The organism is Pseudomonas sp. CFBP 13710 (assembly GCF_014842235.1).
Lineage (GTDB): Bacteria > Pseudomonadota > Gammaproteobacteria > Pseudomonadales > Pseudomonadaceae > Aquipseudomonas > Aquipseudomonas baltica.
In genome coordinates, this window is sequence record NZ_JACYVJ010000001.1 from 628,435 (window position 1) to 686,105 (window position 57,671).

Sequence of the window (57,671 nt, forward strand, 5' to 3'; positions counted from 1 at the left end):
TCGCGCTCGATCAGGCGTGCGACCTGCTTGGCATAGCACATCTGCTGGAACGCCAGCCGGCCAACCTGTCCGGCGGCGAACGGCAGCGCGTCGGCATCGCCCGCGCGCTGCTGACCAGCCCCGGGCTGCTGCTGATGGACGAGCCGCTGGCGGCGCTGGACAGCCGCCGCAAGGCCGAGATCCTGCCCTATCTGGAACGGTTGCATGACGAACTGGACATTCCCGTGGTGTATGTCAGCCATGCCCAGGATGAGGTCGCGCGACTGGCCGACCATCTGGTGGTGCTGCAGGAGGGCCGCGTGCTGGGCAGCGGGCCGCTGGGGCCGACGCTGGAGCGCCTCGATCTGCCCATGGCGCGCGAAGCCGACGCAGGTGTGGTAGTGCAGGCCACGGTCCGCGGCTACGATCCGGTCTATCAGCTGCTGTCCCTGCAACTGCCGGGGGCCGTCGAACCGCTGCGCGTCGCCCATACCCCTCGGACGGTTGGCGACCGCCTGCGGGTCAAGATCCAGGCCCGTGACGTCAGCCTCAGCCTGAGCCCGGACGACGCCAGCAGCATCCTCAATCGTTTCGCCGTCACCGTCGAGCAGGTGTCGACAGCGCACAATCCGGCCCACGTGCAGCTGAGTCTGCGCGCCGGCGAGACAGTGATCCTGGCGCGAATCACCCGTTATTCGGCGGATCAGTTAGGGGTGGTGGCGGGCCTGCAGGCGTGGGCGCAGATCAAGGCCGTGGCGGTATTGGCCTGAGCACTGCAGCGCACCCGGACGCGGCTTGCGCCGCTGCTGCAGACCGCGATCCCCTGTAGCAGCGGCGCTAGCCGCGTCATCGGCGCACGCAACCCACCTGACACCCCGCAGCGCACCCGGACGCGGCTTGCGCCGCTGCTACAGACCGCGATCCCCTGTAGCAGCGGCGCTAGCCGCGTCATCGGCGCATGCGATCCACCTGACACTCCGCAGCGCACCCGGACGCGGCTTGCGCCGCTGCTACAGACCGCGATCCCCTGTAGCAGCGGCGCTAGCCGCGTCATCGGCGCACGCAACCCACCTGACACCCCGCAGCGCACCCGGACGCGGCTTGCGCCGCTGCTACAGACCGCGATCCCCTGTAGCAGCGGCGCGAGCCGCGTCATCGGCGCACGCAACCCACCTGACACTCCGCAGCGCACCCGGACGCGGCTTGCGCCGCTGCTACAGGTCACGCGCACGCGGACGGGGCTACTCCCGGCGTATCGGTTGCAGCGTTTTCGGTTGCTGGAGACGTTCGCGCAGCGCGTCGGCGCTCAGCGGCTTGGCGAAGTAATCGCCCTGTCCGCGCAGGCAGCCGAGGTCGAACAACAGCAGATGATGCACCGCACTCTGCACCCCCGCCACCGTCAGTTCGATACCCAACGTGCGCGCGGCGACCGACATGTGCTGCACCACCGCCAAATGGCGCGACTGGTGCGGGGCTTCCAGCAGAAAGGGTGACGCCAGACGCAGCTGGTTGATCGGCCACTGACACAGGCGCTGCAGCGAGGCACCGCCGAAACCGAACCCCTGCATGCCCAGGTCACAGCCCATCAACCGCACGCGCAACAGGGTTTCCAGGTATTCCGCCTTGGGCCGGGCCAGGCCGACATGGCTGAGCTCCAGCGCCACGCGGTGCTTGCCGGTCAGGTGCCCACGCAATATGCCCAGCAACTCGTTCATCAGCGGCTGGTGACCGAGCTGTTCGAGCCGCATACCCAGGCTCAGGCCCACCTGCAATCCGGCTTGGGCAAGCTGCTGCTGCACCTCGACCGCCTGCTCGGCCATGTACAGCAGCAACGCATTGCCCAGCCCGGCCCGCTCCACCGCCGGGCAGAACTGCGGCATGGCCAGCAGGCCATGCCGTGGATGCTGCCAGCTCAGTTGCGCGTCGACGCTGCGGATGCGTCCGTCGGCCACCGTGCAGCGCGGCAGGAAGCACACCTCGAACTGGCCGCCAGCGATCGCCGCCTGCACCTCCACGCGCCCGATCCGCACCTTCGCAGGCGCTGGCACGAGCGCGCCGCGAGGCGTGTTCAAGGCCTCGAAGAATCGCTGCAAGCGGTTGAAGTCCAACGGGCTGCCAGCGTCGACCAGGTACTCCAGGCCGAGCATCGATACCCACTGGTACAGCCCGGTGCGCACTTCCGGCTCGATCCCGCCGCCGATCAGCACGGCGCGCACACGCTTGCGGGTAACCGCTTCCTGGATGATGCGCAATGCACCCACGCCCAGCACGTCGACGTTGCACACCAGCACATCGATGGGCTGGTGCTCGCGCAGCAACTGCAGCGCCTGCTCGCTGGTCTGCGCCTGGTACACGCACGAGCAACCCAGCTGGCTGAGCATCTGCACCGCGATCGCACGCTGGAACCCATGACTTTCGACGAGTAACACCGTTGGCTTGATGTCTGACACGATCACTTCCCCTGTTTCTTCATGCCTATGTTCAACTCCGTGCAATGACCGGGATGCAGGCAATTTCCCAATACGCATCGGAAAATTCCTACGGTTTGCCGGATGTGCCGTGCCGTGCCAGGTAGTCATTGAGGCCAACCATGGCCGCTGCCAGATCGTCGACGCCACGCCGCATCCGCTCAACCGAAGAGCTTGCCGTGCAGGCCTGTTCCAGGGCTTCGCAGGCCGCCAGCAGGCGTCGCGCCCGAACGATGCGGGCCCCGCCCTTGATCCGGTGCACCAGGTCGGCGACTTCGCCGGTCTGGTAGGGCTGAGACAGCGAATGCAGGCGCTTGAGGTCCTGCAGGTTGCTCTCGGCCAGATCATCGAGCAGGCGCAGCAACAGGCTGGCATCGCCGCCGGTGAGCTGATCGAGACTGCCCAGGTCGACGTCGTCTTCCGGCGCACCGAGCATGCGACGGGCGCGGTGCGGGTCCAGGTGCAGTGCCAGGGTTTCCAGGCTCAACGGTTTGAACAAGCAGTCATCCATGCCTTGCTGCAGGCAACGGCGGCGCTCGCTGATCTGGGCATTCGCCGTACAACCGAGGAACAGGCACGGTTCCTGATGCTTGCGCCGTTCGTGCTCACGCACCGCCTTGACCAACTGATAGCCATTGATGCCGGGCATGTTGCAGTCGCTGATGACCACGTCGTAGGCGCCGCGCAACCAGGCGCGCAACCCGGCGGCACCGTGCTCGGCTACCGTTACGCGGTGGCCGAGAAAAGTCAGTTGGCGCTCCAGCAGCACCCGATTGGCGGGGTAGTCGTCGACCACCAGCACCTGCAACGCCGGCAGGTCAATGCGCGCAGGCTCGCGAGCGGCCGACGGCGGTGCGTTCGCGCCAGGCACCGCGTCGAACTGCAGCTGCACCCGCGTGCCGCAGCCAAGCACACTGTGCAATTCCAGCCTGCCACCCATCAGGTCGGCCAGGCTGCGGCAGATACTCAAGCCCAGACCGGCACCGACGCGGCTGCCGCGGCCACCGGCGGCCTGTCGATAAGGCGCGCCCAGGCGCAACAGGTCGGCCTGGGCAATGCCCTGCCCGCTGTCCTCCACACTCAGTTCGACCCGCGCGCCGTGCGCCTGCGGCCAGACCCCGACCACCACCGAGACCTGCCCCTCGCGGGTGAACTTGATGGCGTTGCTCAGCAGGTTGGCGATGATCTGCTTGAACCGCACCGGATCGACGCTGAGCCAGGTGTCGGGGGCACCGAGCACCTCCAGCTTGAGCCGCAGGTATTTCTCCCGCGCCTGGGCCTGGAACAGCCCCACGGTTTCACCGGCCAGTTGCCCCAGCTGGCACGGCGCCGGCAGCAGTTCCAGGCGACCGGCCTCGATGCGCGTGACATCGAGAATATCCCCGATCAGCGCCAGCAGACCGTTGGCCGACTGCGAGGCAACCTCCAGCGCAGGCTTGTCGAGCATGCCCTGCTCGGCTTTCTTCAGGGCCAGTTCGAGCATGCCCAGCACGGCGTTCATCGGGGTGCGGATTTCATGGCTCATGGTTGCCAGGAAAGTGGTCTTGGCCTGGTTGGCCGCTTCGGCCTGCGCCTGGGCGTCACGGTACGCCTGGCACAGGCGCTGGCGCTCGGTGATGTCGACCCACCCGGCGATCAGACCCTGGATTCGTCCGTCGCCGCCGCGGTACGGCAGCATCCAGTGGTGAATGATCAGCACCTCGCCCGACGGCAAGGTCAGCGTGCGATCCTCGACCACTGGCTCGCCGTGCTCCATGGCTTGCAGGTACGCGTCCTGGGCCAACTGGGCGTGCCGTTCTTCGAGCAGGCCATAGCCGGTCAGCGGCTTGTTCAGGATCGCCTCGCGGGTCACACCCAAGGCTTGCAGGTAACTGGTGTTGCAGTTGATCAGGCGTGCCTGGCGATCTCGGATGTAGATCGGATGGGGTGTGCCGTCGATCATTACCCGCATGAACTCCAGCTGTGTGGTCAGAGCCCGTTCGGCATCGACCCGCTGGCGGATCAGACGCTTGAGGTAGCTGACCCAGCCCAGTGCCAGCAGCAACAATAGCGAGGCGGCGGCGAACCCCTGGATGATGGCCCCGCGGTAACGTTGCCAAAGACCATCGGCGACGATCATTTCGGTGCGCCAATGGCGCGTCAGCTCGCTCATGTGTGGCGGCGGAATGTCCTGCAGGGCGCTGTCGAGGATCGACTGCAGCACCTGGGCCCGGGGCGAGACGGCGAACGCGAAATGTACCGGCGCCACCGGCAGCGCCGCGCTGACGCGCAGCCGACCACGGTACTGCCGCGCGATCATGTAGCGCGCCGCGATCAATGGCAGCACCGCCGCGTCGGCCTGACCGCGGTCGAGCATGGCCAGGGCCTCGGCGGAGCTTGCGGCGCGCAGGCGGTTGATCGAGGGGTAGTGTTCCTGCAGCCACTCATGCAGCAGGCTGCCCTCCACCAGCACCACCCGCTTGCCCGCCGATTGTTCCAGCGAAACCGGCCCGCGCCCGCCCTCGCGCGTGACCAGCACCGGGGAGCTGCTCAGGTAGCCGCGGCTGAACGCCAGGCGAGTCTGGCGCTCCGGGCTGGGAATCATCGCGGCGATCAGATCGGCCTCGCCGCGCTCGATCATTTCGCTCATGCGCGTGAGCGAGGTGCTTTCGATCACCTCGATGGCGAGCCCGGTGCGCCGCGCGATCTGGTGCAGCACGTCGGCGGCCACGCCGGCGAAGCGGCCCTGATCGTCACGGTAGCTGACCGGCACGAAGCGCGGATCCATCAGCACCCGCAGTTCGGTACGCCCGGCCAGCCATTGGCGCTGCGTGGCGGTCAGGGGCATTGCGGCCGGTTCCGCCACGCGCGGGCGCTCGACGCTCCAGCGCCGGGCGATGGCCGCCCGGGCCTCGTCGGGCACCACCGCCAGGGCCTTGTCGAGCAGGCGCAGCAGACGCGCATCGCGTGGGTTCACGGCGAAGCCGAAAGCATTGCCGCCAATGCCCTCGGCCGATTGCAGGCGCAGGCCGGGCAGCTGGCTGCCGTCGGCCTGGTGGAACACCGCCAGCGCGCCACCGACGAACAGATCGGCCTGCTGATAGGCCACCGCTGCCAGGGCGTTCGAGGGTGTCGGATGCAATTGCAGCTGGGCCTCCGGAAAGCGTTCGCGGACCTCGCTCGCCGCGACGTGATCGCGCACCAGGGCAACGCGCAGCGGCGCAGTCGCGTCGAGCGACTGGCCGGGTCGCATGGCGAGCACGGGCCGATCCTGTATGTAGGCGTCGGAAAGCAGCAGGCCGTGGCGCAATGCTTCACGGCGGCTGGTGGTGCCCAACACTTGCACCTCGCCCGCTTCGAGCGCGGCAAGCGCAAGCTCGCGGGAAGGATAGGCCTGCACCTCGACATCCAGTTCGAGCAGCCGAGCCACCAGCGCCAGGTAGTCGGCGCTGATTCCCTCATAGCTGCCGCCATTGGCGGAAAGGTCGAAAGGGCCGTAGTCCGGACGGCTCACGGCGACGCGCAAAACGCGTCGTGCGCGCAGCCACTGTCGGTCGCGGTCGGCCAGTTGCATGTGCAACCGCTCGAACCAGGCCGGCTCGGGCTGCGAGCGTCCGTGCAACGGCAGCAGCTGGGCATGGGCGAGTGCTGTGCCGGCCAGCCACACCAGCACCCAGCGAGTGCTGCGGCCGACCCACGCGATCAGGCTCATCACACCAGGAAGTTACGTTTGGCGAGCTCGGCCAGTTCCACCAGCGAGCTCATCTGCAGCTTGTCCATCAGGCGGAACTTGTAGGTGCTCACGGTCTTGTTGCTCAGCAGCATCAATTCGCCGATGGCCTTGTTGCTCAGCCCGCGAGCCAGGTGCTGGAGGATGGTCAGCTCGCGATTGGTCAGACGCGCAATGCATTCGGTTTCGCTGCCCAGCCCGTCACTGCTGCGCACCGAGCTGAAAGCCACGACCGGAAAATAGGTGAACCCGGAGCCGATGGCCGTCACCGCCTTGCGCAGCTCGTTGAGGTCATCACGCTTGGACACATAGCCCATGGCGCCCAGCTTCATGCAGCGCAGGGAGAAGTGCTCGGCGGCCTGGGAAGTGAGAATGACGATCCGGCTGCTGGTTCCCAGCTCCTTGATTCTGGCGATGACTTCCATGCCGTCAAGCCCGGGAAGGGAAATATCCAGGACGATCAGGTCGGGTTGGTGAGTCTTTGCCATCAGGACTCCGTCGACACCGTCCTGGGCCTCCGCCACCACGCTGAAGCGTTCCTGTTTGAGCAAGAGTTTGACGCTCGATCGAATGAACGGGTGATCATCGATTATCAGTGCTGTACGCATGTCTTTCTCCTGAGTGCGTGAGCGCGGGACGGCGCTTGCATGCCCGGCGCGGGCTTCCTTTGCAGCGTTCTGCATCGACTCTGTTGGTTCTGGATCAGGAGACAGCTGTCAAGCGCAGACGAGGCTATCTACCGTAGGAGTGTTCCGTAAATTCAGGCCGAAGTCGGTCGTCAAATTCTGAATTAGCGATGGGAAGGTTCCGGGATACCTGAAGGAAATTTTCCCGCACACCGTAGGATGTCCGTGCCCGTGTCGCCCTCCTTGTTCGGCGGCGGCAGTATTGCCGCGCCGGGATGACATTGAAGCCGGACATTTCCCAAGCTTTCGGCGAAATCTCCTACGGAGCCGACCGTTTCGGCACGGGGCTCAGATCAATTCATGACGCCTGGCCAGGTCCGTCATTTCCATCACCGAGTTGAGCCGCAGCTTGCGCATCATGCGCATCTTGTAGGTGCTGACGGTCTTGTGGCTGAGTAGCATGGTGTGGGCGATGTCCTGATTGCACAGGCCTTTGGCCAGGTTCACCAGCACCAGAATCTCGCGGTCGGTGAGGCTGGAGATTCGTGCCGCCTCGGTGCTGTCACTGTCCACGCGGCCCAGGGACACGTCGGTGCAGTCCGGAAAATAGGTGTATCCCGATTGCACCGCGGCGATTGCCTTGCGCAGTTGGTCGAGCGCATCGGATTTGGAGACGAAAGCGGTCGCACCGGCTTTCATGCTGCGCATCGAGTAGTAGCCGGGAGGCATGGAGGTGAGCACGATGATCTTGCCCGGCGAGGTCGATTCCCTCATGCGCCTGAGCACATCGAAGCCGTCGAGACCGGGCATCGACAGGTCGAGGATGACCAGGTCCGGCCGCTCGTCGCGATACAACCGCACCGCGTCGGTGCTGTTGCCGCTTTCGATGACCTGGTACTGCAGCTCCTGAGCCAGCAGCGTCCTGACACTGGCGCGGATAAACGGATGGTCATCCACGATCAATGCCTTGCGCATGGAACACCTCCTTGGAGTGGGTGAGTGTTGTATAGCGCATCGGCCAGTGGCACAAATCCGGACTTTTCCGCTTGCGATGTAGGTAGATGCTCCAGTGTGCGCAGGGCGTTTCCGACTGTGTGCACCCTACCCTTCACTGATCACCTTTCGCCGCGCCTGACCCTCGATCAGCTCGAAGCTGTAGGTGCGCCCCGGTTGCTTGTCGAAACGCCGTTCCAGGCCGGGCAGTACGTGATGCAGGGTGGCGGTTGCGCAGCTTTTGCCGCTGCGATCGCAGTCGTTGAAGTGGTCCATCACGATGGTGGCGTTGCCGTCATTGCGCACCTGAAGGCTGCCGGGGGTTTCACGGATATCGGTGGCGTACCGGGTGTCCTGCGGCTGTACGAAGAGCAACGCACCGTAACCGGAAAGCACCTGCACGCCGGCTCGCAGTGACTCGCGATACTGCTGCGCCTGCTGGTCGGTCATGGCGAAGTCGTCGTTGCCGGTGGGCATCACTGGCATGAAGCGCACGCGAAAGTAGCGTTCCTGCTGGCGCTCGCCGCGGTGCAGCAAGCGCACGCTTTGCATGCCGTTGGCCGGCACGATCAACCGCGCCGGGCTGGCGATCAAGGGCCGTTCGGCCACGGGCAAGCCTTCCAGGGATCGCTCCAGATCGGGCTGGCCCGGGCGATGAATGATTTCAACCACTTCGACCTTGACGAATGCGGTGGCATCGCCGCCGTTGCGCACGCGCTTGACCAAGGTACTGCGCGGGCCCTCCAGGTAGTCGTAGAAGGCGCCGATATTGAGCTCGGGGCCGGCGAGCACGGCGCTACTGGCCATCATCAGGGCCAATGCCCCCAGGGTCTTGTGCATGGGTTGGATCTCCTTGTTTACAGTTGTGCATCGAAGACGATCCGCACCCAGCCTTCATAACGAGCTCCGGCGCGCTGCATCATCTGCGCGACGTAAGGCTGCACCACCTGGTAATGCAGCATGCCCGGGCGATTGAGCAGCGGTGCCTGGGCGTCGAACTCCAGGGCGTTCACCGCCTCCACCGGCAGCGCAACTCGCCGCGCCGGTGCGCCGTTGTGCTCGGCGCCGCTGGGCAGAGACAGAGCGACCTCCACGGGCACCCGGTGGTCGTCGCCGGGGTTGCGGATCGCACACTGGCCAGCCATGGGAAATTCACACAGGGTATGCACCTTGAACGGGCCCGCCGACCACAGTCGCAGGGGGTGGTCGCGGTACAGGCGCGGTGGCGTCCGCGAGCCGCCGCTCCAGTTCAACCAGCCGCCCTGCGGTTCGAGCACGGCCAGCTCGGAACCGGGCGGGGTTTCCACGATGAAGGGGTGCTGCACGTCGAGCTGGAACTTGATGGTGAGGGTGTCGTCGTTGAGTTCGGTCACCTGGTTGCCCAGGTCGATCTGCCCGCCGTTGCCCACGGTGAAGGTGACTTCACCGGTGTAGCGGCCGTTCTTCATTCTGAATGGCGAAGGGGTTTGAAGGGTATAGAGGATGCCGAACTCGGTGACCCTACTGCTGCGCAAGTCTCCGGGACTGCCTCGGTGACTGCTCGAATAGCAACCGGCGCCGCTGGTGGTGCTGCGCAGCCGCCAGAGCGCAGCCGCCCAGGTGGTATCCGATGCCACGGCGTTGATGGCGCAACTACTGTTGTGCGGGGTGGTGTTGGGAGGGCCGTCTGGTGAGGTCCGCGTGTGGTGGCTATGGCGTGTCGTGGTGAACACCACATCATGCGTATCGCCTACCTGATTGCGCAGCTGTACCGTCACCGGCGTAGGCATGCGGATATAGAACTGGTCGCGGACGTCGGGCGCCGAATGCTCGGTGCCCTTGCGATACGTGATAGGCAAATTAGCCGATGCGCTTGAGAGACACATCCCAGGAAATCGCGAGCAGAAACGCGCAACCGGTGTGGTGGTCCTGAAGCCCTGCTGTGTAGCGTCGTAGACAGCAGAAAGCACAACGTCGGCAGCCCACGCAGGTGCAGCCAGAACCATCAGGGCCCAGGCCAGCAGGGCACGTGGCCGATGTTTTGCGACAATGCCGTTCATCCGGCCTCTCCTGTCGGTTTCGGTGTCGTCAGGGCGGCAACGCCCTCGGCGACGCATGCAAGATCACCCAGCAGCAGCACATCCTGCTCGCGCTTGCTGGTGTGGGTGTCGAGGGTCAGCAGGCAGCGCTGGACGCCGCCCTGGCGGATCTCCAGGGTCGGATTGCTCTCGCTCATTTCCAGTGCGAAGAAGCCATCGGCTTCGGTCACGCTGCGGCTGGCATGGTTGATCACCTGCGCCCCTTTCAGTGCCCTGCCCTCGTGGTCGACGACCCGACCCAGTACGGTGACGGTACGCACCACCTTCAACTGGCGGTACTGCACCGCGCCTTTGTTGAGGTGGTAGTCCAGGGTCGGCGGCTGGATGTCGGCCGCCAGGTGGTCCTGCTTGTCGAAGCCCAGCTGCACGTGACCAGCGCGATAGGCACCCACCGGCAGCACGTTGCGCCCGGGACGCAGCAGCGCAGCGCCGCCCAGGTGGTCATCGGCACGCAGCTCGAGCCCGGGGACGTCCGACTCCAGGTCGACGATCAGGCTGGCGTCGTGGGGCATGACTTCACCACTGAACGCAGCCTTGCCATCACCCAGCGCCAAGGTGCTTTCAATGTTCAGGCCCGAAGACAATTGGCCGTTGTAGGACGAACTGAGCGCAAACGCATCGCCGTACAGGGCGCTGTTCTGGAACCCCGCGTTGACCCCCAGCCCGGTGCCGTAGCGGTCGGCATTGAGGGTCCCGCCCAAGGTACGCAGCGTGCCTTGCCCCATGTCCTGCTGGTAGCTGAGCGAGGCATTGCGATCGCGTTCGCCGTCGCGCCCGGTGCGGGTGCCCAGGCTGGCAGACAAGCGCTTGCCCGGCCCACCCAGCGCCATGCTGAGCGTGAGGTTGATACCGCGGTTGCGCTGGTCGTCGGTGCTGGCGGTGCCGGGACGGTCGAACAGCGAAACTCGCCAGTTGGCGTCGGTGCCCATGAACTGGCCATAACGTGCCCAGCCCAGGTCCAGTGCATTGCCGGCTTCAATCCCGTCGGTTCGGCTGAGCCGGGCGGTGAGCGTGCTGTTGCGGGTGAGCCGATGGCTGACCGACAGCGAGGTCTGGGTGGTGAGCCGAGCGGGCTCGCGGCGGTCCACGTAGTAGCTGTCGCCGCGTTCGCGCTGGGGGTGCAGCCAGGCACGGTTGTGGTTGAGCACCACATTGCCCGAGCCATGGCTCCACACGCCCTGCAGGTCGTAGCCATTGCCGCGACGGTCGGTGCGGTACAGGTTGCCATACAGCTTGAGGCGGTCCAGGGCATCCCAGTCCAATGACGTGCCCACTTGCGTCTGCGTATCGACCTGCTGCGCCGAAAGCCCCACGATTGCCCTTGGATGCATCAGGTAGTTAGTCATCACACCGGCAGCCAGCCCGCCGTTCGGGTCTTGCTCCCAGTTACTGAACAGCGTGCTCTGCCGACCCACGTAGGCGTTGTAGCGCCAGCGCTGTTCCGGGTTGCGCCAGGCACTGGGCTTGTACACGAATTCGTTGCTGCGCGACGTCACCTGGCCGTCCTCCAGCAAGCGCACTTCCACCGCATAGATGCCACCGGGCAATACCCGTGTGTCCAGGGTCTGCAGGCCCGGCTGCACCGCCTGGGTGTTGATCAGCTGGCCATTGCGGTAGATCTCGACCGTACCGGGCCGGCTGGGCGTGACATAGATGGGCGTGGTACTGGTTGTGCCATTGTCGATGTACAGCGTGTCGCTGCTGCCGAGCATGACCCCCAAGGCGGTTTGCGCCGTGCTGCCCATCAACCGCGGCTGGCGTATCAGGCCTTGGGCGACCGGGTCGAAATACCCCAGGCGCAGGAAACGATCGCGCTCGATGCGTTCGGCATAGAGCTGGTCCACGCGATGGCGCAGGCCATGAAAATTGGTCTTGTCCATCTGCAGGTTGGCCTGAGTGCTCCAGTCGCCGACACTGCCCACCCCCTGCACGGCGTAGCGGCCAACGGTTTCATCGCCTGCCTGGCTGAGGTTGAGCTGGTTGCGCAGGATCAGACCATGCTCGGCCTGCTCGGGCAAGGCATGGTAGCGCTGGACATCGGTGGTCTGCTCGACGGCGCGCGTCAGCAACGAGAGCTGCGAGTTGACCAGGCTGTAATGCACGGCCACCAAGCCATCGGTGCACTGTGTCGTGCAGCTGCCCAGACTCACGCCCTCGCTCAACCGTTGTGCCCAGCGTTGCCGTACCACCGGGGTCTCCCGGCTTTCGCTGGTATCGGTGTACTCGAGCCACTGCAGCGTGTCGTCACGGCCGAGCACCACCAGCGCCTCGCCCAGCAGGCGGCCGTCCAGATCGACACGCACCGCCAGCGGGACATCGAAGAAATGCTCGGCGAAATCTGCCGGCAGGCCCTGGGCCTGGCCGAGGATCCCCAGGGCAGGCGGCGTGTTGGCGGCGTGCGTCGGCACGGGTCCGAGCAGCAGCCAGCCCGCGCCTAGCGCCACACCGATGGCGTTGGCCAATGAGGTAGTCTTGAACATGCAGGTCTTTTCGTGAACGCGCTTCGCGGCCCAGCACGAGTGGATGGCCAGGAAGCGCGTGGGTGGTGGGGTCTATCCCGGGTCAGGGCGCAACGACTGGACCGGGCTCGAACATCATGTTCACTTCACCCTGGTAGTTGCCTGCGTTCGGTGCGGTACCGGCCGCCAGTGCCGAGGCGATCTGGAAGTCCACCACGGCGCCGTTGCCGGCCTGGGCATCGGCCTGGGTGACCACCAGCTGCGCAGTGGTGTGGTTCAGGCTCTTGCCGCCTACCGACACGGTGAGAGGGATCTGGTCGGCACCGCTGACGATCACCGCCGGGCGCATCAGTTTGGCGCTGATACCGCCGGCGGCGGTGTTCTTGGCCTGCAGCTGCTTGCGGATCGGTGCGAAGGTCTTGGTGAACGAGTTGTAGGCCATGTCCTGTGGGTCGTTCATCCAGTTGCCGCCGATGGGCTCGACGAAGAAGGCAGCGGTGGGAACCGTTGCGGTCACCGTGACCTGCTTTTCGATTTGATCGGCAGCCCACACCGGGCTGGCCAGACAACATGCCAATGGGAACGCGGCGTAGATTTTCTTCATGGGGACTTCTCCAGCTTGGGCATAGGGACGATGGATCGAATTGGCCGCAGCGTTCACGGCTGAGCGGCGTTCAACTCGATGGGCGACATTGTCCCGAAGCCTCGCTGGCTTGGCTGTCAGACAGGTCTGACCGATGAAGTGACGAGTCTGACAATACGGGCGATCTGTCTGACTGCACGGCGAAAGATTCCTACTGTCTACAAGGCTAAGTACCTTCACTGAGCCGAGCCATGCCTGACATCGAAGACGACCTTCAGACCGTTGTACTCCCGCCAGACCTGCATTACGTGGACGACAACCAGCCAGGGTTGCGCCGCAAGACCCTGCGCGGCAAATTTGCCTACTTCGATGCCAGCGGCGAGCGCATCACCGATGCCGACGAGATCAAGCGCATCAATGCACTGGTGATTCCACCGGCCTATACCGATGTGTGGATCTGCGCCGACCCCCAAGGCCATTTGCAGGCCACCGGGCGCGATGCCCGCGGCCGCAAGCAGTACCGCTATCACCCGCGCTGGCGCGAGGTGCGCGACGAAGACAAGTATTCGCGCATGATCGAGTTCGGCAAGATGCTGCCCAAGGTGCGCCGGCAGCTGGAAGCACATCTGGCTGCGCCGGGCCTGGACCGCAACAAGGTGATGGCCGCGGTGGTCTCGCTGCTCGACAACACGCTGATCCGGGTTGGCAACAGCCAGTACGCCCGGGACAACAAGTCCTATGGACTGACCACGCTGCGCAACAAGCACGTGGAGGTCAAGGGGCATACCATCGCGTTCCAGTTTCGCGGCAAAAGTGGCGTCGAACACGCCGTGACGGTGAAGGACCGTCGGCTGGCCACCATCGTCAAGCGCTGCATGGAGCTGCCTGGGCAGAACCTGTTCCAGTACCTGGACGAGCATGGTGAACGCCATAGCGTCAGCTCCCATGACGTGAACGCCTATCTGCACCAGATCACCGGCGCGCATTTCACCGCCAAGGACTACCGCACCTGGGCCGGCAGCGCGCTGGCGCTGGCCATGCTGCGCGAGCTGCACTGGCAGCCCGAACCCGATGCCAAACAGCACATCGTCGACATGGTCAAGGCCGTGGCGAGGCAGCTGGGCAATACCCCCACGGTGTGTCGCAAGTGCTACATCCACCCCAAGGTGCTGGAGCATTTCGTCATGGGTGAGCTGGCCAAGTTGCCCAAGCCGCGTCAGCGCAAAGGGCTGCGCCTGGAAGAAGTGGCCCTGGCCACGTTCCTGGAGCGGCTGGTGGCGGCGGCCTGAGCGAGCGCTGCAACGACCACCGGAATTGTGCGCGGCCACTGCGGTCGGTTATAGCAACGCTCATACATTCCAAGGCTTTTCATGAAACCTACCGCTCCCAGCGGCTACGTCCAAGTGCGCGGCGCGCGCGAACACAACCTCAAGAACGTCGACGTCGATATACCCCGCGATGCCCTGGTGGTGTTCACCGGGGTGTCGGGCTCGGGCAAGTCGTCTCTCGCCTTCGGCACCCTGTACGCCGAAGCCCAGCGGCGCTATTTCGAATCGGTGGCGCCCTACGCCCGGCGCCTGATCGATCAGGTCGGGGTGCCCGATGTCGACAGCATCGAGGGGCTGCCGCCGGCCGTGGCTTTGCAGCAGCAGCGCGGCACGCCGAGCACACGCTCGTCGGTGGGCAGCGTCACCACCCTGGGCAGCCTGGTACGGATGCTCTATTCGCGGGCCGGCGCCTATCCGCCTGGCCAGGCCATGCTCTACGCCGAAGATTTCTCGGCCAATACGCCACAGGGGGCATGCCCGCATTGCCACGGCCTGGGCCGGGTGTACGAGGTCACCGAAAAAACCATGGTGCCCGACGACAGCTTGACCATTCGCCAGCGCGCGGTCGCGTCCTGGCCGCCAGCCTGGCAGGGCCAGAACCAGCGCGACATCCTCGTGACCCTGGGCTACGACGTCGACGTGCCGTGGCGTGACCTGCCGAAAAAGCAGCGCGACTGGATTCTCTTCACCGAGGAAACCCCGACGGTGCCGGTGTACGGCGGGATGACCCCGGCGCAGACCCGCGACGCGCTAAAGCGCAAGCTGGAGCCCAGCTACCAGGGCACCTTCACCGGCGCACGGCGCTATGTGCTGCACACCTTCACCCACTCGCAAAGCGCGCTGATGAAAAAGCGCGTCAGCCAGTTCATGATCGGTGCCGCGTGCGAGGTCTGCGCCGGCAAGCGGCTCAAGCCGGAAGCACTGAGCGTGACATTTGCCGGGCTGGACATTGGTGAGTTCTCGCGACTGCCGCTCACCCAGCTGGCGCAGAAACTCAAGCCGGTGGCAGATGGCAAGCAAGTCGGCAAGAAGCTCAGTGAAGAGAAGCGCATGGCCGCCGAGCAGCTTGCGCAGAACCTGCTGGGTCGCCTGAACACCCTGATCGACCTTGGTCTGGGCTACCTGGCGCTGGAGCGCAGTACGCCCACCTTGTCCTCGGGCGAGCTGCAGCGCTTGCGCCTGGCCACCCAGCTGGGCTCGCAGCTATTCGGCGTGGTCTATGTGCTGGACGAACCGACCGCCGGCCTGCACCCCGCCGATGGCGAATCGTTGCACGCCGCCCTGCAAGGGCTGAAAGCGGCAGGCAATTCATTGTTCGTGGTCGAACACGACCTGGACACCATGAGCCGCGCCGACTGGGTGGTGGATGTCGGGCCACTGGCGGGCGAGCAAGGCGGCAAGGTGCTCTACAGCGGACCGCCCAAAGGGCTGGCCCAGGTCGACGCGTCGCAGACCCGTGCCTACCTGTACGGCAGCGCCGTGCCGCTGCCGCGCCCGCGTCGGCCTACCGCAAGCTGGCTGAAGCTGGCCGACGTCAGCCGCAACAATCTGCACAAAGTCGCTGCCGACTTTCCCCTGCAGTGCTTCACGGCCGTTACCGGGATTTCCGGCTCGGGCAAATCGAGCCTGGTCAGCCAGGTGCTGCTGGAACTGGTGGGCGAGCATCTGGGCCAGGCTCGCGAAGACGTCGAGGACGTGCTCGAAGACGCCGTACCGCAGACCGAATCGGGGTATATCGTCGAAGGCATGCACAGCATCAAGCGCCTGGTGCAGGTCGACCAGAAGCCTATCGGTCGTACGCCGCGTTCGAACCTGGCCACCTACACCGGGCTGTTCGACGCCGTGCGCAAGCTGTTCGCGGCCACCCCCGATGCGCAGCGGCACGGTTTCGATGCCGGGCAGTTTTCTTTCAACGTGGCCAAGGGACGTTGCCCTGAGTGTGAAGGCGAAGGCTTCGTCAGCGTCGAGCTGCTGTTCATGCCCAGCGTGTTCAGCCCCTGCCCGACCTGCCATGGCGCGCGCTACAGCCCCAAGACCCTGGCGGTAAAATGGCAAGGCCGCAGCATTGCCGACGTGTTGCAGCTCACGGTCCACCAGGCGTGCGAGGTGTTCGCCGAACAGCCGGCAGTGCTGCGGCCATTGACCGTGCTGCGTGACATCGGCCTGGGTTACCTGCGCCTGGGCCAACCGGCCACCGAACTGTCCGGCGGTGAAGCACAGCGCATCAAATTGGCTACCGAGCTGCAGCGCAACCAGCGGGGCGCCACGCTTTACGTGCTCGATGAGCCGACCACGGGGCTGCACCCCAGCGACGTCGACCGGCTGATGCAGCAACTCAATCATCTGGTGGATGCCGGCAACAGCGTGATCGTGGTGGAGCACGACATGCGCGTGGTAGCGCAGGCGGACTGGGTGATCGACATCGGCCCGAAGGCCGGTGACGAAGGCGGTAAAGTCGTCGCAGCCGGGCGCCCGGAAGACGTGGCCAAGGTCAGCGCCAGTCGCACTGCAACCTATCTGCAAAGCGCACTGGCGGAACCTGTATAGCGGCTGTCCACCGAGCACACATAGCGGCAGCCCCAGCGCGCGGGGCTGCCCAGGGTTGCTTCAACCGACCGGCTTGCTCTGGCCTTCGTCGGACGGGCTGCGGGCCTTTTCGCCCTGTTGGTTGGCGCGCTTGTGTTGCTCACCCACCTTGCCGGCATTTTCCGGCTTGTGGTCGAGGTCTTCACGCTTGGATTCTTTGTCCACGGTGTCTCTCCTGGCAGGGGCTGGACGGCTCATCGAGCCGGTACTTGATTTAGGCAGCTGCCTTCGGCATTCGTGCCCAAACGTTTCTGCGCTGAACTCCCGCACCGCATCGCCAGTCAGCATTGAAACGCCATTATTGGAGGATCATCCCGGATGCAGATTTCATTGGACAAACAGGTTGCCCTGGTCACCGGCGCCAGCTCCGGCCTGGGCGCCGCTGCCGCCAAGGCACTGGCCGCCGCCGGGGCCGCTGTGGTCGTCAACTACAATTCCCACGCCGAGCCCGCCGAACGCCTGGTTGCAGAGATCCGCGAAGCGGGTGGCAAAGCCATTGCGGTGGGCGCGGACGTGTCGAAGGAAGACGACGTCGAGCGACTCTTCGCCGCCACCATCGACACCTACGGCGCACTGGATATTCTGGTCGCCAATTCGGGCCTGCAGCGTGATGCTGCCACGGTCGACATGACCCTGGCCGACTGGAACAAGGTGATCGAGGTCAACCTCACCGGCCAATTCCTCTGTGCCCGCGCTGCCCTGCGACAGTTCCAGAAACAGGGCCCGCGCTCCTGGCTGTCGCGGGCGGCCGGCAAGATCATCCACATGAGCTCGGTGCACCAGTTGATTCCCTGGGCCGGCCATGTCAACTACGCCGCCTCCAAGGGCGGCATCGATCTGCTGATGCGCAGCATCGCCCAGGAAGTCGGCGAGCAGCGCATTCGCGTCAACTCGATCGCCCCTGGCGCGATTCGCACCGCCATCAACGAAGAAAACACCCAAGGCGACGCCGAGAAGAAGCTGCTCGGACTGATTCCCTACGGCCGTGTCGGCGAGGTCGACGACGTCGCCAACGCGGTCGTCTGGCTGGCATCCGATCTGAGTGACTACGTGCACGGCACCACGCTGTTCATCGACGGTGGCATGAGCTTGTATCCGGGGTTCCGAAACAATGGCTGAAGACGTCTGCAGCACCCTGCAAAGCCCGATCGAGGCCCACGGCATCATCGGCGACATGCGCAGCGCCGCGCTGGTCGCGGACAACGGCAGTATCGACTTCTGCTGCTGGCCGGAATTCGACAGCCCTTCCATTTTCACGGCCCTGCTGGACTGCGATCGCGCAGGTGTGTTCGAACTCGCCCCGGACCTGCCCGGCGCGCGTCGCCAGCAGATCTACCTGCCCGACAGCAACGTGTTGCAAACCCGCTGGATCGACCAGGACGCAGTGGTCGAGGTCACCGACCTGATGCCGGTCGCCGCAGAGGCCGACGCCCTGCCCCGGCTGATACGTCGGGTAGAAGTGCGCAACGGCACTGCCACCATCCGCTTGCGCTGCCGGGTTCGGCACGACTACAGCCGCGCCGATACCCAGGCCCACGCCAGCGGCGAGGACGTCTGCTTCAGCGCCGAAGGCCAGCCCACCTTGCGGCTGTCGGCAACCCAGGCTTTGCGCATCGAGGCGCACAGCGCCATCGCCGTGTTCGAACTCAAGGAAGGCGAATGCGCCGAATTCATCCTCGGCGGCGCCGAAGACTCGATGGTGCGTGCCGGTGAAGGCCAGGCATGCCTGGACGAAACCCTGGCGTTCTGGCGCAACTGGATCGGCCATTCGAACTACAAGGGTCGCTGGCGCGAGATGGTCGATCGCTCCGCACTGGCCTTGAAACTGCTGACATCACGTCGACACGGCGGGATCATCGCCGCCGCGACGTTCGGTCTTCCCGAAGCGCCCGGTGGCGTGCGCAACTGGGACTATCGGTATACCTGGATCCGCGATGCATCGTTCACCGTGTACGCCTTCATGCGCCTGGGTTTCACCACCGAGGCCAACGACTACATGCGCTGGGTGCGCGACCGTGTCGGCGAATGCTGCGACGAGCCTGCCCGGTTGGGCGTGGTGTACGGCCTGGACGGACGAGAAGAGCTGCCCGAATCCGAGCTCGATCACTTGGGCGGGCACGGCGGTGCCAGGCCCGTGCTGGTCGGCAACGGTGCACATGACCAGGTTCAGCTGGACATCTACGGCGAACTGCTGGATGCGGTGTACCTGGCCAACAAGTATGGCGAGGCGATTTCTCACCAGGGCTGGAAGCACGTCACCCACATCGTCGACAAGGTGTGCAGCAGCTGGCATCAAAAGGACGTCGGTATCTGGGAGATGCGCAACCCGCCCGAGCATTACCTGCATTCACGCCTGATGTGCTGGGTTGCCCTCGATCGCGCCCTGCGTCTGGCCGAGAAACGTTCGCTGCCAGCGCCATTCGAGCGCTGGGACAAGGAGCGCCAGGCGATCCACGACGACATCTGGAGCAATTTCTGGAACGCCGATGCTGGGCATTTCGTACAGAAGCTGGGCAGCGTCGAGCTCGACGGCTCCATGCTGTTGATGCCACTGGTGCGTTTCGTGGGTGCCAGCGACCCGCAATGGCTGAGCACACTGGAGGCAATCGAGCGCACCCTGGTGCGTGACGGCATGGTCTACCGCTACCGCCAGGATGATGGCCTGCCGGGCGACGAAGGTGCGTTTACCGCCTGCTCGTTCTGGTATGTGGAGTGCCTGGCACGGGCTGGCCAGGTGGAAAAGGCGCATCTGGAGTTCGAGCAGTTGTTGCGCTATGCCAACCCGCTGGGGCTGTTCGCCGAGGAGTTCGATCGGCATGGCCATCACCTGGGCAATACCCCCCAAGGGTTGAGCCATCTGGCTCTGATCAGCGCCGCCAGCTTTCTTGACAGGAAGCTGAGTGGCCAGCGTACCCAGTGGCAACCCTAGGGTTTCGTTTCAGCGATGGTGGCAAGAGTGCCACTATCGCCCCGATAAACCAAACGTAATGCCAATCTGCTAGGCGCCTGTACAGAACCACGCCATACTGGCGCCTAGTGCCACTCGTTGTGCCATGACTGCCGCGTATCCACAAACAGGGCGCTCCGAGGGAATTAAAATTGTCATGTTGCGTCCGTATTCAGGTAGCAACCGACACACTTCAAACACCGGATAAATTCTAAGCAAAGGAATCAAGGAGCCGTTCATGCTGATACTCACCCGCAAGGTAGGCGAAAGCATCGTCATTCATGACGACATCAAGATCACTATCCTTGGCGTGAAAGGGATGCAGGTGCGAATCGGCATCGATGCGCCGAAGGATGTACAGGTACATCGCGAAGAGATCTTCAAGCGTATCCAGGCAGGCAGCCCTGCACCGGAAAAGGAAAATGGCCAGGCCTGATCGGCCGATTGCCGCGGTCCTTCGAACGCCGCCATGCATCTGGCCTTGGCCAGACTGCACAGCGGCGCGAAGTCACCGCTGACAACGTCAGACAGGCGTTGCCTGGTGATGATTGTCGTCCGGAGCCCCTGCCCCACCGCCTGCATGACGCTTCGCCTTGTCAGTGGCGAACGCCAGGGCATCCTTGGCACATGTCAATCCATCACGTATTTCGGTCTGTTCCTTGATCACCCGGCCATCCACGCCGTAAGTACCGAAGAACACCGAGATTTTGTCTTCACCGATCTTGCGTGCGCGCACCACGATACGGCAGCCGTTCTTGAGGGTTTCCTCATGGCGAACTTGCTCGTCCAGATAATTCGCTGACGAGTCTTCCCATTCCATGAACTGCTTGGTGGTTTCCAATTCTACGTCTGTCATATGCCTACCTCTTGTGGGTAATCAAGGCGATGCCTTATGTAACCGACCTTCTACACGGCTGGTGGTTCAGTACAACTCTGCCGGAAGAAAAGTTGCAGGCAGGGTGCGCGCATTCAAAAGGAATTATTCCCACACGGCATACGTCACTAATCAGAGATGCCAGGAACGAAATCCCTCGAGCGCAAGGATTCCATCATGCTGATATTGACGCGCAACACCGACGAAAGCATCGTTATCGAAGACGATATTCGTATCACCATCATCGACGTCAAGGGCGGTCAGGTCCGCCTGGGCATAGATGCGCCACGGGACGTGGCGGTGCATCGTCAGGAAATCTACGAACGCATCAAGGCCGGCGTACCCATGGTGCCCAAGGCAACTGGCCGCTGAGTCGGCCGGCAGCCGTTGCTAGGCACGGAAGGCAGCGCTGATCTTGCTCGCCAGGTCCTGTTCGCGAAAGGGTTTCTGTACCAAAGGATAGTGCTCGGAATCGAGGCCCTCGAGCTCGGCATAACCGGTCACGAACACGATCGGCAATCGTGGGTGACGGCGACGAATCATGTGCGCCAGCTCCCCGCCATTGGTGCCAGGCATGGCGAAGTCGGTCAGCACCAGGTCGACACTGGGGTCCAACTTGTTCAGCGCCTGCTCGGCACTGTCGGCCTCGATCACGCTGTAGCCAAGGCCCTGCAACATGGTCGCCGTCACCTCGCGCACGCCATGGTCGTCGTCGACCAGCAGGATGGTCCGTCGCTCGCCTTCGTTCTGAGCGACTGCGATATAGGCAGGCTCGTCTGCGTGCGCCACAAGCTGATCCGGAACGCCCGGCAAGTAGACCTTCACCGTGGTGCCGTAGCCCGGCGAGGTCATGATCGCCACGCCCCCACCCGACTGTTTGGCAAAGCCGAACACCTGAGCCAGACCCAAGCCTGACCCCTTGCCCACTTCCTTGGTGGTAAAGAACGGCTCGAAGGCCTTGGCCACCACCTGCTGGCTCATGCCAGTACCCGAATCCTGGATCGACAGCACCACGTAGTTGCCGGGCTCCGGGTCTTCCGGACGCTGCGCCGCCATGCTCACCGTTTCGTTGGCCGTGGACAGGCGCAAGGTGCCGCCACCGGGCATGGCATCGCGGGAGTTGATCGCCAGGTTGAGAATGATCATCTCGGTCTGGGTCGGATCCACCAATGCATTCCACAAGTCGGGCGCGGTGTCGGTTTCGATCCAGATGCTGCCACCCAGGGTGCGCTGCAACAGCTCGATCATGCCTTCCACGGTACCGTTGAGGTTCACCGCCACCGGCTCGAGGCGCTGGCGGCGGGAGAAGGACAGCAACTGACCGGTGAGCTTGGCACCGCGTTCGCCCGCCTCCTTGATGTTCTGCAGGCGGCCCTGAATGCGTTCGGTCCTGCCTTTCTCGAAATCGCGCGCAATGAAGGTGGTACTGGCCAGGATCACCGTCAGCAGGTTGTTGAAGTCGTGCGCCACACCCGCCGTCAGCTGGCCGACCGCTTCCAGGCGCTGCAGCTGGTGCAGCGTGGCCTCGATGCGTTGGCGCTCGTCGATCTGCTCGCGCAGCTGATGGTTGGCACCGGCCAGCTCATCCAACACTTCACGCTCACCGGTGATGTCGCGCACGGCGGTGTACATCAGCCCCTCGTCCGGAACGATGGTCCAGGACAACCAACGGTAGTTTCCGTCGGCGTGGCGCATGCGGTTGACGAAGCGGGTCGAGACATTGCCGTTGGCGATGTTCTCGGTCTCGCGGCGGGTCGCGGCGAGATCGTCGGGATGAATGATCTCCCACAACTGGATGCTGCCCAGATGCTCACGGGTCCAGCCCAGTGTGGATTCCCACGCGGGGTTGAGCGACACCGGCGACATGTCGAAGCGCATTACCCCCAGCAACTCGCGGGACAGCTCCCAGGTGCGGTCGCGCTCGCGGGTACGCTTGACCACCCGCTCCCCAAGCATCTCGTTGAGCTGCTCAAGGGCCTGGGTCGCTTGCTTCTGCTCGGTGATGTCCTGGATGACGCCGGTGAAACGCACGCACACGCCGTCTTCGAAGAAGGCCTGCCCATGGCTGGCAATCCAGCGCAGGGTACCGCTGGCCAGACGCACGCGATACTCGATGTGAAACAACCGCCCATCGTCGACCGTCAAGGCTGCAGTCATGCGCTCCTGAACCACGGGCAGGTCTTCGCCGTGGCAGTAGTCGAGAAACAGCGCCAGGTTCACCTCGGCAGCGGGGTCAAGCTCGTACAGTGCCCGGCAGCGTTCATCCCAGAGCAGTGTGTCGCTGGGCGGCGCATAGTCCCAGACACCCATGCGCGCTGCGTTGGTGGCGATGTGCGCACGCACTTCGGCGTGCTGCAGGGAACGCTCTGCGTCGCGCCGACGATGACGCTCGTGGACTTCGTCCATGGCACGCTGGATGGCACGGGGCAACAGGCTCAGGTTCTGCTTGAGCACATAGTCGATAGCGCCCTGGCGCATCATCTCGACCGCATGCTCTTCGCCGTAGACCCCGGACAGGAAGATGAACGGCGTCATCGGCGCCAGGCGCTGCGCTGCCTGCAGCACCAAAGGGCCGGATGAGCCTGGCAGCATGTAGTCACACAGAATCAGGTCGAACGCACCGTCCGCCAGCGCCTGCTCCACACCCTGATGATTGAACACCAGGGTCGACTCGACGGCCACGCCCGCGCGCTCAAGGGTCATCAGCGCCAGTTCGGCATCGAGGGGGCTGTCTTCCACGAACAGCAGTTGCAAAGGCTTGGGCGGCATAGAGATCCGAATACGTGGCTGGAGTGTGGCGCGCTTAGCGCCGTCCGTGCGCCATTGGGTGGGGCACGCTGGGTGTGGTTGGTCTCGACCGTCACACAGCGCGAGCAGGACTCAAGAGCCGGGACGACGAACGATTCGCGACGAGCCGGGTGGGGGCTCGTTCAACACCGCCCAGAAAATACCCAGGTCGGAGATGGCAGACACGAATTCCTTGAATTCGACCGGCTTGACCACGTAAGCGTTCACTCCAAGTGAGTAAGCCCGTTCAAGATCCGGTTCTTCCCTGGATGAGGTCAGCATGACCGTGGGAATACTGCGCAACTGTTCGGTTTCGCGGACCACCTTGAGCACTTCCAGCCCGTCGACCTTGGGCAGCTTGAGATCCAGCAGCAGCACTGCCGGGTTGCCCGCGTCACGCGCCGCATGACTGCCACGGCGCAGCAGATAGTCGAGCGCTTCGGCACCGTCACGCATGACGATGACTTCGTTCGCCAGTTGGCTGCGCTCCAGCGCCACCAGTGTCAGCTCCAGGTCTTTGGGATTGTCCTCGACCAGAAGAATAGGTTTGAGCATCGCTTACCTCGGTAGATTCGTGCCGGCGGAATGTGTACGTCGCGGCAACGCCATGTAGAAAGTGGCGCCCTGATCCAGGGCGCCTTCGGCCCACACCCGGCCGTCGTGTCGTTCGATGATGCGGCGCACACTGGCCAGGCCAATGCCGGTGCCTTCGAACTCTTCCATGCGGTGCAGGCGCTGGAACACCCCGAACAGCTTGCCGGCGTAGGCCATGTCGAAGCCCACGCCATTGTCACGCACGAAAATGATCGTTTCGGCGTCCTGCTGGTAGGCGCCGACTTCGATCACCGCATGCTCGCGGGTGCGGCTGTACTTGATGGCATTGGACAGCAGGTTGCGCAGCGCCAGGTGCACGAACGCGGCGTCGGCCACCAGGCGCGGCAGTGCCGCCACCTGCCATTGCAGATCGCGACCTTCGTAATCGGGCTGCATCTCCAGGCGGATGGACTCGACCAGCGCGTTGAGGTCGACGTCGGTGAAACGCAGGGCCGAACGGCCCATCTGGGAAAAGCTCAGCAGGTTGTCGACCAGGGTGCCGGCAAACCGCGCCGACTCGCCGATGTGTTCGAGAAAACGCAAGCCTCGCTCGGACAGCTTGGGGCCTTCGAAATCGGCCAGCAATTCGGCGTAGCCGGCAATGTGGCGCAACGGTGCACGCAGATCATGGGACACGCTGTACGAGAAAGCCTCGAGCTCCTTGTTGGATTTCTTCAGTTCACCCGCCAACTGCGCCAGTTCCTCGGCCTTGCGCAGGACGATGCCGAGCACGGCAGTGCGCAGTTCGTGAACGCCTTCGATCTCGAGTGCGTCCCAGGGGCTTGAGAAGCCGCTGACTTCCTGCTTCCAGCTATCGAAGCTGGCGCGTGGATTGAGCACACCGGCACTGTCCAGGCTTTTTTCTGCCCGCCCTGCCCAAGTCACCGTGTGCGATTGCTCCGGCTTGAACCAGATCAAATAGTGGGAATGAATCTCGGAAATCGCCACGGCCAGCACACCGCCGCAGTAACGCGCCAGTTCGGGCAGCTCGGGCAGGTCCCGACCGACGTTGTCGCTGTGAAATATTTCCTGCCCGCCGCGCTCGGCCAGCCACACTGCCAGCGCATCGACCAACGCCTGCGGAGGTGTGTCACCCAGCAACTCGCAGCGAGCCTCGGCGATGATCGCCGCACCGCTGGCGCGGACGAAGCCCAGAAAGGTCTCGGGCAGCGTCAGCAGGCCGGCACGCACGCTGTCGCTGTCGGCCATGGCGGAAAGCAGCTGGACGATCTGCCGACGCAGTTCGAGCATGCGCTCATGCTGCGCATGGATGGCTTTGGTTTCGATCTGCAGCGACAGGACGCTGCCCAGCAGCTCACAGGCGGTACGGGTCTGAAAACCGACCGCATGAGGCTGGTCGTGGTGACAGGAGATCAGACCCCAGAGCCGACCGTCGACCACGATGGAAATCGACATCGACGCCATCGTCTGCATGTTGCGCATGTACTGCACGTGCACGGGTGAAACGCTGCGCAGTGCTGCATGACTGAGGTCCAACGGCTCGCCGGTCAGGGGGTTGTTGGCCGGCATCAGCGGCGATGCCTGGTAGTTGGCATCTTCGATCACCCGGATGCGGTTGATGCAGTACAGCTCCCTGGCCTGACGCGGAATATCGGACGCCGGGAAGCATAGCCCCAGGTAGCTGGGGTAGCCCTCGTCCCGTGCCTCGGCCAGCACGGTGCCGTTGCCCGTCTCGTCGAAACTGTAGGCCTTGACCCGACCGAAGCCGGTCACGCGCTTCACCTCGACCACCGAGCGCTCGCACAACTCGAGAATGTCCTGGGCGTTGTGCAACTGGCCAATGAACGTCCGCACCATTGGGTACAAGGCGCCATAGGCATGGGCCTCATCGGCAGCGGGCTCGAACTCGGCGACGATCACCCCGTCGACGCGGTGCACCATCATCGCCGTGGCAATCTGGCGACGGCTGCCCTGGGCGAAGCGCACATCGGCGAAATGAAATGGCTGCTGTTCTTCCCCGGACCAGGCGGCCAGGCGCGCCGACAGTGCCGCACCTCGCTCGATCAGGTCGGCGACCGGCGTTTCCAGCAGGTGCGCAGGCTCGAGTTGCAGCCAATGACGGACGTTGTCGCTGACCTGCAGCACACGCTGGGCGGTGGCGTCGAGCACCAGCATGAAACCCTGCGGCTGGATGCTGCCCGGCGTACGGATGGGCTCGCTCGCGCACTGCTCGATGGCAGCGGCGAGCGCGACCGAAGTCTCGCGTGATGTCACAGTGAATCTCCTGGCGGCCTATCAGCGCGGCGCTGCAAGCCATTGCATGGTCGCCAACCGTGGCATATGAAAAACTTACAATCGGCTACCACCTTAGCAAATTAAGACGCGCCACGCCGGCTTTACGTTCAATAATGGCGAATTGATTTTAAGCACGGCGAGTGCATGTTTGGCAGGCCGCGCCATTGAACCATTAGCGCATGACATTTCTCAGCCTAATCAGTATGATGCGCGACTGTGCGAGGTTGGCGAAATTGGTAGACGCATCAGACTTAAAATCTGACGACCTTTGGTTGTGCGGGTTCGATTCCCGCACCTCGCACCATCTTGATTTCTCCCCCCTCTTCCCAATCTTCGGGAACTCCTGCCCTCCAAGCTTGCCGACTTCCTATACGCCACGCATTTCGCCTGGTGACACAAGGAGGCCCGACCCATGCCCGATGCTCAGGGAAAAATTCGTTACGCCGTGGTTGCCGGTGGCTGGATTTCGCAAGGTGCGTTCATGCCCGGTGTGGACCAGACCCGCAATTCGGTGATGACTGCACTGGTAACCGGCGACCCGATCAAGGCCGATGAACTGGCTGCGATGTATGACCTCAAGAGCTACAGCTACGAGCAGTTTCCCGAACTGCTGGCGTCTGGCGAGATCGATGCGATCTACCTGGCCACGCCCAACTTCCGTCATCGCGAATTCGCAGTCCCGGCGCTGGAAGCCGGTATTCACGTGCTGCTGGAAAAACCCATGGCTGCCAGCGAGGAAGACTGCCTGGCGATCAATGCGGCTGCCGAGCGTGGCAAGGCCAAGCTGATGATCGCCTACCGTCTGCATTGCGAGCCGGGCACCGTGGACATGGTCCAGCGCGTGCGTCGCGGCGATATCGGTGAGCCACGGCTGTTTACCGCTACCTTCACGCAACATACCGATGCCGAGAACCACCGGATGAAAAGCGGTTTCTGGGCCGGCCCGGCGGCGGACATGGGGCCCTACCCGCTCAATGCCGTGCGCAACCTGTTCGGCGGCGAGCCGCTGGAAGTGCATGCCGTTGGTGCGCAGACACCCGGACGGCCAATCAATACCCCGGACACCGTCAGCGTGACCCTGCGGTTCGCGGAGCAGCGTCAGGCTACGTTCACCGTCAGCTACAGCCTGCCGGCAACCGAGCGTTTCCAGTTGATCGGTACCAAGGGGGAGTTCGAGGCATCGCCTTGCTTCGGTTTCGGTGAAGGCGTCGCCATTGCCTATCGCGCGATCATCGACGGCGAAACGCAGGCTCATACCTTCCCGGTGGTCGATCAGTTCGGCGGCGAGACGGAGTACTTCTCTCAGTGCATTCTCGAAGATCGCCAGCCTGAAGCGGATGGCGACGAAGGTTGGCGTGACGTGCGAGTGCTGGCTGCTATCGAGCGCTCGCTGCAGACCGGCGAGATCCAGAAGCTCGAGCCGCTGGCTTCGCGCCAGGGCATTCAGGCCGATCAGGCGCGATTGCTGACCCTGGCCAAGGTGCCGCCGTACGTCAATACCACTGAACCCAACGACTGAGCAGTGCACCGATCTGCCTGAATGACCGCAGCGCCTGCTTCGCGGCCGATGACCGCTCCTACGAAGATTGGGGTTCCCCAGTAGGAGCGGTCCGTGGCCGCGAAACGGTGGCTGCGGTCTGTGGGCTGTACCGGGTCCTCTTTTCACAGCCGATGACCGCCCGAAAAGAGGAACCACAATCCCTGTAGGAGCGGTCCGTGGCCGCGAAGGGCGCGCTGCGGTGTGGCGGGTGCACTACGGGTTCAGCAGCGGCTCAGCAGGGTCGTTGCCAGGCGTTTGGCCTGCGCCGCGACGTCGGTCACAGCGGTACTCTCCCACCACATCCCCCGCAACGGCGGGCCCATGGCGAACAGTCGCTCGGCGACCAGCCCTTGGGCGTCCACGACAGCACCTTCGACGTCAGACTCTATACCCAGGGCCAAAGGCCCCGGCCGGATCAAGCCACGCGCCAGAAGCTGGCGCGGCAACGGCTTGTCGACCCGCCGCCAGTCATATTCGATACCACTGGAATTGATCAACGCATCCCCGTGCAGCTGCACCGAGGCAGATTCGCCCCGCCGGCGGATGGTCAGGGTCGTGCCGTCGGCGCGCTGATAGCTGGCCGCCTGAAGGGTCAGCCGCCCCTCGCGTATCAGCCTCTGCACCAGCGCGTCGCTGGGCGGCGGTGACCGATGGTGGTGGCTTTCCCACCAGGGCCGTACATGGCGTACGAACTGGCGTTTCTGGCGTTCGCTGGCCTGGCTCCAGAGCCGGGCGATATGCGCACGCACGGTGTCCAGCGGCGCCTGCCAGTCGACACCTTCCTGCAGCGCCTGGCGGCATTGCTTGCGCACCTCGGCCATGAGCTGGCGCGGGCTGCGCAAATCGTCGGCCGCTGCCAGGAAATCCGGCCAGCTCGGCGGCTGGCGACGAACATGAGGCCACAGACCGTGCCGCGAAATCACCGTGATCGGCCCGCGATGGCCGGCTTGGTCGAGCGAGACCACGGCATCGACCATGGTCAGTCCCGAGCCGATGATCAACACCCGGGCCTGAGGGTCGAGGCCACGCATGGCCTGCACGTCCCACGGGTCGACCGCCCCAGCGTTCAGACCGCCCGGCGCCTTCAAGGCGGTGCGCGCGGCGGGAAACATGCCCGTGGCCAGCACCGCCTGCCGCCCGTACCACACCTGGCCGTTATCCAAGGTGATCTCGACCTGCTCGCCGCAGGTCTGCAGATCGATCGCCTGCGCGCGCACATGCTCTGCCGTGGCCCCGTACCGGGCACCCGCTGCACGTGCCTCGGCCAGGCGTTGCTGGGCATAGAGCCCGAAGATGCCGCGCGGCGGGAACAGCTCCGCCACCGGCAGCGACTGCTCGGCCGACTGCGGCCACCCGCCGTCGTCGATGAACCGGGTCAGCCATTCGGTCAGGTCGTCGGCGTTGTCGGGGTCGACGCTCATGCGCGCCGCATTGCCATTGAGGGTGTGCCCCAACTCGGTGGCACTGTAAGCCTCACCTCGGCCGAGCTCGGGGCGCGGCTCGATGATGACGATCCGCCGTGCGTGAGGTTGCCTGAGCAACTGCACCGCCAGCAGGGTCCCGCTCAAGCCGCCACCGATGATCACTACATCGGCGTGCCTGGATACAACATCGGTCATGGGTAAGTTCTCAAGGACGATGGCGCCGATCATACGTCATGCAAGGCACCCGGCCGCTGTGACGCCGCCACGATACCCCGGCAAGCCGCCAGATCAAGATCGTGCAGCGCTGCGGGCCGGGCAAAGTAATAGCCCTGGGCCTGGGAAGCACCCATCTCGCGCAACAACTGCAGGGTGGCAAGGTCCTCCACCCCTTCGGCGACGACCGTCAGCCCGAGCGATTCGGCCATGCGCACGATGGCACGGACGATGGCCCGGCTGCGCGCGCTGCTGGTCAATTCGAGAATGAACGACTTGTCGATCTTCAACCCGTTGAATTGGTATTGGTGAACGTAGCTGAGCGATGAAAAACCGGCTCCGAAATCATCGAGCACCACGCTCATGCCGTGCTCGGCCAGCTGTTGCATGGTCCGCTGCGCCATGGCCGGCTCGGCCACCAGCGCGCCCTCGGTGAGTTCCAGGCAGATTCGCGAAGCCGCTACGTGGTGCCGCGCGAGCACGGCCAGCACTTCGTCGGCGAACCCGCTGCGGGTGATGCTGTAGCTGGAGCAGTTCACGTGCACCGGCGGCCAGTCTGCGTGCGCCGGCTGGGCGAGAATCTCCGCTACGCAGGTCAGCATGTAGAGGTCGAGGCGGCCGATCAGCCGCAGGCCTTCGAGCGCGGGCAGGAAATGCCCGGGGGCGATGATGCGCCCGTCCGGCTGGTGCCAGCGGATCAAGGCCTCCAGCGCCCGCACCTCGCCGGTCTGTACGTCGACGATGGGCTGGAAATAGGGCAGCAGTTCGTCGCTGCGCTTGAGTGCATTGCGCAACGCGCCCTCCTGTTCGACCTGGTCGGAGACTTCGCGGCGCAATGCCTGGTTGAACACTGCATAGCTGTCGCGACCGGCATTCTTGACCCGGTACATCGCCTTGTCGGCGTCACGCAGCAAGTCGGCCGTCTCGCTGTGGAACTGGCTGTCGGCGCCGACGATGCCGATGCTGCACGAGGAAAACACCTCGTGGGCATTGATGAAAAAGGGCCGATCGAACGCCACCAGAATGCGCTCGGCAATTTCCACGGCAGCTTCCAGGTTCGAATCCGGCGCCAGCACCGCGAACTCGTCGCCGCCCAGGCGGGCCAGCAGGTCATCTTCACGCAGGCAACTGCGCAGGCGCGCACCGGCTTCCCTGAGCAACTGGTCGCCGAAGTGATGACCAAAACTGTCGTTGACCATCTTGAAACGGTCCAGGTCGATGAACATCACCACCAGTTCACGGCCATCGGAGCAGTATTGGTCCCAGGCCTGGGCCAGACGCTGCTGCAGGTGAATGCGATTGGGCAGCCCGGTCAGTGCGTCGTGGGCGTTTTCGTACTGCAGCTTGGCGTTGGCATGGTCAAGCTCGCGGGTTCGACTCTGCACCCGCGCTTCCAGCCGCAGGTTGGCTTCGTAGATGGCTTCGGCAGCGCTGCGGCGCGACAGCGCGGTGTCGATGTGGCGCGAGACGAAGGTCAGCAGGTCCTGGTCGCGCAGGGTGTAGTGCACGTCACTGGCGTAGCTCTGCACCACCAGTACGCCGCGCACGCGATCATCGTCGAACAGCGGAACACCGAGCCAGGATTGCGAGCGGACCAGCTCGCGGCTGTCTTCGATTTCACCCTGGATCATCAGACGCGTCGCGGCGTCGAAGTCGATCAGGCAGGCGCAGCGCTGGCGAATCACGTACTCGGTCAGGCCACGCCGCCCCCGGCGCGGCTGCGGGCGGCCAGTGAGCTGCTCATCGACATAGTAAGGAAAGCTGACTTCGCCGCTTTCGCCGTCGAAGATCGCGATGTAGAAGTTGCGTGCATACAGGAGGTCGCCGACGATCACGTGCAGGCTGTGATAGAGGCCGTCGATTTCGCCTGGCTTGCTCGACAGCTCGGCAATCTGGAACAGCGCGACCTGCAGGTGCTCTGCGCGCTTGCGCTCGGAGACTTCCAGACGCAGCGCGGCATTGAGCTGGGACAATTCCTGGGTACGCCGCGACACCGTTTCTTCCAGGTCGGCACGATGCAGAATCCGATCCAGAGCCATGGCAACGTGCCGGGCGACCACCAGGAACAGGGCACGGTCTTCCGCGCTGTAGGCCCGTTCGACGTCGTAGACCTGCATGGCGATCATGCCGAACACTTCATCGCGGGCGTTCTTGAGCGGCGAACCCATCCAGAATTCGGGGATGTGCCCCACGCAATGGAAACGCCCCTGCCGCCCTGCCAGGGCGATACCCTTGGCGTCGATCAGCAGGGGCTGGCCGCTGGTCAGTACCTGGCCGGTCAGCGACAGATGTTCGGGGGTCAGGTACTCGTAGTTTTCCGCTTCCAGCGCTTCGACGTCGATGACGTCCACGTAGTAGGGGTAGGTGATCTTGCCGCTTTGCGCATCGTAGAGCGCCAGGTAGAAGTTCTCTGCATCGATCAGGCTCGCCAGGAGCTTGTGTACACCCACCAGGAAAATCCCGCGGTCGCGAGTCGAGCTGGCCAAGTAGGTGATTTCGTAAAGTACGCGTTGAGTGATCTGCGCGCGGGCCAGAGCATCGGTCTGCACCTGGCGACCGATGGCAGCGGCCAAATCGGCCAGGGCCCCATCGTGGGTGACGTGCACAGGGGCCATCAGCCAGCCGAGTACCCCTTCGCCCTGCCCGGTCGGCCACAACTGGAGGCTGCAGCTTTCGCAGAAACGCTGCAGTTCGTGGTTGGCCAGCACCAGGGGCCAGTGTCGCTGCAGGTCGCCCTGGCCTTCGAGATGCAGCTGTTCGCCCGCCCGGTACCACGCCCACGCAGTGCTGTGGGGCCATTCACGGGCCTGCTGCAGAATCGCTTCCAGCGATGCTGCCTCGAGCATGGGCGTAGAGCCCTTGCCGAACTCGGCAAAGGTCGGGGAATCGGAACTCATAGACGCTCCATGCCAGAAAACCAACGGCGTACATCTTCGAGCCTATGGCCATCTAATGGCAAGCCCCACGAACGGCGCTGACGTTTACGGCAAACCTTTGTGTCGCAAACCCCTTGTCCCGCCACCAGCGACACAGCATCGACGCTCTGCTGGCGGATCCGCAGGAGCGGCCTGTGGCCGCGAACCAGGCGCCGCGGTGTGGCGGGTACACGGCGGCGATTCTTTCGCGGCCGATGACCGCTCCTACCGGAGGGGGTCGGGTTTACAGGCCGCCGCCGACGTCCAGCAGGGCGCCGGTGGTGTAGCTGGCCTGATCGCTCACCAACCACATGATCGCCTGGGCGATCTCATCCGGCTGGCCACCGCGGCCCATGGGCACGGCGCCTTCCTTGCGCGTAACCCGGCCCGGTTCACCGCACAGGGCATGGAAATCGGTGTAGATCATTCCGGGACGAACCGCATTGACCCGTATGCCCTCGCCGGCCACCTCCTTGGCCAACCCGATGGTGAAGCTATCGATAGCCCCCTTGGACGCCGCGTAGTCGATGTACTCGTCCGCGGAACCCAGCCGAGCGGCAATCGACGACACGTTGACGATCACCCCACCCTGGCCGCCATGTCGCCGCGACATCCGCCCTACCGCATGCTTGGCGCACAGCATGGGGCCCACAACGTTGCTCGTCATCAGCCCGAGCAGGCGCTGCTCGGACATCTCGTCCAACCGCGCCCTGGGGCCGTTGGTGGCCGCGTTGTTGACCAGCGCAGTGACCCGGCCCAACTCGGCATCCACCTGGCTGAACAAACGGAACACACCCTCTTCGCGGCTGACGTCGGCACGCACCGCGATGGCCTGCACGCCCAGCGCCCGCACTTGCTGCAGCACATCCATGGCCGCTGCGTCGTCACTGCGATAGTTGATGCACACACGATAGCCCTGGCTTGCCGCAAGCAGCGCGGTCGCAGCGCCGATACCTCGGCTGCCACCTGTGATGACAATGACTTTTTCCATGAAATACGTAGCCTCCAAAGACGGATTCAGGCGCGGCTGGCGCTCTTGACCTGCCTGGCCGCCTGAATGTCGTGCATGAAACGCTCGGCCGGAAGCGGATGGCCAAGCAGATAGCCCTGCAGGGAATCACAGCCCAGGCGGGTCAGGAACTGCTGTTGATTGCTGGTTTCCACCCCTTCGGCCACGATCCGCAGGCCCAGCGCCCGACCTAGCGCGACGATCGCCGACACGATGGCGGCATCGTCGCTGTCCTGCTCCAGATCGCGGACGAAACCGCGGTCGATCTTCAGCTCGTTGGCCGGCAGCCGCTTGAGGTACATGAGGCTGGAATAACCCGTGCCGAAATCGTCGATGGACAGATCGACACCCATGTCCGAAAGCTGCTGCAGCACGTTCATACTGGCGTCGGCGTCGCTCATCGCCGTGGTTTCGGTGATTTCCAGGGTCAGGTTGGCCGCGTCGAGCCCGTGCCGATCCAGGGTGCTGGCTACCCCGCGGACCAGGCCGGCATGGCCGAACTGCAGGGCGGAAAGATTGACCGCGATGCGCCAGTGCCCGAAGCCCTGGTCGACCCACTCGCGCATCTGCCGACAGGCCTCGTCGAGCACCCAGCTGCCAATGTCGATGATCAGCCCGGTTTTCTCCGCAAGGTCGATGAAGGCGGCAGGCGCCAGCAGGCCCATTCGCGGGTGCTGCCAACGCAGCAGCGCTTCGGCGCCGATCGGCTCGCCGCTGCGGGCACCGAACTTGGGCTGGTAGAACAGACGCAACTGCTGCTCGGTGACTGCCATGCGCAGTTCCTGCAGCAGCTGCAGTTGCTTGCGGGCATTGGTGTTCATCGAGCTTTCGAAAAAGCTGTAGCCGTTCTTGCCGATGCTCTTGGCGTGGTACATGGCCGCGTCGGCATTCATCAGCAACTCGTTCTGATCGACGCCGTTGCCTGGGTACAGGGCAATACCGATGCTCGCTGAAATCTGCAATGTGTGCCCTGCCACCTCGAAAGACTGACCGATAAGATGCACCTGCTGCGCGGCGATACCCTTGGCATAGGCCGGCTCTTCCAGGCTGACGAGCAGGACGAACTCGTCGCCGCCGATCCGCGCCAGGGTGTCCTGACCATGCAGACCGCCGCGCAGACGCGAGCCCACGGCACGCAGCAACTGGTCGCCCATGTGATGGCCGAAGGCGTCGTTGACGGGCTTGAAGCCATCCAGATCGATGAACATCACCGCCAGGTAGCCGCCGACGGCATCGACCTGGCTGATCGCCTGGCCAATGCGGTCGGCCAGCAGTATGCGGTTGGGCAGCCCGGTCAGGTTGTCGTGCAGGGCCAGTTGCGTCAGTTCCTGGTTGGCCAGGGTCAGCGAGTTGGCCAGCGCCGAGGTACGCGACTCCATGCGCGCATCCAGTACCGACGTCAACAGGGTCATGCCCAGCACCGCCAGGGTGGTCACCAGCACCAGGTAGTCGAGGCCGTCGCCGGTCAGGCCGTTCAGGGCACCGCCGCAGACGCTGCCCGCCGGGAATTCGGCGGCAGCCATGCCGGTGTAGTGCATGCCGACGATGGCGATGCCCATTACCACCGAGGCTCCGGCACGGGCCACGCGTACATTGGGGCGGTTGCGGCGCAGGCGGAAGGCAATCCACAACGCGGCACCGGAGGCCCCTGCGGCAATCGCCAGCGACGCAACGAACAGCACAGGGTCGTAGACGATGCCTGGCTGCATCTGCAGCGCCGCCATGCCGGTGTAGTGCATGCTGCTGATACCGGCGCCCATGATCAGTGCGCCGACGGCCAGTTGCGGCCCCGGCAGCTGCGGCTGGCTGACCAGCCACAGGGCAAAGCCGGAACTGAGCACGGCAATGAGCAGCGAAGCTGCCGTGAGGCTGAGGTCGTAGCCCAACTGGATCGGCAGTTCGAAAGCGAGCATGCCGATGAAATGCATCGACCACACGCCGATGCCCATGGCCAGCGCCCCGCCGCTCATCCACAGGTACACAGCCCGGCCCTGCGCCGTGGCAATACGCCCGACCAGATCAAGCGCGGTGTACGACGCCAGAATGGCAACACACAGCGATACGACGACAAGAGCGGAAGAATAAGTACCAATTAGCATCGATATCTCGACAAGGCCGTGCGGGGTTTCAAAGGGTGACGTGACTCTGCGCAGCCATCCTGTAGCAGCGGCTCAAGCCGCGTCACGAACGCCATGGTGAATCCGACGAAAGGCGCCCACCGTTGACGCAGCTTGCGCCGCTGCCAGGGACGTGCGCGTGACAAACCCGCTATTGTGCCGGTTCCTGCCAGCCGCCGCCCAGCGCCGCGATCAACTGCACGCTGGCGACCAGCCGACTCTGCATCAGCGTCAATACGCTGCGTTCGTTGCTCAACGCCGTGGCCTGCACGTTGACCACATCAAGATAGCCAATAAGGCCGGCTTTGTATTGGTTGGATGTCAGTCGTAACGACTCGCGCGCCGCCTGCAGCGCCTCGTTGCGCACCGAGGCTTCCTCGTCGAAGACTTTCAACTGGCTCATGTAGTCTTCCACTTCGCGAAAGCCATCGAGCACCGTCTGCCGATACTGCGCGACGGTCTGGTCATAGGCCGCCTCGCTGCGGTCCACTTCGGCCGCCCGCTGCCCACCGTCGAACAGGGTCATCGCCAACTGCGGGCCGACCGACCAGAAGCGATTGGGCAACGATACCCAGTTGCTGAAACTGCTGCTGCTGTAGCCGCCCGCCAGACTCAGGGTCAGGTCGGGAAAATAGGCCGTCTTGGCCACGCCTATTTCGGCATTGGCGGCCATCACCGAGCGCTCGGCGGCGGCGATGTCGGGACGGCGCTCAAGCAGTTGCGACGGCAGCGCCAGGGGAATGGCCGGCAACGACGGAATGTCGGTACTGCCGGCCAGGCTGAATTCCGAAGGTGCCATGCCGATCAGCACCGCGATGGCGTTCTCCAACTGCGCCCGCTGCCAGGCCAGATCGATCAGGTCGGCCTGGGTCGATTTCAGCTGGGTTTGCGCGAGGAACACCGCATCCTTGCCGGAAATGCCCGCGCGGTACTGATTCTGGGTCAGGTCGAGGGAGCGCTGATACGCCTGGACGGTCGCCTCTAGCAAACGCTTTTGCTCATCGATCACGCGCAACTGCAGGTAGTTCTGTACCAGCTCCGACTGCAGGCTCAGGCGCATCGCCGCCAGATCCGCCAGGCTGGCCTGGGCGCTGGCGCGGTCGGCTTCCAGCCCGCGGCGCAGTTTGCCCCAGATGTCGGCTTCCCAGCTCACGCCCAGCTGCGTGTTGTAGGTGTCGCGGATACCACTGCTGGATTGGCTCAGGCTCGAACCGCTGCTGCCGGTGCCCTGGCTGGAGCGGGTCTTGCCGGCGCTCAGATCGACGGTGGGAAACAGCGCGCCGCGGGTGCTGCGGACCAGCGCCTGGGCCTGCCGGTATTGCGCTTCGTACTGGGCGACGGTCTGGTTGGAACGGTTGAGCCTGACCACCAGCGCATCGAGTTGGCGATCACCGTACAGTTCCCACCAGGCGCCACGCGCCAGGGCATCGCTGGGATTGGCCTGGCGCCAGCCATCGGCCTGTTTGAATGCCACCGGCGTGGCGATGGTCGGGCGCTGGTAGTCCGGGCCCAGGGTGCAGGCACCCAGCATCAGGCTGCACAGCGCTACACTGGCAAGGCGCGAGACGCGCGGAAAAACGGAGTCGGTCATAGCGGAGTGTCCAGAGCGGCATCGGTACGCACGCCGCGCCACGTGTTGAAGCGGTGGCGCAGGCGGTCCAGATAGAGGTAGACCACCGGAGTGGTGTAAAGCGTGAGGATCTGGCTGAACACCAGGCCGCCGATGATGGTCAGGCCCAGCGGCCGGCGCATCTCGGCACCGGCGGCGGTGCTGAACATCAATGGCAGTGCGCCGAGAATGGCCGCCATGGTCGTCATCAGGATGGGGCGCAGGCGCAGCAGGCACGCGCGGCGGATCGACTCGGCCGGGCCCAGCCCTTCGTTGCGCTCGAGCTGCAGCGCCAGGTCGATCATCATGATGGCGTTCTTCTTCACCACGCCGATCAACAGAAACAGGCCCAGCAGCGAGATCAGGCTGAACTGGCCACCGGTGAGGTAGATGCTCAAAAGCGCGCCCACCCCCGCCGAGGGCAAGGTCGACAGAATGGTCAGCGGATGTATGTAGCTTTCGTACAGAATGCCGAGCACCAGATAGACCGCGACCAGCGCGCCGAGAATCATGAACGGCTGGCTCTTCTGCGCCGCCGCGAAGGCATCGCCGGTGCCGGCGACCTTGACGATGATGTCTTCGGGCAGGCCGACTCGCACCAGCGCCCGCTCGATCAACGGCGTGGCGACGTCCAGGGTCACCCCGTTGACCAGGTCGAAGGAGATGCTCTCCGAGGCGAACTGCCCTTCATGGCTGACACTGTCGTCGGCCAGGCTGTTTTCGTAGTGGGCGATGCTCGACAGGGGTACGCGCTTGTTGTCCATGGTGATCACCTGCACCTGCTCCAGGGTGATCGGGTCCTGGGCGTACCTGGGGTTGATTTCCATCACCACCTTGTACTGGTTGAGGCTGTCGTAGATGGTGGAAATCTGCCGCTGGCTGTAGGCGTTGTTGAGCACCGAGGTCACAGTACTCATGTCGATGCCCAGGCGCTTGGCCTTGTCGCGGTCGACGATCAGCGTCACCTGCGCGGCGCCACGCCCTTCGCGCGCGTCGATGGCGGTCAATTCCGGCAGTGCGCGGAAGGCCGCGACGATTTTCGGGTACCAGGTGCGCAAGGCCGACAGATCACCGCTCTGGATGATGTACGAATACTGCGAGGTGCTCTGCTCGCGTGCGCCGCCGAACTGCAGGTCCTGGTCGGCCATCAGCATCAGGCGGCCGCCGGGCACCTTGGGCAGTTCCTTGCGCAGCCGTTCGATGACCTGCTGCGCGTTGATCTTGCGCACTTCGATCGGCTTCAGGCGAACCAGAATGGTCGCGTTGTTGCTGCCGTTGTTGCCGCCAATGAAACCGGCCACGCTGTCGACCGCAGGGTCGGCGAGCAGCGCGCGGCGATAGGTTTCCATCTTCGGCTGCATGACCGAGAACGACAGGCCGTCGTCGCCACGCACGAAGCCGATCAACTGGCCGGTATCCTGTTGCGGCATGAAGGTCTTGGGCACCACCACGTAAAGTGCCACGTTGCCGACGATGGTCAGCAACAGGCTGAGCAGGGTCAGCCGACGATGACGCAAGACCCAGCCAAGGCTGCGGTCGTAGCCGGCGACCATGCGCTGATTGATGCGGTTGCTCAGGCGCTGCAAGCGGTTGTCGTGCTCGGGCCGATGCGGCTTCAACCAGCGCGCGCAAAGCATTGGGGTCAGGGTCAGGGAAACGAACAGCGAAACCACGATGGCCACGGCCAGGGTGATGGAGAATTCGCGGAACAGGCTCTCGATGATGCCACCGATGAACAGGATCGAGAGGAACACCGCCACCAGCGAGACGTTCATCGACAGCAGGGTGAAGCCCACTTCCTGCGTGCCCAGGTAGGCGGCGCGCAGCGGCGGCACGCCGTCGTCAATGTGCCGGGAAATGTTCTCGAGCACCACGATGGCGTCATCCACCACCAGCCCGGTCGCCAGGATCAGCGCCATCAACGACAGGTTGTTCAGCGAGAAACCCCACAGGTACATGATCGCGAACGTGCCGACCAGCGACACCGGAACGGCCAGGGTGGGAATCAGCGAGGCGCGGAAATTGCCCAGGAACAGGAACACCACCAACACCACCAGCACCACGGCGATGAGCAGGGTCATCTCGGCCTCGTGCAGGGTGGCGGTGATCACTGGCGAGCGGTCCATGGCGATGTTCAGCTCGACACTTTCGGGCAACAGCGCTTCCAGGGCCGGCAGCTGTTCCTTGATCTGGCTGACGGTCTGGATGATGTTGGCGCCAGCCTGACGGTTGATCACCAGCAGCACGGCCGAGTTGTCGTTGTAGAAGCCGCTGTTGTAGCGATCTTCCACACCGTCGGTGACCTTGGCCACATCGCTCAGGCGCAGCACCGAGCCGTCCTGGTAGCGAATGATCAGTGGCTTGTAGTCGTCGGCCTTGTCCAACTGGTCGTTGGCCTGCACCTGCCACTGGCGCTCGCCGTCCTCGACGAAACCGATGGGCCGGCGCACGTTGGTGCCGTCGATGGCCGTGCGCACGTCATCGAGCGAGACGTTGTACTGGTTGAGCAACTGCGGTTCGAGCTCGATGCGCACTGCGGGCAGCGAGCTGCCGCCGATCTGCACCTCCCCTACCCCGGGCACCTGGGACAGGCTCTGCGACAGGATGGTCGAGGCCAGGTCATAGAGCTTGCCCTTCTCCAGCACATTGGAGGTCAGCGACAGGACCATGACCGGGGCTTGCGAGGGGTTGATCTTCTTGTAGGTCGGCATGCTGCGCATACCGCTGGGCAACAGGTTGCGCGAAGCGTTGATCGCCGCCTGCACTTCACGGGCCGCGCCGTTGATGTCGCGGTCGAGGTCGAACTGCAGAATGACCCGCGTCGAGCCCTGGCTTGAGCGGCTGCTCATGGTGGTCACGCCCGGAATCGCCCCGAACGAGCGTTCCAGGGGCGTGGCCACGGTCGAGGCCATGACCTCGGGGCTGGCACCGGACAGGTTGGCGGAAACCACGATCACCGGAAAGTCCATGCTCGGCAGCGGCGACACTGGCAGCAGGCTGAAGCTGACCCCGCCGAGCAGCATGATCGCCACGCTCATCAGGAAGGTCGCCACCGGGCGGCGGATGAAAGGTCCGGACAGGTTCATGATTCAGCCTGTTCCACGGCGGCCGGCTGGCGTCCCCAGCGCCGCCCCAGGCGGTCGAAGTACAGGTAGATGACAGGGGTGGTGAACAGGGTCAGCACCTGGCTCACCAACAGCCCGCCGACCATCACCAGCCCCAGCGGCTGACGCAGTTCCGCACCCGAGCCACTGGCAAGCATCAGCGGTACCGCGCCGAACAGCGCGGCCATGGTGGTCATCAGGATCGGCCGGAAACGCAGCAGCGCGGCCTGGTAGATTGCGGTTTCCGGGTCCAGACCCTGATTGCGCTCGGCCTCCAGGGCGAAGTCGATCATCATGATCGCGTTTTTCTTGACGATGCCGATCAGCAGGATGATGCCGATGATGGCGATCATGCCCAGGTCGTTGCCGCTGATGAGCAATGCCAGCAGGGCCCCCACCGCCGCCGAGGGCAGCGTCGACAGAATGGTGATGGGGTGGATGTAGCTCTCGTAGAGCACACCCAGCACGATGTACATGGTGACGATGGCCGCCAGCACCAGCAGCAAGGTGCTCTGCAGCGACGCCTGGAAGGCCTCCGCCGCACCCTGGAACTGGGTCTGCACACCCAACGGCATGCCGATGTCGCGCTGCACCTGCTCGATCACGTCGACCGCCTTGCCCAGGGCCACGCCCTCGGCCAGGTTGAACGACATCATCACCGCCGGAAACTGACCGATGTGCGCGATCGCCAGTTGCGCCTGGCGCTGTTCGATGTGCGCCAGGCTCGACAGGCGCACCTGGGTGCCGCTGGTCGCCGTGGTGTCGCTGTCGGCGGTCTGGTTGGTGGTACCGGTGCCGTTGACACTGGCCTTGACGTAGATCTGCTCCAGCGCCTGCGGTCCCAGGGTGCTGGCATCGGTGGCCTGCAGCACTACGCGGTATTGGCTGGACTGGGTATAGATGGTGGAAATCTGTCGTTGACCGAAGGCGTCGTACAGCGCGTCGGTGATATCGGCGACGTCCACTCCGACCCGCTTGGCAGCATCGCGGTCGATCACCAGGTACACCTGCAGGCCTTTGTCCTGCAGGTCGCTGGCGACATCGGTGAGCTCGGGTCGCTGCTTCAGGGCGTCCACCAGGCGTGCGCTCCAGGTGGCGAGCAGGTCGGCATCCGGAGACGACAGGCTGAACTGGTACTGGGTGCGGCTGACCCGGTCTTCGATGGTCAGGTCCTGCACGGGTTGCATGAACAGGCGCATGCCCAGCAGCTTGTCGACCTCCGGCTGCAGGCGCGCAATGATCTGGCTGGCCGTGAGGTCGCGCTCGCCGTGGGGCTTGAGGTTGATCAGCAGCCGGCCACTGTTGAGCGTGGCGTTGTCGCCGTCTACCCCGATGTACGAAGACAGGCTGGAGACGGCTGGATCCTGCAGGATGATCTTGGCCAGGGCTTGCTGCCGCTCGCTCATGGCCTTGAAGGAAATGGATTGCGGGGCCTCGGAAATGCCCTGGATGACCCCGGTGTCCTGCACCGGGAAAAAACCCTTGGGGACCACCAGGTACAGCAGCACCGTCAGGCCCAGGGTGGCAACCGCCACCAGCAGGGTCAGCGGCTGGTGGCGCAGCACCCAGCGCAGACCGCCGGCGTAGCGCGCGATCAGCCAGTCGATCCAGGCGCCGCTGGCCTTGTAGAAGCGGCCCTGCTCCTCTTCCTTCGGCTCGCGCTTGAGCAGGCGCGCGCACATCATCGGCGTCAGAGTCAGCGAGACCACCAGGGAAATGAGGATGGCTACCGCCAGGGTAATGGCGAACTCGCGGAACAGGCGCCCGACCACGTCGGCCATGAACAGCAGCGGGATCAGCACCGCGATCAACGAGAACGTCAGCGACAGCAGGGTGAAGCTGATCTGCCGCGCGCCCTTGAGCGCAGCCTGCATCGGTGTTTCGCCTTCTTCGATGTGGCGCGAGATGTTTTCCAGCATGACGATGGCGTCGTCGACCACGAAGCCGGTGGCCACGGTCAGCGCCATCAGGGTCAGGTTGTTGATCGAGAACCCGGCCAGGTACATCACCCCGAAGGTGCCCACCAGCGACAGCGGCACGGCGATGGACGGAATCAGGGTGGCGCTGAAGCGACGCAGGAACAGGAAGGTGACCATCACCACCAGGGCAATGGCGATAAGCAGTTCGTGCTGCACGTCGGTGACCGAGGCGCGGATGGTCTGGGTGCGGTCGGTCAGCACCGTGACGTCGAGCCCGGCCGGCATGGTGTCGGTGATGGTCGGCAGCAGCGCCTTGATCCGGTCGACCACGTCGATGACGTTGGCGCCCGGCTGGCGCTGGATGTTGAGCAGTACCGCCTGGTTCTGATTGGCCCAGGCAGCCAGCCGCTCGTTCTCGGCGCCGTCGACGATCTGCGCGACGTCACGCAGGCGCAGCGGCCCGCCATTGTTGTACGCCAGGATCAGATTGGCGTATTCCTCGGGGGAGCGCAGCTGGTCGTTGGCGTCGAGCATCGACACCCGCGTGGGCCCATCGAAGTTGCCCTTGGGCTGGTTGACGTTGGAGGCGCCGATCAGGGTGCGCACGTCGGACAGGTTCAGGCCGTTGGCCGCCAGGGCTTCAGGGTTGACCTTGATGCGCACCGCCTGGCGCTGCCCTCCAGCGATGCTGACCATGCCCACACCGCTGATCTGAGCGATCTTCTGCGCCATGCGGGTGTCGACCAGGTCGTTGAGCTTGGGCAGCGGCATGGTCTTCGAGCTGATGGCTATGGTCAGCACCGGGGTGTCGGCCGGGTTGACCTTGTTGTACACCGGCGGCGCGGGCAGATCGGACGGCAACAGGTTGCTCGCCGCATTGATCGCCGCCTGCACCTGCTGCTCGGCGACGTCCATGTTGATTTCCAGGCTAAAGCGCAGGGTCAGCACCGACGCGCCGCCCGAGCTGGTCGAGGCCATCTGGGTCAGGCCGGGCATCTGCCCGAACTGGCGTTCGAGGGGGGCGGTGACCGCACTGGTCATCACCTGCGGGCTCGCGCCGGGATAGAGCGTCATGACCCGAATCGTCGGGTAGTCGACCTGCGGCAGCGCCGACACCGGCAGCAAACGATAGGCGAGCACGCCCGCCAGAACGATGGCGAGCATGGTCAGCGTCGTTGCGACAGGCCGCAGGATGAACAGCCGCGAGATATTCATGCGCCGGTCTTGCCCGTCGTTCCAGGCACAGCGGCTCCGTCCTGCCCCTGCAGGTGTTGCCCAGGCGAGGTCGGCACCTTGGCGCTGTCATCGACCACTTCGACACGGCTGCCGTCGCGCAGGCGGTCGGTGCCTTCGAGCACCACCCGGTCGCCTTGCGCCAGGCCCTGCTCGACGACGGTATTGCTGCCGTCGGTCGCGCCCACCTTGAGCTGGCGGATCTTGACCTTGTCGTTGCCATCCATGGCGTAGACGAAGGTGCCGTCGACGCCATACTGAACGGCCGCCGAGGGCACCAGCACCACGCCCTTGAGGGTATCGGACAGCAGCCGCACGTTGACGAACTGGTTGGGGAACAGGGCTTCGTCCTGGTTCTCGAAGCGCGCCTTGAACTTCAGCGTGCCGGTGGTGGTGTCGATCTGGTTGTCCAGGCTGCCAAGCACACCGGTGGCCTGTTTGTGCGTGTCGCCTCGGTCCCAGGCCTCAACTGCCAGTTTCGCGCCGCTGCGATAGCGCGCCAGCACCGGGGTGAGCTGGCTTTCAGGCAAGGTGAAGGCCACCGTGATCGGCTGCACCTGAGTGATCACCACCAGCGCATTGGTGTCGTTGGCGGCCACCAGGTTGCCGATGTCCAGCTGGCGCAAGCCCAGACGGCCGGCAATGGGCGCGCGGATGCGGGTGAAGTCGAGGTTGAGCTTGGCGTCGTTGACCGCAGCCTGGTTGGTCTGGATGGTGCCCTGATATTGGCCCACCAGTGCCTGCTGGGTATCCAGGGTCTGGCGGGCGATGCTGTCTTCGGCGAACAGGCCCTTGTAACGCTGCAGGTCGATCTGCGCGTTCTTCAGCTGTGCCTGGTTCTGCGCCAGCGTGCCCTGGGCTTGCTGCAGGGCGATTTCATAGCTGCGCGGGTCGATTTCGGCCAGCAGGTCCCCGGCCTTGACTCGCTGCCCTTCCTGGAAGTTGACCTTGATCAATTCGCCTGCGACACGGCTGCGCACATTCACGGTATTGGTCGCCGTCACCGTACCCAGGGCCTTGTAATACACCGGGAAGTCGCCGGTGATCACCTCGGCAACACGCACCGGAGTGGGCTCGGCAGAGCCGCCGAAGCCGGGCCGCGCGGCACCTGCATTGCGCCCGGCGGCGGGCGCCGAGGCCGCGTCGTTCTGGGAATTCTTGTTGGCTGGCCAGAACCACCAGCACAACACGGCGACAACCACCACCATCAACAGGCCGAACAGCCAGCGACGCGATTTACGGGGACCTGGGGACTGCATTGAATGATCGACCATTGTGCGGGTGGGCTTCTACTTTGAGGAGGCTGAACGATAAGGAGTCGGGATGCATAAGCAAAGCGCCTTTACGGGCAATTTACCTTGGCAGGGAATAACACGCCCTGCAGCAGCGGCGCGAGCCGCGTCGTGGCTTGCGCGCAAGCATCAGACACATCGCAGTGCTCCCGGACGCGGCTTGCGCCGCTGCTACAGGAGCGCGGTGCTGCCGACGCAGCTTGCGCCGCTGCTACGGGAGCGCGGTGTCGCCAGACGCGGCTTGCGCCGCTGCTACGGGAGCGCGGTGCCGGCCGACGCGGCTTGCGCCGCTGCTACGGGAGCGCGGTGTCGCCGGACGCGGCTTGCGCCGCTGCTACGGGAGCGCGGTGCTGCCGGACGCGGCTTGCGCCGCTGCTACGGGAGCGCGGTGCTGCCGGACGCGGCTTGCGCCGCTGCTACAGAAACATCGCAATTTTTGTAGCAGCGGCGCGAGCCGCGTCCGGAGTCACTGCGGGCTGTCAGATACTGCGACGGATCACTTCAGTACAGCGAGGGCGGCTGCGTAGTCAGGTTCCTGGCCGATTTCCGGTACCAGCTCGCTGTGCAGCACCTTGTCGTTCTCGTCGAGTACCACGACTGCACGCGCGGTCAGCCCCTTGAGGGCACCGTCGGCAATGTCGACGCCATAGGCGTGATGAAAATCATGGGCGCGGAAAGTCGACAGGTTCTGGACGTTTTCCAGGCCTTCGGCACCGCAGAAACGGGCCTGGGCGAACGGCAGATCGGCGGAGATGCAGAGGATGGCCGTATTGGCCACGTCGTTGGCCTGGGCATTGAACTTGCGCACGGAAGTGGCGCAAGTCGGGGTATCGATGCTTGGGAAAATGTTCAGCACCTTGCGCTTGCCGGCCAGGCTTTGCAGCGACACCTCGGCCAGGCCACCGCCGACCAGGGTGAACGCCGGCGCCTGGGCACCGACCTGGGGAAGCTCGCCACTGACGTTGATCGCGTTGCCTTTGTGCGTCACTTGAGCCATGAGCCTTGTCCTTTTTCGGGATTGAGAAAGGGCAAAGTTAACCATGAAAAGTGACGCACGGCCTATGCGTAGATTGAAAATAAGTGTTCCAGCCACACAGACGCCCTGGCACTCTTGAAACGAGGCTCAACCGGCTCTGGCACGGGCATGGACAGTGGTGGCAGGTTGCGGCTTTTCCAGTTCCAGAACGAGCCGTGCCCGTTCGACAGCGCTGACCACTCGTTGAAAGGGAATATCCGCCTTGAAGAGCTCGACCTCATCGGTCTGCTCGTTCAACAGCTTGATACACAGCGATTCATCGCCGATCACTGTGCACACGCATTTGCGTGGCAAAAACGCCAGTTCGACGATATTGCGCAGCTCCAGCGCGCTGAGTCCGGGGGGAAGCATGGTCTATCTCCTGTAGAGCCTGTGATCGGCGTCCTACCCGCGGCGGACTAGGCCTCGGGACTACAGAACAGTTTCGTTCCAAGAGATATATACCTGTGCTCGAACAGGTGCAACGAGAGTTTGCGGCTCAGCGAGAAATCAGCGCAACCCACTGAAATCAATAGAAATAAAATACTTGTACAGAAATTTCAAAGAAGCGTTTCAGCACCGTGAAAGCCCTACAACGCTTGCAGTCGGCGGCGGCGCGCTGCTCAGTCGCGCGGCTTTGGAATCAGCCCCTGAAGCTGCTGGGCGAAGAAATCGGCATCCAGCACATTGGACTCCGCTTCCTTGGTGCCACGTTCCTTGCGCCAGTACCAGGCACCATCCGCCGAGTCCTTGACGATGGAAATGCTGCCGTGACGATCCGAAGTCAGACCCGCGACGGCTATCACCATCGCCCCACCCTGCCCCATCACCTGCGGCACCAGTTCGACCCGGCGCTGGGCGAGAATGATTGCCAGCGATTCACTGATGAAAGGCGAGTGCTCGCTGGGGTAATTGCTGCTGGTGGCGACCCAGGGCGAACGTTCGATCGCCAGCAGTTGCCGATCGGTAAGGGGCGCCAGCCAGGTTTCGATTTGACCGAACAGTGCCTGGATGCTGGCTTGCCAGTGCTGGCACTGGTCCTTGAACGCCTGCTGCAGGCGTTGCTGGGCTGCGGCGTGTTCCTTGAGCATGTCAGCCAGTTGCTGTACTTCGTCCATCGCGACCACCTCGGTGCGCGCCCGCCCTGGGCATGCCGCAAATCGGCGGCCGCAGGTCGGGCATCGAGGGTCAGTGTAACAGGCTTGCTCAGGCGCTCAGCGAATAGACCAGCGCCGAAATCGCCACCAAGCCTACCAGCGTCACGAATACGTTGGACACGTGCCCGGCGTACTTGCGCATGGCCGGCACACGCCGGATCGCGTACATCGGCATGAGGAACAGCAGCGCGGCAATGACCGGCCCGCCGAAGCTTTCGATCATGCGCACGATGTTCGGATTGAGCGTGGCCACGAGCCAGCAGACCAACAACATGAACAGTGCGGTGAAACGATCCAGGGCCTTGGCATTGGGCCGACGGCCGGATTTCAGAACCAGGCCCTTGATGCCTTCGCTGGCACCGATGTAGTGGCCCAGGAACGATTTGGCGATGGCCACGATCGCAATCAGCGGTGCGGCGAACGCTATCACCGGATTGCTGAAATGGTTGGCCAGGTAGGATAGGATCGACAGGTTCTGCGCCTTGGCTTCGGCAAGCTGCTCAGGCGACAGGGTCAGCACGCAACTGAACACGAAGAACAGCACCAGCACCACCATCAAGCCATGGGCGCGCGCCAGGATCTGGCTGCTGCGCTGGTCGGCGTGCTCACCGTAGCGACGCTTCTGGTCCACGGCGAAGGCCGAGATGATCGGCGAATGGTTGAAGGAAAACACCATCACCGGGATCGCCAGCCACAGGGTATGGATCAGCGCACCGGGTGCGGGCAGGTCCCCGGCGGTCGCCAGGATGCCACCATTCCAGTGCGGAATCAGGTACAGCGCGAGCAACACCAGCGCGACGATGAACGGATAGACCATCAGGCTCATCGCCTTGACGATGAACTGTTCGCCGCAGCGCACCACGATCAACAGACCGAGAATCAGTACCAGCGCCAGCACCGCTCGTGGCGGCGTATCCATGTGCAACTGATGCTCCATGAAACTGCCGACGGTGTTGGTCAGGCCCACGCTGTAGATCAGCAGGATCGGAAAGATGGCGAAGAAGTACAGCAGCGTTATCAACGCCCCCGCCTTGAGGCCGAAGTGCTCCTCCACGACATCTGTGATGTCCGTGCCGGCGCGGCCGGAAAGCACGAAGCGGGTCAGGCCCTGGTGCGCGTAGTAGGTCATCGGGAAAGCCAGCACGGCAAGAATGACCAGCGGCCAGAAACCACCAAGGCCGGCGTTGATCGGCAGGAACAAGGTGCCGGCGCCGATCGCAGTGCCGAACAGGCCGAGCATCCATGTGGTGTCGTGGCGGCTCCAGGGGGTCAGGGCGGCGGGCGCCTGGGCGTAGCGTGGGTCGAGGCTGTTGGCCTGCTCGTTCATCCGGTCGAATCTCCGCTTGCCTGTGTTCAACTGATGGCCGGAAGCGGGAAAAAGGTGCAGCTGGCAGCGCCCCGGCCTTGAAAAGGGGCGTGATTGTCCAAGATTGTGCAAGGAAAGCAAAGGGTTAGTCGAGCAACGGTCCGTCGGTGCACGGCCATCCGGCCCGACAACGGCGCGTTTAGGTCGAGGTTGCCAGCCATTTCTCCGGTACGAGGCTCTGCACCAGCCAGGTCGCGGTAGTGTCCGCGGGCATGGGCCTGGCGAAGTAATAGCCCTGGACATAGCGACAACCCAGCAATGCCAGCGCCTGCGCCTCCTCGCGGGTTTCTACTCCTTCGAAGATGCAATCCAGGTCCATGTCCTGGGTCAAGGCCAGCAGCGATTTGACGATCTTGTAGCTGGCCGGTTTCTCGTGCAGGCGGGCGACGAAACTGCGGTCCACCTTGAGCTTGGTCAGGGCCAGCGCGTGTAGATGGCTCAGGCTCGAATAGCCGGTACCGAAGTCGTCGAGCGAAATACCGCAGCCCAGGGCCCGCAGGGATGCGATTGCTTCCTGAACCAGATCCAGATCCTGCAGGGTCGCCGTTTCGGTGATTTCCAGGTCGACTCGGCTGGGGTCGAACGGGCCGCTGGCCAGGAGTTTGACAATGGCCTGCACGGCGTCGGGGGAGCCGCAGTCGTGGGCCGACAGGTTGAAGGACAAACGGATCGGCGCCGGCCAGGTGCATGCACCCTGCAGGGCCTTGGCCAACAGTGGCAGGGTCAGACGATTGATCATGCCGCTGCGCTCGGCGACCGGAATGAACTGGCCGGGCGGCACCGGCCCCAGCTCCACGCTCTGCCACCGAGCCAAGGCTTCGAACGCCACGGTGGCGCCGGTCTGCAACTCGACGATGGGCTGGAAGGCGACGCTGAACTCGCGATCCAGATCGGCACGACGCAGCGCCTGCTCGGTGAGGATCGCGCTCTGCAACTGCTTCCTGTGCAGCGCCGAGAACAGCGACATGTGACCGACGACATGGCGCTTGCTGTGGTACAGCGCGTAGTCGGCGTACTCGAACAGCTCGTGCGCATCGGTGGCAAGGTCCGGGAAGGTCGCCAGGCCCATCGAAGCACCGACCTGGATTGGCACATCGACCAACAGGTAGGGCTTGCCCAGTTCGATGCAGATGCGTTCGGCAAAGGCTGCAATCTGCGCGTTGTCGCCGCAATCGGGCAGGATCAAGGCAAACTCGTCGCCACCCAGACGCGCAACGTGAACGCCGTCCGGCAGCAGTGCAGCAAGGCGCGTGCCGACCTCGGCCAACAGGCGGTCGCCGACACTGTGCCCGTACAGGTCGTTGACCGGCTTGAATCCGTCAAGATCGAGAATGCCCACGCCCAGTCTGTGCCCATGCTCCCCTGCCTGGGCCAGACAGGTGTCCAGGCAGTTGAAGAACCAGCGGCGATTGGGTAGCCCGGTCAGGCTGTCCTTGTTGGCCAGCAGGAAGTTCTCGTCGCTCAGCGCTTCGCTGTGCGCCTGGGCGTTCACCAGGCCGGTGAAGTTGCGGTAGTTGTTCTGCAACACCACCAGCATGATGCCCGTGACCAGCATCACGTTGACGCTGGTGGCGATGAACGTCGGGTTATCGGTGGAGGCGAAAAAGGCAATGAAGGCCACGTTGACCACGGCGGCCGTCATCAGGGCGGCGGAGCGCAGGTGCATCAGGCAGAAAATGCAGCCGATCACCGTGATGGCCATGTAGAACGCCACATGGGCCTTGGCGTAGCTGTCGCCATAGGGAAACAGGGCCAGCGCCCACACAGTGAAACCGATGGCTACCACGCAACAGATGCGGTTGGTCCGTGCCAGCGCCTGGGCGACTTCGACATCGTCTGGCTGGTGCTGCCAACCGCGGCGCCAGGCCAGCGCTCGTACCAGGCTGATGAGGGTCAGTACCAGCGGTATGTGCACGGTCATCCACACGGGCGAGCTGGCCATGTGGGTGAAGGCCAGCGCCCAGCTGTTGATGAGCAGGATGAAGTACATCAGGGGAATCTGCCTGGCCAGGGCCTGGTACTGGGCCGCCAGCAGACGCGAATTGCCTTGAGGTACGCTGCACAACCGTTTGATCAGCGCGAACAGGCCGGTGCAGGTGAAGCGTCTGGTCGTAGACATCATGTCCGAACGTATGGGTGTAATCAGAAGTTGTCGGCCGAACTCAGCTTTACTGTAGCCAACCGTGGGTCATCCAGGCAGTTTATTTGCGAGCGTCCGAATGTTCTGCAGAGGCTGCATCCGCTTTGCCACCCAGGTACCAGCCCACCGCTCCCCACAGCGCCGCGCAGGCAGCGCCCACCAGGGCGATCAGCAACACGCCGTGTCCGAGCAGGTCGAGCAGGCTCTTCACCCAGCCACTGAAGGCATCGCCGCCGCGGTAGACCACCGTGTCGATGAAGTTCTTCGCCTTGTATTTGGTTTCGGCGTCCAATGGGGCGAAGAGCATTTCGCGACCGGGACGTACGAAGGCGTATTCGCCGATGCGGCGCACGATCATCAGCCCAGCCAGCATGGCGAAAGTGGGTGCCAGCGCCAGGCCGACGAAGCCCAGGCAGACCAGCGCCGGCACCAGCGCCAGCAAGGTCTTCACTCCCAGCCGTTGCGCCAGCCGGCCGGTGATGAACAACTGCGCGATGAGCGCACCGGCCTGGACCACGAAATCGATGATGCCGAATACCCGCACCTGTTCCTCGCGACCGGGGAAGCGTTCGGCGACCAGACGGGCCTGTTCGAAATAAAGAAAGGTGCTGACCGTGGCCAACAGCACGACGAAGGCGCAAATGCCCAGCAGGTAGCGCGATTGCAGCACACGCGTCAGCCCACTGAACGGGTTGCCGGCCACCGGCTTGCGCGGGCTTTCGGCGTGCGCGGCACCCGGCCGCCCTGCCCCGTGCTCGGCACGCCAGCTCATCAATCGGTGTTTCAGCAAGATCGCGACGCCAAGCAATGCTGCCGCCAGTATCGACAGCCCGCTGGCGCCGATGGCGCCGACCAGCAGCGCGCTCGTGGCCGGCCCCGCCAGGCCGCCGACGCTGGCTCCGGCGGCGATGAACGCGAACAGGCGCTTGGCCTGGGCGCCATCGAACACATCGGCCATCAAGCTCCATGCCACCGAGATGACGAACAGGTTATAGACCGAGATCCATACGTAGAAGATTCGCGCCAGCCAGATGCCCTGCTCGGCAGCAGCGAAGGCGGCGGCGAACAGCAACAGGTTGCCGCCGAAGAATCCGTATACCCAGTCGATGTAGTGAAGCCTGGGCACCCTGGAGTTGAGCCAGCCGAACAGCGGCACGGCCACCAGCATTGCGACGAAGGTGGCCGTGAACAACCATTGCAGGTTTTCCACACCGCCCTGGATGCCCATGGATTCGCGGATCGGCCGCAGCATGAAATAGCCGCAGAACAGGCAGAAAAACAACGCGAACGCGGCCAGCGCTGCCCGCCCTTCATCGGGTCGGGCATTGATCGCCTGACGCAGACGCGCGCTGACGCTGACGCTGATCATGGCTTGCGCACCTCAGGCGAATTCGGCGGCGATGCGTTGCAACTGGCCGGCATCGGGCAGGCGGCCCTGGCCGGCCAACAGGTTGTCGAGGACATAGCGCGGCTGCGAGGTGGCTGGAATCACCGTGGTGACCGCAGGGTTGGCCAGCACGAACTTGAGCATCAACTGGGCCCATGAACTGGCATCCAGCTCGGCCGCAGCCCACTCGGGAAGAGCGCGGCCTTTGACCTTGGCGAACAGCCGGCCAGCTTCGAACGTGCGGTTGATCAAGGTGGCTATGCCGTGATCGGCGCAGTACGGCAACAGGGTACGCTCGGCGTTGCGCGCGCCTATCGAGTAGTTGACCTGGACGAAATCGACCGGCTCTTTCTTCAGCACGGCCAGCAGCTCGTCGTGAGCCGATTCCACGTAATGCGTCACGCCTATGTAGCGAATACGGCCTTGGGCCTTGAGTTCACGCAGCAATGCCAACTGGGTACGGGTGTCCTGCAGGTTATGAACCTGGATGAGGTCGATCCTGTCGGTCTGCAGGGCCTTGAAGCTGGCTTCGATCTGGCGCATGCCGGCCTCGCGTCCGGTCGCAGATACCTTGCTTGCGAGAAACACCTTGTCGCGCGCGCCGGCCTGGTTCACCAGGTCGCCGGTCACCTGCTCGGCGCGACCATAGCTGGGCGCCGTGTCGATCACCCTGGCGCCACCGTCGACGAAGGCCCTGAGCACATCGCGCAGCGGCGCCATGTCTGCCGAAGCAGGGTCGACGTTGAATGTCTGCGAGGTACCCAGGCCGATGGCCGGAAGCTGTTCCCCGGAGGCGGGAATCTTGCGCTGCAACAAGGGTTGTGCGGCGAATGCCAGGGGTGACATGAGCGAGCCCCAGCTGGCGGCTGCGCTCAACATGGCAGTGTACTGAACGAATTGGCGGCGGGTCGGCATGGAGTAGCCCCTCAGGGTTTTCACGCGAGTCGGGAAGACATTTCCCACGAAGATGGCAGACCCCAGTATGGCCAAGCACACAGGACTCGGGGCGCCATCCATGACAAATGAAACATCAGGACAACAAATTTTCGACCGCGCGATTGCATTACAGCAGGCCCAAACGACACGCCCCCGGGCAATGGAATTGCGCCGGGGGCGTTTTTTGTCATGCAACTGCTGGATGAATCAGTGCATGAACAGCGCGATCAAGATGATGATCGGGATAGGCACACCGAGGAAAAACAAGAGAATCGAGCGCATGGCAGTACTCCTTGATCAGCGAATCGAAGTGGGTGCGTGAGTGCGGGTGCGGTCGCGTTCATGCCAGACTACGGCATCCCGGCTGCGGCCACCGAAGGTCGCCGCGAAGCTGGCGAAGAACGCGCCGCAGAGCAAGGCGACGAACGTCCACAGCGCCGTGGCGGCAGCAACCTTCTTGGCGGTATCGGCGGCCTGGCGGGCGGCCATTTCAGCGTTTTCGACCGACTTCAACGCCTGACCGTAGACCTGATCAACGCGCTGCTCGGCCTGAGCCTGGGTCAAGTTGGTACGCTGGCTGACCAGTTGCGCCAAGTAGGCGCGGTCTTCACCGGCGAGCTGACCGTCGTTGCTCACAGTCCGGGCGAAAATACGGGTCACCACGGCATGGGCTGCGTCATCGCTGACCGCTACCGGGCGGTTGTCGCGAAACAGCATGTCGACGAAGTAGCCATACGGGTCGCTGGCGTTGTCATTCGCGGAACTGCCCGCTGCCACGGCGGCATTGGAGGCAACGCTGGCGCCGGCCTGCACGCCGCCGCCGATCGCACTGCCGACCGAACCCAACACCAGCATCGCAGTGACCAGCGAGGCCACTGCCCACGCCAGGAAGCCGTGCGCGGTATCGCGGAAGTACACCTCGTCGCCGTGTATGTTGGCCCACTTCACCCGCAGGCGGCCGGCAATGTAGCCGCCCATTCCGGAGGCGACAATTTGCGTGAACGTCAGCCAGATTACCGTGGAGACGCCGAGCGTAGTGGCGCTCACACCCTTGTCGGCCCAAGGCGATATGGCCGAAAAGCCAAGACCGAAGCCGAGCACCACCAGGATCATGGACAAGGCGGCGGCACCCGCTGCGCCGGCGAAGATCGCGGCCCAGGAAACACCCGAGTGATTGGAACTGTCCGTCGAAGCGGATAGCGCGGCAGGAGGAAGGTGGTCGGCAGGGGTCATCATTATTGTCGTGCTCCTAGCAGGTTCAACGTGTGTGATCGCTCACGAAATGCTTGCGGGGAGAACACTGCACCACGCGTGCCACGCAGGATAAAAATAATAGCTTTTAAAATCATAAGTTTAGGTAACCAACCTAAACTTGGACTCATGCAGTTTGCCCGAACCGTCAACGCTTGACCGGGCTTTCTGCATTGTTCTGTAACGCAAACGAGCTTGACTAGTGACGAGTGGTATTTTTCTGCTCCGCAGGATAGAACTCACCTTCCATGTTCTGCTTGTCCAGCGCGGTACGCAGCCTGGCCTCCAGTGTCGCAACGGCAGGGTTGTCGCAAATGTCAGCGACGACCAGCCACAGCCGCTGCAGGTTCTGCTCGTGAGTGCCCTCACTGAGCATTTCGTGGCTGACAACGGGCCTTCCACGCCAGAAACACAGGGTGTCGATCTCGCTTTCTGCACTGAACGTACACGCCGGGCCCGCTAGCCATATTTCACTGACGGTGCGCAGATTGGTTTGTTCTATATCGTGTTGCTGGATTCTAAGTGGCATTGCATTACCCATTGCGCAGGAACGATACGGCTTGGAACCCACCGCACCTGCCCAAGTTCTACCGGGAATGCCATTGTCGAGAATGCCCCTGTCGGGCCAGACCCTGCTCGTTGAAAGGAGATGGAACATGAAAAACCTGATCACAGCCCTGGCGCTGGGCGCGTCCCTGGCCCATGCCAGCGACGGCAACCCGCTGGTTGCCGAACGCTGGCAGAGTCGTCCACTGATCGTCATTGCGCCTGATGCACGCGATGCCACCCTGGTCGACCTGCGCACCGCGCTGGCCAGGCCGGTCAACCGCGAGGCGTTCGTCGAACGCGAGATGGTGCTCTACGAAATCGTCGGCGGCCGGGCCAGCCGCAATGGCCAGCCGTTGAGCAATGAGTCCAGCGCGGCGCTGCTCAAGGCGCTCAGGCACCCGGCCGATGCCCAGGCCCGGGTCTTGCTGGTGGGCAAGGACGGCGGCATCAAGGTCGACCAACCGGGGCCCGTCGATCCGCAGGCTTTGTTCAGCACCATCGACCGCATGCCGATGCGCCAGGGCGAGTGAATCGACGAGTCAGATGCCTTCGCGGGCGATGTCCATGGCGAAGTAAGTGAAGATCAGGTCGGCGCCAGCGCGCTTGATCGCGCCCAGGCTCTCGCGGACGATACGCTGCTCGTCCACCGCGCCTGCCTGGCCGGCAAACTTGATCATCGCGTATTCGCCACTGACCTGGTACGCAGCCAGCGGCAGGCGCGACGCCTCGCGGATATCGCGAATGATGTCGAGGTAGGCCCCTGCAGGCTTGACCATCAAGGCGTCCGCGCCCTCCTGCTCGTCGAGCAGCGATTCGCGCACGGCTTCACGACGGTTCATGGGGTTCATCTGGTACGTCTTGCGATCACCCTTGAGGGCCGTGCCACCGGCTTCGCGGAACGGGCCGTAGAACGACGACGCGAATTTGGTCGAATAGGCCATGATCGACGTGTCGAAGAAACCGGCTTCGTCCAGCGCAGCACGGATCGCCTGGACCTGACCGTCCATGGCCGCCGACGGCGAAATGAAATCGGCACCGGCGCGGGCCGCAACCACGGCCTGCTTGCCGAGGTTGATCAAGGTGGCGTCGTTGTCGACATGCTCACCGTGGAGAACCCCGCAGTGACCATGGGAGGTGTACTCGCAGAAACAGGTGTCGGCCATGACCACCATCTCGGGAGCGGTGTCCTTGCAGATACGGGCAATGCGCGCCACCAGACCGTTTTCGTTCCAGGTGTCGCTGCCATCGGCATCGAGGTGGTGAGACACGCCGAACGTCATCACCGATTTGATGCCGGCACGCGCGTAGCGCTCGATCTCGCCCGCAAGCTTCGACTCGGGAATGCGCATGACTCCCGGCATGCTGTTGATGGGCACGAAGTCGTCGATCTCTTCTTCGACGAAAATCGGCAGCACCAGGTCGCCAAGATTGAATTCGGCTTCCTGGAACAGATCGCGGAAAGAAGCGTTGCGGCGCAGGCGGCGCGGCCTGGCGGAAGGAAACTGGCTGGGCATCATGGATTCCACTGATAAGGGCGTACGGCATCGAACGGGCAAGCTTAGGCCGGGAGACGGGCGCCGGGCAAACCGGATTTCGATAAAGCTGAGTTGCACGGCAGGTAACAATTGGTTGAAGTGCAGAGCACGGCCTTGCAACGCAACTTACCCGGCCGCTCAAGGGTCAACCCTGACGACATCTTCACCGCGATTTCCTCGCGAACTCAATGTGGGATCGAATCAATATGACAAATCAGGTTTCCAATCCAGCCAGTTCCACCGCCACCGACCAGCTGTGCATCAATACCTTGCGCACGTTGGCCATGGATGCCGTGCAGAAAGCCAATTCCGGGCATCCCGGCACACCCATGGCCCTGGCGCCGGTGGGCTATACCCTGTGGAGCCGCTTCCTGCGCTACCACCCCGAGCATCCCGACTGGCCCAACCGCGACCGATTCGTGCTCTCCGCCGGCCATGCTTCCATGCTGCTGTACGGGCTGTTGCACCTGGCGGGCGTCGAAGAAATCGACGCGCACGGGACCAAGACCGGCCAGCCTGCAGTCAGCCTGGACGACATCAAGCAGTTTCGGCAGATGGACTCCAAGACTCCCGGGCATCCCGAATACCGTTTCACTACCGGTGTCGAGACCACTACCGGGCCGCTGGGCCAAGGTTGCGCCAACAGCGTTGGCATGGCCATGGCTCAGCACTGGCTTGCGTCGCGCTTCAACCGCGACGACCTGAAGCTGTTCGACTACAACGTCTACGCGATCTGCGGCGACGGCGACATGATGGAAGGCGTCAGCAGCGAGGCCGCGTCGATGGCCGGCCATTTGAAGCTGGCCAACCTGTGCTGGATCTACGACAACAACACGATCAGCATCGAAGGCCACACCGAACTGGCGTTCAGCGAAGACGTGCTGACCCGATTCAAGGGCTACGGCTGGAACACCTTGCACGTCACCGACGCCAACGACACCGAAGCGTTGGCCAAAGCCTTCGAGCAGTTCACCCAGAACCGCGACGCGCCGACCTTGATCATGGTCGACAGCGTGATCGGCTATGGCGCGCCGAACAAACAGAACACCGCCGCTGCCCACGGTGAAGCGCTGGGTGACGATGAGATCAAGCTGGCCAAGAAAGCCTACGGCTGGGATGAGAACAGCAGCTTCTCGGTGCCTGACAGCGTGGCTCATCATCTGCGTGACACCTTGCTGAGCAGCCATGGTGAACGCCATGCGCAGTGGGAACAGCAGTTGCAGACACTGGCAGAACGCGAACCCGACCTGGCCGAGGAACTGCGGCGCATGCGCGCTGGGGAAATGCCCGAAGGCTGGCAGGCCGAACTGGAAGCCTTCGACACCGACGCCAAGGGTGTGGCGACGCGTGCCGCGGGCGGCAAGGTGCTGAACGCGTTCGCCAAGAAGATTCCCTGGTTGCTGGGCGGTTCGGCCGATCTGTCGCCGTCGACCAAGACCAACCTGACGTTCGACGGTGCCGGCAGTTTTTCGGCAACCCAGCCTGAGGGGCGCAATCTACACTTTGGCATCCGCGAGCACGCCATGGGCGCGATCGCCAATGGCCTGGCGCTGTGCTACATCCGTCCGTACACCTCGACCTTTCTGGTGTTCAGCGACTACATGAAACCGCCGATTCGCCTGGCGGCGATCATGGAGCTGCCGGTGGTATTCGTCTTCACTCACGACTCCATCGGTGTCGGTGAGGACGGCCC

General features: G+C 63.9%; 42 protein-coding genes and 1 tRNA gene (2 of these 43 only partly in view). 12 read left to right on the forward strand and 31 right to left on the reverse strand.

Going from position 1 to position 57,671, the window contains the following annotated elements; all coding sequences use genetic code 11:
• Nucleotides 1–749, forward strand: the 3' portion of a protein-coding gene (gene modC, locus IFT44_RS02720) for a molybdenum ABC transporter ATP-binding protein (protein WP_192137217.1). 331 nt of this gene lie to the left of the window's left edge; 749 of the gene's 1,080 nt are visible here — the last part of the coding sequence; its start codon lies off the left edge, out of view; the stop codon is at nucleotides 747–749.
• 471 nt (nucleotides 750–1,220) lie between these two features.
• On the opposite strand, the gene IFT44_RS02725 is transcribed toward modC, so the two are convergent.
• The 8 genes from IFT44_RS02725 to IFT44_RS02760 form a co-directional block, all read right to left on the reverse strand.
• Complete coding sequence (locus IFT44_RS02725; RefSeq protein WP_163007560.1) at nucleotides 1,221–2,429, reverse strand: EAL domain-containing protein; 1,209 nt, start codon at nucleotides 2,427–2,429, stop codon at nucleotides 1,221–1,223.
• Between the two features lie 88 nt (nucleotides 2,430–2,517).
• On the reverse strand, nucleotides 2,518–6,138 hold the full coding sequence (locus IFT44_RS02730; protein ID WP_192175374.1) for a transporter substrate-binding domain-containing protein: 3,621 nt from the start codon (nucleotides 6,136–6,138) through the stop codon (nucleotides 2,518–2,520).
• Nucleotides 6,138–6,764 carry a response regulator transcription factor gene (locus IFT44_RS02735; protein WP_185793275.1) on the reverse strand — a complete coding sequence of 209 codons (627 nt, stop codon included), beginning with the start codon at nucleotides 6,762–6,764 and terminating at the stop codon, nucleotides 6,138–6,140. The genes IFT44_RS02730 and IFT44_RS02735 overlap by 1 nt, the downstream gene beginning before the upstream one ends.
• 366 nt (nucleotides 6,765–7,130) lie before the next feature.
• Nucleotides 7,131–7,757: a response regulator transcription factor gene (locus tag IFT44_RS02740; RefSeq protein ID WP_192175375.1), complete on the reverse strand. Its 627-nt coding sequence runs from the start codon at nucleotides 7,755–7,757 to the stop codon at nucleotides 7,131–7,133.
• Between the two features lie 126 nt (nucleotides 7,758–7,883).
• Nucleotides 7,884–8,615 (reverse strand): molecular chaperone, encoded by a 732-nt coding sequence (locus IFT44_RS02745; RefSeq protein WP_122477911.1) that lies wholly within the window; start codon nucleotides 8,613–8,615, stop codon nucleotides 7,884–7,886.
• A 17-nt stretch (nucleotides 8,616–8,632) separates the two neighbouring features.
• The gene (locus IFT44_RS02750; RefSeq protein WP_192101939.1) at nucleotides 8,633–9,613 is read right to left on the reverse strand and encodes a hypothetical protein; all 981 of its coding nucleotides are present in this window, start codon (nucleotides 9,611–9,613) and stop codon (nucleotides 8,633–8,635) included.
• Nucleotides 9,614–9,810: 197 nt separating this feature from the next.
• Nucleotides 9,811–12,333 carry a TcfC E-set like domain-containing protein gene (locus IFT44_RS02755; protein WP_192175376.1) on the reverse strand — a complete coding sequence of 841 codons (2,523 nt, stop codon included), beginning with the start codon at nucleotides 12,331–12,333 and terminating at the stop codon, nucleotides 9,811–9,813.
• A gap of 82 nt (nucleotides 12,334–12,415) precedes the next feature.
• Nucleotides 12,416–12,916 carry a CS1 type fimbrial major subunit gene (locus IFT44_RS02760; protein WP_122477908.1) on the reverse strand — a complete coding sequence of 167 codons (501 nt, stop codon included), beginning with the start codon at nucleotides 12,914–12,916 and terminating at the stop codon, nucleotides 12,416–12,418.
• Nucleotides 12,917–13,146: 230 nt separating this feature from the next.
• On the opposite strand from IFT44_RS02760, the gene IFT44_RS02765 reads away from it, so the two are divergent.
• Together IFT44_RS02765 and uvrA are read left to right on the forward strand one after the other, a co-directional pair.
• On the forward strand, nucleotides 13,147–14,184 hold the full coding sequence (locus IFT44_RS02765; protein WP_185793271.1) for a DNA topoisomerase IB: 1,038 nt from the start codon (nucleotides 13,147–13,149) through the stop codon (nucleotides 14,182–14,184).
• A gap of 81 nt (nucleotides 14,185–14,265) precedes the next feature.
• A complete protein-coding gene (gene uvrA / locus IFT44_RS02770) occupies nucleotides 14,266–16,770 on the forward strand; it encodes an excinuclease ABC subunit UvrA (RefSeq protein WP_192175377.1) in 2,505 nt (834 codons plus the stop codon).
• Nucleotides 16,771–16,830: 60 nt separating this feature from the next.
• Here the strand turns inward: uvrA and IFT44_RS02775 are convergent, their stop codons facing one another.
• Nucleotides 16,831–16,974, reverse strand: coding sequence for a hypothetical protein (locus tag IFT44_RS02775; RefSeq protein WP_163007541.1), 144 nt, complete (start codon nucleotides 16,972–16,974; stop codon nucleotides 16,831–16,833).
• Nucleotides 16,975–17,127: 153 nt separating this feature from the next.
• Between IFT44_RS02775 and IFT44_RS02780 the strand changes: the two genes are divergently transcribed.
• The 3 genes from IFT44_RS02780 to csrA (IFT44_RS02790) all read left to right on the forward strand — a co-directional run bounded on the left by IFT44_RS02780 (nucleotide 17,128) and on the right by csrA (IFT44_RS02790) (nucleotide 20,192).
• A complete protein-coding gene (locus IFT44_RS02780) occupies nucleotides 17,128–17,928 on the forward strand; it encodes a glucose 1-dehydrogenase (RefSeq protein WP_192175378.1) in 801 nt (266 codons plus the stop codon).
• Complete coding sequence (locus IFT44_RS02785; protein WP_192175379.1) at nucleotides 17,921–19,738, forward strand: glycoside hydrolase family 15 protein; 1,818 nt, start codon at nucleotides 17,921–17,923, stop codon at nucleotides 19,736–19,738. The genes IFT44_RS02780 and IFT44_RS02785 overlap by 8 nt, the downstream gene beginning before the upstream one ends.
• Nucleotides 19,739–19,994: 256 nt before the next feature.
• Nucleotides 19,995–20,192, forward strand: a complete 198-nt coding sequence (csrA, locus tag IFT44_RS02790; RefSeq protein ID WP_192137236.1) for a carbon storage regulator CsrA — start codon at nucleotides 19,995–19,997, stop codon at nucleotides 20,190–20,192.
• Between the two features lie 87 nt (nucleotides 20,193–20,279).
• Here the strand turns inward: csrA (IFT44_RS02790) and IFT44_RS02795 are convergent, their stop codons facing one another.
• Nucleotides 20,280–20,612 carry a hypothetical protein gene (locus IFT44_RS02795; RefSeq protein ID WP_122477898.1) on the reverse strand — a complete coding sequence of 111 codons (333 nt, stop codon included), beginning with the start codon at nucleotides 20,610–20,612 and terminating at the stop codon, nucleotides 20,280–20,282.
• 195 nt (nucleotides 20,613–20,807) lie between these two features.
• On the opposite strand from IFT44_RS02795, the gene csrA (IFT44_RS02800) reads away from it, so the two are divergent.
• Nucleotides 20,808–21,002 carry a carbon storage regulator CsrA gene (csrA, locus tag IFT44_RS02800; RefSeq protein WP_122477896.1) on the forward strand — a complete coding sequence of 65 codons (195 nt, stop codon included), beginning with the start codon at nucleotides 20,808–20,810 and terminating at the stop codon, nucleotides 21,000–21,002.
• Nucleotides 21,003–21,020: 18 nt separating this feature from the next.
• Here the strand turns inward: csrA (IFT44_RS02800) and IFT44_RS02805 are convergent, their stop codons facing one another.
• The 3 genes from IFT44_RS02805 to IFT44_RS02815 form a co-directional block, all read right to left on the reverse strand.
• Nucleotides 21,021–23,399, reverse strand: a complete 2,379-nt coding sequence (locus tag IFT44_RS02805; protein ID WP_192175380.1) for a hybrid sensor histidine kinase/response regulator — start codon at nucleotides 23,397–23,399, stop codon at nucleotides 21,021–21,023.
• 111 nt (nucleotides 23,400–23,510) lie between these two features.
• Entirely contained in the window at nucleotides 23,511–23,972 is a 462-nt protein-coding gene (locus IFT44_RS02810; protein WP_122477893.1) for a response regulator, read from the reverse strand.
• A gap of 3 nt (nucleotides 23,973–23,975) precedes the next feature.
• Nucleotides 23,976–26,246: an ATP-binding protein gene (locus IFT44_RS02815; RefSeq protein ID WP_192175381.1), complete on the reverse strand. Its 2,271-nt coding sequence runs from the start codon at nucleotides 26,244–26,246 to the stop codon at nucleotides 23,976–23,978.
• Nucleotides 26,247–26,485: 239 nt separating this feature from the next.
• Between IFT44_RS02815 and IFT44_RS02820 the strand changes: the two genes are divergently transcribed.
• Both IFT44_RS02820 and IFT44_RS02825 read left to right on the forward strand, forming a co-directional pair.
• Nucleotides 26,486–26,571 (forward strand) — tRNA-Leu (locus IFT44_RS02820).
• 108 nt (nucleotides 26,572–26,679) lie between these two features.
• Nucleotides 26,680–27,786 carry a Gfo/Idh/MocA family protein gene (locus tag IFT44_RS02825; RefSeq protein ID WP_192175382.1) on the forward strand — a complete coding sequence of 369 codons (1,107 nt, stop codon included), beginning with the start codon at nucleotides 26,680–26,682 and terminating at the stop codon, nucleotides 27,784–27,786.
• Between the two features lie 242 nt (nucleotides 27,787–28,028).
• On the opposite strand, the gene IFT44_RS02830 is transcribed toward IFT44_RS02825, so the two are convergent.
• The 15 genes from IFT44_RS02830 to IFT44_RS02900 all read right to left on the reverse strand — a co-directional run bounded on the left by IFT44_RS02830 (nucleotide 28,029) and on the right by IFT44_RS02900 (nucleotide 52,622).
• Nucleotides 28,029–29,426: an FAD/NAD(P)-binding protein gene (locus IFT44_RS02830; RefSeq protein ID WP_192175383.1), complete on the reverse strand. Its 1,398-nt coding sequence runs from the start codon at nucleotides 29,424–29,426 to the stop codon at nucleotides 28,029–28,031.
• 29 nt (nucleotides 29,427–29,455) lie between these two features.
• Nucleotides 29,456–32,290: a bifunctional diguanylate cyclase/phosphodiesterase gene (locus IFT44_RS02835; protein ID WP_244646880.1), complete on the reverse strand. Its 2,835-nt coding sequence runs from the start codon at nucleotides 32,288–32,290 to the stop codon at nucleotides 29,456–29,458.
• A gap of 313 nt (nucleotides 32,291–32,603) precedes the next feature.
• Nucleotides 32,604–33,350, reverse strand: a complete 747-nt coding sequence (locus tag IFT44_RS02840; RefSeq protein ID WP_192175384.1) for an SDR family oxidoreductase — start codon at nucleotides 33,348–33,350, stop codon at nucleotides 32,604–32,606.
• 26 nt (nucleotides 33,351–33,376) lie between these two features.
• Entirely contained in the window at nucleotides 33,377–35,467 is a 2,091-nt protein-coding gene (locus IFT44_RS02845; RefSeq protein WP_122477884.1) for a putative bifunctional diguanylate cyclase/phosphodiesterase, read from the reverse strand.
• 169 nt (nucleotides 35,468–35,636) lie between these two features.
• Nucleotides 35,637–37,076, reverse strand: coding sequence for an efflux transporter outer membrane subunit (locus IFT44_RS02850; protein WP_192175385.1), 1,440 nt, complete (start codon nucleotides 37,074–37,076; stop codon nucleotides 35,637–35,639).
• Nucleotides 37,073–40,180 (reverse strand): efflux RND transporter permease subunit, encoded by a 3,108-nt coding sequence (locus tag IFT44_RS02855; protein WP_192101929.1) that lies wholly within the window; start codon nucleotides 40,178–40,180, stop codon nucleotides 37,073–37,075. The genes IFT44_RS02850 and IFT44_RS02855 overlap by 4 nt, the downstream gene beginning before the upstream one ends.
• Nucleotides 40,177–43,332: an MdtB/MuxB family multidrug efflux RND transporter permease subunit gene (locus IFT44_RS02860; RefSeq protein ID WP_185793259.1), complete on the reverse strand. Its 3,156-nt coding sequence runs from the start codon at nucleotides 43,330–43,332 to the stop codon at nucleotides 40,177–40,179. The genes IFT44_RS02855 and IFT44_RS02860 overlap by 4 nt, the downstream gene beginning before the upstream one ends.
• Nucleotides 43,329–44,624 (reverse strand): MdtA/MuxA family multidrug efflux RND transporter periplasmic adaptor subunit, encoded by a 1,296-nt coding sequence (locus tag IFT44_RS02865; protein ID WP_192175386.1) that lies wholly within the window; start codon nucleotides 44,622–44,624, stop codon nucleotides 43,329–43,331. Before IFT44_RS02865 ends, IFT44_RS02860 begins: the two co-directional genes overlap by 4 nt.
• 514 nt (nucleotides 44,625–45,138) lie before the next feature.
• The gene (gene tpx, locus IFT44_RS02870) at nucleotides 45,139–45,639 is read right to left on the reverse strand and encodes a thiol peroxidase (protein ID WP_192103533.1); all 501 of its coding nucleotides are present in this window, start codon (nucleotides 45,637–45,639) and stop codon (nucleotides 45,139–45,141) included.
• 126 nt (nucleotides 45,640–45,765) lie between these two features.
• Nucleotides 45,766–46,029, reverse strand: coding sequence for a DUF1652 domain-containing protein (locus IFT44_RS02875; RefSeq protein WP_122477873.1), 264 nt, complete (start codon nucleotides 46,027–46,029; stop codon nucleotides 45,766–45,768).
• 251 nt (nucleotides 46,030–46,280) lie between these two features.
• Nucleotides 46,281–46,775, reverse strand: a complete 495-nt coding sequence (locus IFT44_RS02880; RefSeq protein ID WP_122477871.1) for a hypothetical protein — start codon at nucleotides 46,773–46,775, stop codon at nucleotides 46,281–46,283.
• 88 nt (nucleotides 46,776–46,863) lie between these two features.
• On the reverse strand, nucleotides 46,864–48,141 hold the full coding sequence (locus IFT44_RS02885) for a serine/threonine transporter (RefSeq protein ID WP_122477870.1): 1,278 nt from the start codon (nucleotides 48,139–48,141) through the stop codon (nucleotides 46,864–46,866).
• Nucleotides 48,142–48,319: 178 nt separating this feature from the next.
• Entirely contained in the window at nucleotides 48,320–50,299 is a 1,980-nt protein-coding gene (locus tag IFT44_RS02890) for a putative bifunctional diguanylate cyclase/phosphodiesterase (RefSeq protein WP_192175387.1), read from the reverse strand.
• Between the two features lie 82 nt (nucleotides 50,300–50,381).
• Nucleotides 50,382–51,689, reverse strand: a complete 1,308-nt coding sequence (locus IFT44_RS02895; RefSeq protein ID WP_192175388.1) for an NTP/NDP exchange transporter — start codon at nucleotides 51,687–51,689, stop codon at nucleotides 50,382–50,384.
• A 12-nt stretch (nucleotides 51,690–51,701) separates the two neighbouring features.
• A complete protein-coding gene (locus tag IFT44_RS02900) occupies nucleotides 51,702–52,622 on the reverse strand; it encodes an aldo/keto reductase (protein WP_122477867.1) in 921 nt (306 codons plus the stop codon).
• A gap of 100 nt (nucleotides 52,623–52,722) precedes the next feature.
• On the opposite strand from IFT44_RS02900, the gene IFT44_RS02905 reads away from it, so the two are divergent.
• Nucleotides 52,723–52,965 carry a hypothetical protein gene (locus tag IFT44_RS02905; RefSeq protein WP_192175389.1) on the forward strand — a complete coding sequence of 81 codons (243 nt, stop codon included), beginning with the start codon at nucleotides 52,723–52,725 and terminating at the stop codon, nucleotides 52,963–52,965.
• On the opposite strand, the gene IFT44_RS02910 is transcribed toward IFT44_RS02905, so the two are convergent.
• Together IFT44_RS02910 and IFT44_RS02915 are read right to left on the reverse strand one after the other, a co-directional pair.
• A complete protein-coding gene (locus IFT44_RS02910) occupies nucleotides 52,941–53,879 on the reverse strand; it encodes a hypothetical protein (protein WP_192175390.1) in 939 nt (312 codons plus the stop codon). The two genes, IFT44_RS02905 and IFT44_RS02910, sit on opposite strands and share 25 nt — an antisense overlap.
• 214 nt (nucleotides 53,880–54,093) lie before the next feature.
• On the reverse strand, nucleotides 54,094–54,552 hold the full coding sequence (locus IFT44_RS02915; protein WP_244652072.1) for a hypothetical protein: 459 nt from the start codon (nucleotides 54,550–54,552) through the stop codon (nucleotides 54,094–54,096).
• Here IFT44_RS02915 and IFT44_RS02920 point away from each other — a divergent pair.
• A complete protein-coding gene (locus tag IFT44_RS02920; protein WP_192137253.1) occupies nucleotides 54,551–54,973 on the forward strand; it encodes a DUF4174 domain-containing protein in 423 nt (140 codons plus the stop codon). The genes IFT44_RS02915 and IFT44_RS02920 overlap by 2 nt on opposite strands.
• Nucleotides 54,974–54,982: 9 nt before the next feature.
• Here IFT44_RS02920 and hemB read toward each other — a convergent pair whose 3' ends face one another.
• Complete coding sequence (hemB, locus tag IFT44_RS02925) at nucleotides 54,983–55,957, reverse strand: porphobilinogen synthase (RefSeq protein WP_192137255.1); 975 nt, start codon at nucleotides 55,955–55,957, stop codon at nucleotides 54,983–54,985.
• Between the two features lie 227 nt (nucleotides 55,958–56,184).
• On the opposite strand from hemB, the gene tkt reads away from it, so the two are divergent.
• Nucleotides 56,185–57,671: the 5' portion of a transketolase gene (tkt, locus tag IFT44_RS02930; RefSeq protein ID WP_192175391.1), read on the forward strand. 583 nt of this gene lie beyond the right edge of the window; the window shows 1,487 of its 2,070 coding nt (coding positions 1–1,487); its start codon is at nucleotides 56,185–56,187; its stop codon lies off the right edge, out of view.

What these genes read in the sequence shown, in the direction of transcription:
- IFT44_RS02730 (WP_192175374.1), bottom strand. Translation starts at nt 6,138, where the DNA reads ATGAGCCTGATCGCGTGGGTCGGCCGCAGCACTCGCTGGGTGCTGGTG.
- IFT44_RS02735 (WP_185793275.1), bottom strand. Translation starts at nt 6,764, where the DNA reads ATGCGTACAGCACTGATAATCGATGATCACCCGTTCATTCGATCGAGC.
- IFT44_RS02740 (WP_192175375.1), bottom strand. Translation starts at nt 7,757, where the DNA reads ATGCGCAAGGCATTGATCGTGGATGACCATCCGTTTATCCGCGCCAGT.
- IFT44_RS02745 (WP_122477911.1), bottom strand. Translation starts at nt 8,615, where the DNA reads ATGCACAAGACCCTGGGGGCATTGGCCCTGATGATGGCCAGTAGCGCC.
- IFT44_RS02755 (WP_192175376.1), bottom strand. Translation starts at nt 12,333, where the DNA reads ATGTTCAAGACTACCTCATTGGCCAACGCCATCGGTGTGGCGCTAGGC.
- IFT44_RS02760 (WP_122477908.1), bottom strand. Translation starts at nt 12,916, where the DNA reads ATGAAGAAAATCTACGCCGCGTTCCCATTGGCATGTTGTCTGGCCAGC.
- IFT44_RS02765 (WP_185793271.1), top strand. Translation starts at nt 13,147, where the DNA reads ATGCCTGACATCGAAGACGACCTTCAGACCGTTGTACTCCCGCCAGAC.
- uvrA (WP_192175377.1), top strand. Translation starts at nt 14,266, where the DNA reads ATGAAACCTACCGCTCCCAGCGGCTACGTCCAAGTGCGCGGCGCGCGC.
- IFT44_RS02780 (WP_192175378.1), top strand. Translation starts at nt 17,128, where the DNA reads ATGCAGATTTCATTGGACAAACAGGTTGCCCTGGTCACCGGCGCCAGC.
- IFT44_RS02785 (WP_192175379.1), top strand. Translation starts at nt 17,921, where the DNA reads ATGGCTGAAGACGTCTGCAGCACCCTGCAAAGCCCGATCGAGGCCCAC.
- csrA (WP_192137236.1), top strand. Translation starts at nt 19,995, where the DNA reads ATGCTGATACTCACCCGCAAGGTAGGCGAAAGCATCGTCATTCATGAC.
- IFT44_RS02795 (WP_122477898.1), bottom strand. Translation starts at nt 20,612, where the DNA reads ATGACAGACGTAGAATTGGAAACCACCAAGCAGTTCATGGAATGGGAA.
- csrA (WP_122477896.1), top strand. Translation starts at nt 20,808, where the DNA reads ATGCTGATATTGACGCGCAACACCGACGAAAGCATCGTTATCGAAGAC.
- IFT44_RS02805 (WP_192175380.1), bottom strand. Translation starts at nt 23,399, where the DNA reads ATGCCGCCCAAGCCTTTGCAACTGCTGTTCGTGGAAGACAGCCCCCTC.
- IFT44_RS02810 (WP_122477893.1), bottom strand. Translation starts at nt 23,972, where the DNA reads ATGCTCAAACCTATTCTTCTGGTCGAGGACAATCCCAAAGACCTGGAG.
- IFT44_RS02825 (WP_192175382.1), top strand. Translation starts at nt 26,680, where the DNA reads ATGCCCGATGCTCAGGGAAAAATTCGTTACGCCGTGGTTGCCGGTGGC.
- IFT44_RS02830 (WP_192175383.1), bottom strand. Translation starts at nt 29,426, where the DNA reads ATGACCGATGTTGTATCCAGGCACGCCGATGTAGTGATCATCGGTGGC.
- IFT44_RS02835 (WP_244646880.1), bottom strand. Translation starts at nt 32,290, where the DNA reads ATGCTCGAGGCAGCATCGCTGGAAGCGATTCTGCAGCAGGCCCGTGAA.
- IFT44_RS02840 (WP_192175384.1), bottom strand. Translation starts at nt 33,350, where the DNA reads ATGGAAAAAGTCATTGTCATCACAGGTGGCAGCCGAGGTATCGGCGCT.
- IFT44_RS02845 (WP_122477884.1), bottom strand. Translation starts at nt 35,467, where the DNA reads ATGCTAATTGGTACTTATTCTTCCGCTCTTGTCGTCGTATCGCTGTGT.
- IFT44_RS02850 (WP_192175385.1), bottom strand. Translation starts at nt 37,076, where the DNA reads ATGACCGACTCCGTTTTTCCGCGCGTCTCGCGCCTTGCCAGTGTAGCG.
- IFT44_RS02855 (WP_192101929.1), bottom strand. Translation starts at nt 40,180, where the DNA reads ATGAACCTGTCCGGACCTTTCATCCGCCGCCCGGTGGCGACCTTCCTG.
- IFT44_RS02860 (WP_185793259.1), bottom strand. Translation starts at nt 43,332, where the DNA reads ATGAATATCTCGCGGCTGTTCATCCTGCGGCCTGTCGCAACGACGCTG.
- IFT44_RS02865 (WP_192175386.1), bottom strand. Translation starts at nt 44,624, where the DNA reads ATGGTCGATCATTCAATGCAGTCCCCAGGTCCCCGTAAATCGCGTCGC.
- tpx (WP_192103533.1), bottom strand. Translation starts at nt 45,639, where the DNA reads ATGGCTCAAGTGACGCACAAAGGCAACGCGATCAACGTCAGTGGCGAG.
- IFT44_RS02875 (WP_122477873.1), bottom strand. Translation starts at nt 46,029, where the DNA reads ATGCTTCCCCCCGGACTCAGCGCGCTGGAGCTGCGCAATATCGTCGAA.
- IFT44_RS02880 (WP_122477871.1), bottom strand. Translation starts at nt 46,775, where the DNA reads ATGGACGAAGTACAGCAACTGGCTGACATGCTCAAGGAACACGCCGCA.
- IFT44_RS02885 (WP_122477870.1), bottom strand. Translation starts at nt 48,141, where the DNA reads ATGAACGAGCAGGCCAACAGCCTCGACCCACGCTACGCCCAGGCGCCC.
- IFT44_RS02890 (WP_192175387.1), bottom strand. Translation starts at nt 50,299, where the DNA reads ATGTCTACGACCAGACGCTTCACCTGCACCGGCCTGTTCGCGCTGATC.
- IFT44_RS02895 (WP_192175388.1), bottom strand. Translation starts at nt 51,689, where the DNA reads ATGATCAGCGTCAGCGTCAGCGCGCGTCTGCGTCAGGCGATCAATGCC.
- IFT44_RS02900 (WP_122477867.1), bottom strand. Translation starts at nt 52,622, where the DNA reads ATGCCGACCCGCCGCCAATTCGTTCAGTACACTGCCATGTTGAGCGCA.
- IFT44_RS02905 (WP_192175389.1), top strand. Translation starts at nt 52,723, where the DNA reads ATGACAAATGAAACATCAGGACAACAAATTTTCGACCGCGCGATTGCA.
- IFT44_RS02910 (WP_192175390.1), bottom strand. Translation starts at nt 53,879, where the DNA reads ATGATGACCCCTGCCGACCACCTTCCTCCTGCCGCGCTATCCGCTTCG.
- IFT44_RS02920 (WP_192137253.1), top strand. Translation starts at nt 54,551, where the DNA reads ATGAAAAACCTGATCACAGCCCTGGCGCTGGGCGCGTCCCTGGCCCAT.
- IFT44_RS02915 (WP_244652072.1), bottom strand. Translation starts at nt 54,552, where the DNA reads ATGTTCCATCTCCTTTCAACGAGCAGGGTCTGGCCCGACAGGGGCATT.
- hemB (WP_192137255.1), bottom strand. Translation starts at nt 55,957, where the DNA reads ATGCCCAGCCAGTTTCCTTCCGCCAGGCCGCGCCGCCTGCGCCGCAAC.